General features: G+C 56.4%; 48 protein-coding genes, 1 pseudogene and 1 riboswitch. Of the genes and pseudogenes, 19 read left to right on the forward strand and 30 right to left on the reverse strand.

Features of this window, described 5'->3' with window-relative positions:
- Positions 1–383: homocysteine S-methyltransferase family protein (locus tag BN874_RS14030; RefSeq protein WP_034434591.1), on the forward strand; the 383-nt coding region annotated here is incomplete at its 5' end.
- 19 nt (positions 384–402) lie between these two features.
- Here BN874_RS14030 and BN874_RS14035 read toward each other — a convergent pair.
- Complete coding sequence (locus BN874_RS14035) at positions 403–825, reverse strand: HIT family protein (RefSeq protein WP_034434593.1); 423 nt, start codon at positions 823–825, stop codon at positions 403–405.
- Between the two features lie 284 nt (positions 826–1109).
- On the opposite strand from BN874_RS14035, the gene BN874_RS14040 reads away from it, so the two are divergent.
- The 12 genes and pseudogenes from BN874_RS14040 to BN874_RS14090 all read left to right on the forward strand — a co-directional run.
- Positions 1110–1805 carry a P-loop NTPase family protein gene (locus BN874_RS14040; protein ID WP_034434595.1) on the forward strand — a complete coding sequence of 232 codons (696 nt, stop codon included), beginning with the start codon at positions 1110–1112 and terminating at the stop codon, positions 1803–1805.
- A gap of 635 nt (positions 1806–2440) precedes the next feature.
- Positions 2441–2530 carry a K(+)-transporting ATPase subunit F gene (kdpF, locus tag BN874_RS23765; protein WP_081756410.1) on the forward strand — a complete coding sequence of 30 codons (90 nt, stop codon included), beginning with the start codon at positions 2441–2443 and terminating at the stop codon, positions 2528–2530.
- Positions 2530–4338, forward strand: coding sequence for a potassium-transporting ATPase subunit KdpA (gene kdpA, locus BN874_RS14045; protein ID WP_034434597.1), 1809 nt, complete (start codon positions 2530–2532; stop codon positions 4336–4338). The genes kdpF and kdpA overlap by 1 nt, the downstream gene beginning before the upstream one ends.
- Before the next feature lie 129 nt (positions 4339–4467).
- Positions 4468–5505, forward strand: coding sequence for an STAS-like domain-containing protein (locus BN874_RS14050; protein ID WP_034434599.1), 1038 nt, complete (start codon positions 4468–4470; stop codon positions 5503–5505).
- Positions 5506–5544: 39 nt separating this feature from the next.
- Entirely contained in the window at positions 5545–7611 is a 2067-nt protein-coding gene (kdpB, locus tag BN874_RS14055; RefSeq protein WP_034434670.1) for a potassium-transporting ATPase subunit KdpB, read from the forward strand.
- A gap of 658 nt (positions 7612–8269) precedes the next feature.
- Positions 8270–8851, forward strand: a complete 582-nt coding sequence (gene kdpC, locus BN874_RS14060) for a potassium-transporting ATPase subunit KdpC (RefSeq protein ID WP_034434602.1) — start codon at positions 8270–8272, stop codon at positions 8849–8851.
- A gap of 260 nt (positions 8852–9111) precedes the next feature.
- A complete protein-coding gene (locus BN874_RS14065) occupies positions 9112–12039 on the forward strand; it encodes a bifunctional YncE family protein/alkaline phosphatase family protein (RefSeq protein WP_230314445.1) in 2928 nt (975 codons plus the stop codon).
- 16 nt (positions 12040–12055) lie between these two features.
- Positions 12056–13711 carry a hypothetical protein gene (locus BN874_RS14070; RefSeq protein WP_034434604.1) on the forward strand — a complete coding sequence of 552 codons (1656 nt, stop codon included), beginning with the start codon at positions 12056–12058 and terminating at the stop codon, positions 13709–13711.
- 111 nt (positions 13712–13822) lie between these two features.
- Positions 13823–16531, forward strand: a complete 2709-nt coding sequence (gene kdpD / locus BN874_RS14075; protein WP_034434605.1) for a two-component system sensor histidine kinase KdpD — start codon at positions 13823–13825, stop codon at positions 16529–16531.
- 5 nt (positions 16532–16536) lie between these two features.
- The gene (kdpE, locus tag BN874_RS14080) at positions 16537–17229 is read left to right on the forward strand and encodes a two-component system response regulator KdpE (RefSeq protein WP_034434674.1); all 693 of its coding nucleotides are present in this window, start codon (positions 16537–16539) and stop codon (positions 17227–17229) included.
- Between the two features lie 330 nt (positions 17230–17559).
- Complete coding sequence (locus tag BN874_RS14085) at positions 17560–17964, forward strand: hypothetical protein (protein ID WP_034434607.1); 405 nt, start codon at positions 17560–17562, stop codon at positions 17962–17964.
- 199 nt (positions 17965–18163) lie between these two features.
- Positions 18164–18547 (forward strand): annotated as a pseudogene (locus BN874_RS14090) (sodium ion-translocating decarboxylase subunit beta); the annotation flags it as partial.
- A 298-nt stretch (positions 18548–18845) separates the two neighbouring features.
- Here BN874_RS14090 and BN874_RS24655 read toward each other — a convergent pair.
- Positions 18846–19004: a hypothetical protein gene (locus BN874_RS24655; RefSeq protein ID WP_154724947.1), complete on the reverse strand. Its 159-nt coding sequence runs from the start codon at positions 19002–19004 to the stop codon at positions 18846–18848.
- Positions 19005–19073: 69 nt separating this feature from the next.
- Positions 19074–19156: riboswitch (cyclic di-GMP riboswitch) on the forward strand.
- Between the two features lie 210 nt (positions 19157–19366).
- Between BN874_RS24655 and BN874_RS14095 the strand changes: the two genes are divergently transcribed.
- A complete protein-coding gene (locus BN874_RS14095; RefSeq protein WP_034434609.1) occupies positions 19367–19642 on the forward strand; it encodes a hypothetical protein in 276 nt (91 codons plus the stop codon).
- 33 nt (positions 19643–19675) lie between these two features.
- Here the strand turns inward: BN874_RS14095 and modC are convergent, their stop codons facing one another.
- From modC to nifH, 17 genes are all read right to left on the reverse strand, one after another.
- A complete protein-coding gene (gene modC / locus BN874_RS14100) occupies positions 19676–20767 on the reverse strand; it encodes a molybdenum ABC transporter ATP-binding protein (protein ID WP_230314446.1) in 1092 nt (363 codons plus the stop codon).
- A complete protein-coding gene (locus BN874_RS14105; RefSeq protein ID WP_081756411.1) occupies positions 20764–21309 on the reverse strand; it encodes a Uma2 family endonuclease in 546 nt (181 codons plus the stop codon). Before BN874_RS14105 ends, modC begins: the two co-directional genes overlap by 4 nt.
- 10 nt (positions 21310–21319) lie before the next feature.
- Positions 21320–22021 carry a molybdate ABC transporter permease subunit gene (gene modB, locus BN874_RS14110; protein WP_034434614.1) on the reverse strand — a complete coding sequence of 234 codons (702 nt, stop codon included), beginning with the start codon at positions 22019–22021 and terminating at the stop codon, positions 21320–21322.
- A gap of 6 nt (positions 22022–22027) precedes the next feature.
- Complete coding sequence (gene modA / locus BN874_RS14115; protein ID WP_034434616.1) at positions 22028–22771, reverse strand: molybdate ABC transporter substrate-binding protein; 744 nt, start codon at positions 22769–22771, stop codon at positions 22028–22030.
- Positions 22772–22794: 23 nt separating this feature from the next.
- Entirely contained in the window at positions 22795–23613 is an 819-nt protein-coding gene (locus tag BN874_RS14120; protein ID WP_230314447.1) for a TOBE domain-containing protein, read from the reverse strand.
- A gap of 103 nt (positions 23614–23716) precedes the next feature.
- Positions 23717–24526, reverse strand: a complete 810-nt coding sequence (locus tag BN874_RS14125; protein WP_034434618.1) for a sulfite exporter TauE/SafE family protein — start codon at positions 24524–24526, stop codon at positions 23717–23719.
- A gap of 87 nt (positions 24527–24613) precedes the next feature.
- Positions 24614–24928, reverse strand: a complete 315-nt coding sequence (fdxB, locus tag BN874_RS14130; RefSeq protein ID WP_034434620.1) for a ferredoxin III, nif-specific — start codon at positions 24926–24928, stop codon at positions 24614–24616.
- A gap of 102 nt (positions 24929–25030) precedes the next feature.
- The gene (locus tag BN874_RS14135) at positions 25031–25465 is read right to left on the reverse strand and encodes a NifB/NifX family molybdenum-iron cluster-binding protein (RefSeq protein WP_034434682.1); all 435 of its coding nucleotides are present in this window, start codon (positions 25463–25465) and stop codon (positions 25031–25033) included.
- Between the two features lie 10 nt (positions 25466–25475).
- Positions 25476–26903, reverse strand: coding sequence for a nitrogenase iron-molybdenum cofactor biosynthesis protein NifN (gene nifN / locus BN874_RS14140; RefSeq protein WP_051497863.1), 1428 nt, complete (start codon positions 26901–26903; stop codon positions 25476–25478).
- On the reverse strand, positions 26896–28296 hold the full coding sequence (gene nifE, locus BN874_RS14145; RefSeq protein ID WP_034434622.1) for a nitrogenase iron-molybdenum cofactor biosynthesis protein NifE: 1401 nt from the start codon (positions 28294–28296) through the stop codon (positions 26896–26898). The genes nifN and nifE overlap by 8 nt, the downstream gene beginning before the upstream one ends.
- A 105-nt stretch (positions 28297–28401) precedes the next feature.
- Complete coding sequence (locus BN874_RS14150; protein ID WP_034434624.1) at positions 28402–28926, reverse strand: flavodoxin; 525 nt, start codon at positions 28924–28926, stop codon at positions 28402–28404.
- A gap of 39 nt (positions 28927–28965) precedes the next feature.
- Positions 28966–29232: a DUF6129 family protein gene (locus tag BN874_RS14155; RefSeq protein ID WP_034434626.1), complete on the reverse strand. Its 267-nt coding sequence runs from the start codon at positions 29230–29232 to the stop codon at positions 28966–28968.
- Positions 29229–29942 carry a dinitrogenase iron-molybdenum cofactor biosynthesis protein gene (locus BN874_RS14160; protein WP_034434628.1) on the reverse strand — a complete coding sequence of 238 codons (714 nt, stop codon included), beginning with the start codon at positions 29940–29942 and terminating at the stop codon, positions 29229–29231. The genes BN874_RS14155 and BN874_RS14160 overlap by 4 nt, the downstream gene beginning before the upstream one ends.
- Positions 29939–30151, reverse strand: coding sequence for a putative nitrogen fixation protein NifT (nifT, locus tag BN874_RS14165; protein ID WP_034434630.1), 213 nt, complete (start codon positions 30149–30151; stop codon positions 29939–29941). Before nifT ends, BN874_RS14160 begins: the two co-directional genes overlap by 4 nt.
- Positions 30152–30218: 67 nt before the next feature.
- On the reverse strand, positions 30219–31784 hold the full coding sequence (gene nifK / locus BN874_RS14170; protein ID WP_034434632.1) for a nitrogenase molybdenum-iron protein subunit beta: 1566 nt from the start codon (positions 31782–31784) through the stop codon (positions 30219–30221).
- Positions 31785–31871: 87 nt separating this feature from the next.
- On the reverse strand, positions 31872–33338 hold the full coding sequence (gene nifD, locus BN874_RS14175) for a nitrogenase molybdenum-iron protein alpha chain (RefSeq protein ID WP_081756413.1): 1467 nt from the start codon (positions 33336–33338) through the stop codon (positions 31872–31874).
- 26 nt (positions 33339–33364) lie between these two features.
- The gene (gene nifH / locus BN874_RS14180; RefSeq protein ID WP_034434636.1) at positions 33365–34255 is read right to left on the reverse strand and encodes a nitrogenase iron protein; all 891 of its coding nucleotides are present in this window, start codon (positions 34253–34255) and stop codon (positions 33365–33367) included.
- A 143-nt stretch (positions 34256–34398) separates the two neighbouring features.
- Between nifH and BN874_RS14185 the strand changes: the two genes are divergently transcribed.
- The gene (locus BN874_RS14185) at positions 34399–35268 is read left to right on the forward strand and encodes an NAD(+)--dinitrogen-reductase ADP-D-ribosyltransferase (RefSeq protein WP_051497864.1); all 870 of its coding nucleotides are present in this window, start codon (positions 34399–34401) and stop codon (positions 35266–35268) included.
- A 21-nt stretch (positions 35269–35289) separates the two neighbouring features.
- Positions 35290–37074: a hybrid sensor histidine kinase/response regulator gene (locus BN874_RS14190; protein ID WP_051497865.1), complete on the forward strand. Its 1785-nt coding sequence runs from the start codon at positions 35290–35292 to the stop codon at positions 37072–37074.
- A gap of 33 nt (positions 37075–37107) precedes the next feature.
- On the opposite strand, the gene BN874_RS14195 is transcribed toward BN874_RS14190, so the two are convergent.
- Both BN874_RS14195 and BN874_RS14200 read right to left on the reverse strand, forming a co-directional pair.
- Positions 37108–37479 (reverse strand): response regulator, encoded by a 372-nt coding sequence (locus BN874_RS14195; protein ID WP_034434638.1) that lies wholly within the window; start codon positions 37477–37479, stop codon positions 37108–37110.
- Between the two features lie 21 nt (positions 37480–37500).
- A complete protein-coding gene (locus BN874_RS14200) occupies positions 37501–40155 on the reverse strand; it encodes a bifunctional acetate--CoA ligase family protein/GNAT family N-acetyltransferase (protein ID WP_034434641.1) in 2655 nt (884 codons plus the stop codon).
- 135 nt (positions 40156–40290) lie between these two features.
- On the opposite strand from BN874_RS14200, the gene BN874_RS14205 reads away from it, so the two are divergent.
- The 3 genes from BN874_RS14205 to BN874_RS14215 are packed head-to-tail and all read left to right on the forward strand — an operon-like array spanning position 40291 to position 41282.
- Complete coding sequence (locus BN874_RS14205) at positions 40291–40701, forward strand: hypothetical protein (RefSeq protein ID WP_034434643.1); 411 nt, start codon at positions 40291–40293, stop codon at positions 40699–40701.
- A 14-nt stretch (positions 40702–40715) separates the two neighbouring features.
- Entirely contained in the window at positions 40716–41000 is a 285-nt protein-coding gene (locus tag BN874_RS14210; protein ID WP_154724948.1) for an IS4/Tn5 family transposase DNA-binding protein, read from the forward strand.
- A gap of 33 nt (positions 41001–41033) precedes the next feature.
- The gene (locus BN874_RS14215) at positions 41034–41282 is read left to right on the forward strand and encodes a hypothetical protein (RefSeq protein ID WP_034434647.1); all 249 of its coding nucleotides are present in this window, start codon (positions 41034–41036) and stop codon (positions 41280–41282) included.
- Between the two features lie 381 nt (positions 41283–41663).
- Here the strand turns inward: BN874_RS14215 and BN874_RS14220 are convergent, their stop codons facing one another.
- The 9 genes from BN874_RS14220 to BN874_RS14265 form a co-directional block, all read right to left on the reverse strand.
- Positions 41664–41975, reverse strand: a complete 312-nt coding sequence (locus BN874_RS14220) for a BON domain-containing protein (protein WP_034434649.1) — start codon at positions 41973–41975, stop codon at positions 41664–41666.
- Positions 41976–42291: 316 nt separating this feature from the next.
- Positions 42292–42579, reverse strand: coding sequence for a sll1863 family stress response protein (locus BN874_RS14225; RefSeq protein WP_034434651.1), 288 nt, complete (start codon positions 42577–42579; stop codon positions 42292–42294).
- Positions 42580–42649: 70 nt separating this feature from the next.
- On the reverse strand, positions 42650–42841 hold the full coding sequence (locus tag BN874_RS14230; protein ID WP_034434653.1) for a Thivi_2564 family membrane protein: 192 nt from the start codon (positions 42839–42841) through the stop codon (positions 42650–42652).
- A 261-nt stretch (positions 42842–43102) separates the two neighbouring features.
- Positions 43103–43672, reverse strand: a complete 570-nt coding sequence (locus tag BN874_RS14240) for a carboxypeptidase-like regulatory domain-containing protein (RefSeq protein ID WP_051497866.1) — start codon at positions 43670–43672, stop codon at positions 43103–43105.
- A gap of 134 nt (positions 43673–43806) precedes the next feature.
- The gene (locus BN874_RS14245) at positions 43807–44025 is read right to left on the reverse strand and encodes a hypothetical protein (protein WP_034434659.1); all 219 of its coding nucleotides are present in this window, start codon (positions 44023–44025) and stop codon (positions 43807–43809) included.
- 40 nt (positions 44026–44065) lie between these two features.
- Positions 44066–44254 (reverse strand): Thivi_2564 family membrane protein, encoded by a 189-nt coding sequence (locus BN874_RS14250; RefSeq protein WP_034434661.1) that lies wholly within the window; start codon positions 44252–44254, stop codon positions 44066–44068.
- A 204-nt stretch (positions 44255–44458) separates the two neighbouring features.
- Complete coding sequence (locus BN874_RS14255; protein WP_034434664.1) at positions 44459–44680, reverse strand: hypothetical protein; 222 nt, start codon at positions 44678–44680, stop codon at positions 44459–44461.
- 124 nt (positions 44681–44804) lie between these two features.
- Positions 44805–45107 (reverse strand): hypothetical protein, encoded by a 303-nt coding sequence (locus BN874_RS24660; protein ID WP_154724949.1) that lies wholly within the window; start codon positions 45105–45107, stop codon positions 44805–44807.
- 266 nt (positions 45108–45373) lie between these two features.
- On the reverse strand, positions 45374–46708 hold a 1335-nt coding region (locus tag BN874_RS14265), incomplete at its 5' end, for a putative bifunctional diguanylate cyclase/phosphodiesterase (RefSeq protein WP_034434668.1).

The raw sequence follows: 46708 nt of genomic DNA on the forward strand, positions 1-46708 counted from the left end.
CTACACTCTTTCCCTACACGACGCTCTTCCGATCTCTGGCCGATTGCGCCGCCTGGCTCGACGCCTATCCGCAAGTCGCGGCGGTGGGCGTGAACTGCTCCGCCCCGCGCTACATTCCCGATCTGGTGCGCGCCATTCGCAGCGCCACCCAAAAGCCGATTGTGGTTTACCCGAACTCGGGGGAGGTCTACGACGCCGCTCGCCGCGATTGGCGCGGTTCTGGTTCCGGCGCGACTTTTGCCGAGCAGGCGCGGGAGTGGTACGCCTGCGGCGCTCGCATCATCGGCGGCTGCTGCCGCACCACTCCCGATCACATCCGGGCGCTGGCTGCTTGGGCGCGCGCGCTGCCGCCCTCTTCCAGCTCTGCTAGCGAAGCAAAGTAATCTCGATCAGCAGCATCGCTCAGGACATGGGCATCAGGCCGATCAACCGGCTCAGCCGGTCTACGATTCCGGCTACTTCAGCCATCGAGTAATCCCGCTGCTCGCTCAGGTGGCCCCACACCGGTCGGGGCCAACAGGGGTCCGTTGGGCGCCGGCCAACTACATGCAGGTGCAACTGTGGGACAACATTGCCGATGGCGGCGAAATTGATCTTGGTCGAGGGGGTTTGCTGGCGGATGAATCCGGCGATGCGGCTGCATTCCTGGAGTACCGGAATCTGAAGCGATTCGGGCAGTTCCAGAAACTCCAACGCTTCGGTTTCTGGAACCAGAATGAACCAGCTTACGACCGCATTTTTGTGTAGCAGCACATAACTGTGCCGGAGCCGACCCAGAATCCGACAGTCGGCTGCGAGCTGGGGGTGAATCAGGAACGGAGACATGTGTGTTAAACCTTCATCGCAACAATGAGTCCCATAATAATAACAAAAACAACAATATATTGCGTTCTTATTGAGAGTGTTTATAATTTAACAGCTTTATAAAATCTTCCACTCTTCGGAAGATGAGCGGTAATAGTTTCAGGACTTTCGCTTTCCGTCATTCCCGCGTCAGCGGGAATCCAGTAAATCGCTGAACAGATTGGATACCCGCATTCGCGGGTATGACGAATTTGCGGGTTTGGCGAAAGTCCTGAGTTTTTATCTTGAGACCAATGGAGTTAATGATGGCTAATATTCATCTCGTCGGCGGCGAAAAGGGCGGAGTTGGTAAATCCATGGTAGCGCGAGTTATTGCGCAATACCTGATTGATAAGGAAATTCCATTTCGAGGTTTTGATACGGATCGATCACACCGTTCACTCCTGCGCTTTTACTCGGACTATGCCGCGCCGGTAGCGATTGATCGTTACGAAAGTCTGGATACGATGGTGGAAACCGCTACCGAGAATCCAGAAATACGCATTCTGGTTGATCTCGCCGCCCAAACCCATGATCCATTGGTGAAATGGCTGGATGAATCCGGGGTGATGGAAATAGCAGACGAGTGGGGCATTGCTATCCGCTACTGGCATGTCATGGATTCCGGTAAGGACTCGGTGGACTTGCTTAAAAAGTTGCTGGATCGATTCGGTCCACGCCTTGGCTATATTCTCGTCCTGAACCAAATACACGGTGACCGCTTCGATTTATTTGAACGGTCTGGAGAAAAAGAGCGAGCGCTGGAATTGAACGCCAGGATCATTTCGATCAAGAAACTGCACGAAGCGGTAGTGATGAAGATTGATGCCAGCAATACCAGTTTCTGGGCGGCTAAGCATAAAGCAGAACAGGATGCCACGGGTTTGGGTCTGCTGGAAAGGCAGCGGGTCAAGATGTGGCTTAAGAATGCCTATGAACAGATTGATTCATTAAGCATTTAATCTCGGTTTATTACGCGGCTCATGGTTGAGCGCCTAATCATGAGCCGCTACTTTGATGATGCAGTTAATTTGCCTGGTTTCTGCACACTGTTTTTTTGATCTCAGGACTTTCACTTTTTGTCATTCCCGCGTAAGCGGGAATCCAGTAAGCCACTGAAAATATTAGATACCCGCTTTTGCAGGTATGATGAATTTAAGGGGCTTGGCGAAAGTCCTGGGTCTAATCCCTTGTTAAAGGCGCCATATTCAATAGCTAAACCCGCCTCTCAGCGCCGTAACCTCGACCAGTGGCGTTTACGCCATTTTTACACGATACCCACGTTTTTTTGCACCATTTTTTGATCTGTCTCCCTATGATCCATAGCATCTAAACTGTGTGTGGAGGTGCGCCATGGACGATCTATTTATGCTGGGCGTCATGCTAGGTTTTTTCCTGTTGATGACCTTTTTGATTGAACTCTGCGCCTGGCTAGCCCGGAGGCGCTGACTGCATTAGCCATCCACTCATGCTCCATCGCATCATCACTTAACGTGCGGAGGCGCCCGATGGACCTCGTTTATCTCGCTGGAATATCTCTATTTTTTATACTGATCACCGGCCTCGCGGTCGGCTGTGCAAAACTGGGAGGCGCACAATGACTTGGCTCTACATTCTCAGCGGCATCATCTCGGTCGGGTTGCTGATCTATCTCATTGTGGCCCTGCTCAAAGCAGAGGATTTATGATGACTCCACATGCTTGGTTGCTCCTCGGGATCTATCTGCTGGTTCTCCTGGCGCTGGTCAAACCGCTCGGTATTTATATCGCAGAGGTCATGGCTGGTCGTCCCATTCTGGCGTTGCGTCTCGGTGGTCCCATCGAATCGGCGATTTATCGCCTCTGCGGCGTCCGCAAGGACGAAGAGATGGGCTGGTTGCACTACGCGCTCGCCCTGCTGCTGTTCAATGGGTTGGGGGTGCTGGCGGTTTATGCGCTGCAACGGTTTCAACTCTGGCTGCCGCTGAATCCGCAGCAGTTCGCCAATGTCAGTCCTGATTCCGCGTTTAACACCGCCATCAGTTTTGTCACCAACACCAACTGGCAGGGTTACGCCGGCGAATCAACCATGAGCTATCTCACCCAGATGCTCACGCTGGCCGTACAAAATTTCCTGTCGGGGGCGACCGGCATCGTTGTCGTCATTGCGCTGATTCGTGGCTTTGCCCGCCACACCGTAAAGAGCATCGGCAATGCCTGGGTTGATTTGACGCGGATTACGTTTTATGTGCTGTTGCCGTTGTCGCTGCTATTCGCAGTGTTTCTGGTCAGCCAGGGCGTGATTCAGAATTTTTCCGCCTATCAGAATATGACGACCATAGACATTACCGCCTATGAAACACCGAAATTGGATGCCGCTGGTCAAGCCATCAAAGATGCCGAAGGCAATGCAGTAACCGAGCCTGTCGCTATTCAAACCCAGACTCTGGCGATGGGTCCGGTCGCTTCGCAGGAAGCCATTAAGATGTTCGGCACCAATGGCGGCGGCTTTTTTAACGCCAACTCGGCGCATCCCTTTGAAAATCCGTTGCCGCTCACCAACTTTTTCCAGATGCTGTCGATTTTTATCATTCCGGGGGCGCTGTGCTACACCTTTGGCCGCATGGTGGGCGACACCCGCCAGGGCTGGGCCGTACTCGCCGCCATGACCATCCTGTTTGTAGTCATGGCGGTTGCAACGATCACCTTCGAGCAGCAGGGCAATCCGCTGTTCGCCGCCGCCGGCGTCGATCAAACTGTCAGCGCGACCCAGGCCGGCGGCAATATGGAAGGTAAGGAGGCGCGTTTCGGCATCGCCGACTCTGGGCTATTCGCCACCATTACCACTGCGGCTTCCTGCGGCGCGGTGATTGCCATGCACGATTCGTTTACGCCGCTTGGCGGAATGATTCCGCTGGTGCTGATGCAATTGGGGGAAGTGGTGTTTGGCGGGGTCGGTTCCGGTCTCTATGGGATGCTGGTATTCGCAATCATGGCTGTCTTTATTGCTGGGTTGATGATTGGCCGCACCCCGGAATATCTGGGCAAGAAGATCGAATCCTTTGAAATGAAGATGGTTTCAATAGCGATTCTGGTGACACCGTTATTAGTGTTGGCCGGAACCGCTATTGCGGTGATGAGCGCCGACGGACGGGCTGGCATTCTTAATCCTGGGTCGCATGGTTTCTCGGAAATTCTCTACGCCTTCAGCTCTGCGGGCAACAATAACGGCAGCGCCTTCGCTGGACTCTCGGCGAATACGCCGTTTTATAACGTGATGCTGGCTATTGCGATGTGGTTTGGCCGCTTCGGCGTCATCGTGCCAGTGCTGGCTATCGCCGGTTCGCTGGCAGCGAAAAAGCGCATTGCGGTCACGGTGGGAACCATGCCCACTCACGGGCCGCTGTTCATCAGCTTGCTGATCGGCACGGTGCTGCTGGTGGGTCTGCTCAACTATGTCCCCGCGCTGGCCTTGGGGCCGGTAGTCGAGCATTTCATGCTGTGGACTGGGCACTGAAACCATTAACCCCCTCTCCCATGCGAAGAGGGTTGGGCTGAGGAAACACCTCAAACCAAAGATTGACACCGACAAAGATTAAAGTTGACAATAATCTTTTATAAAGTTGTCAATATGAGGTGTTTTCCGATGACTAGGGTACAGGTGCGCGGCGAAGCTGTAAGGCGATTCATTCTTGAGTGTGTGGAGAAACATCCGGCGGATATCACGAGTATTACGGCTGAAAAATTCAATATCAGCCGCCAGGCTGTGAATAAACATCTTCAAAAACTCATTGGCGAAGGTGTTCTTAATCAGAGCGGCAATACCAGAAGCCGTCGGTACCAATTAACGCCATTGATTGATTGGCGTAAATTATATTCGCTGGCTGAAATTTTGGAAGAGGATCGGATTTGGAGAGAAGATATTGCTATTCTGATCGGCCAAGCGCCTCAGAATATTTTGGATATTTGGCATTATGGATTTACCGAAATGTTTAATAATGTCATTGATCATTCTGAGGGTACCTGGGTTAGTATTAACCTGAATAAAACGGCAGTTGCCACCGAAATCGCAATCTACGATAACGGTGTTGGCATTTTCAAGAAAATACAAATGGCTCTGGATTTAATGGATGAGCGCCATGCAGTGCTGGAACTGGCTAAAGGAAAACTGACGACTGATCCAGCACGTCACACTGGAGAAGGAATTTTCTTTGCTTCCCGGATGTTTGACCATTTTGGAGTCATGTCCGGGGGAGTCTATTTTTCGCACCGATTTGACGATAAAGAGGATTGGATCATGGAAAGAGAGCAATTTTCGTCTGGAACCTCGGTGTGGATGAAGCTTAATAATGACACGACTAGAACCACCAAAAAAGTTTTTGATGAATTCAGTTCAGGGAATGACTATGGATTTACCAAAACCGTGGTTCCGGTAAAGCTGGCGCAATACGGCGATGAGCATCTGGTGTCTCGTTCTCAGGCCAAGCGGCTGTTATCCAGAATTGACCGGTTTGAGACGGTGCTGTTCGATTTTCATGGGGTGGAATCCATAGGCCAGTCTTTTGCAGATGAAATTTTCCGAGTCTTTGCGGAACAACACCCGACCATGAAACTGTTGGGGATCAAGGCAAATTCAGCAGTTAAAAAAATGATCAATCGCGCCCGGAGCAATTTGGATCTCTGAACGACGATCCCTGATTTTTGAGAGAGGATGAAAGAAACCATGTCGCACCCAACGCTTTCCATGTTTGATCCAGCGCTGGCGAAACCCGCCGTCGTTGACGCCTTCAAAAAACTGGACCCGCGTATTCAATGGCGTAACCCGGTGATGTCCGTGGTTTACATCGGCAGCATTCTGACCACGGTGCTGTGGGTGCAAGCCTTGGACGGCCATGGCGAAGCGCCCGCCGGCTTTATCCTCGCCGTCGCGCTGTGGCTGTGGTTTACCGTGCTGTTCGCCAATTTCGCCGAAGCACTAGCCGAAGGCCGCAGCAAGGCTCAGGCGGCATCGCTGCGCGGGGCCAAAAAAATCGTAGTCGCCAAAAAACTGTGGGAACCGCGCTACGGTTCGCCAGTGGATTTAATCGCCGGATCTGAGTTGCGGCGCGGCGATGTGGTGTTGATTGAAGCCGGTGACATGATTCCGGCGGACGGCGAAGTGATTGAGGGCGTGGCTTCGGTCAATGAAAGCGCCATTACCGGCGAATCCGCCCCGGTGATCCGTGAATCCGGCGGCGATTTCAGCGCGGTCACCGGCGGCACCAGCGTGTTGTCCGACTGGATCGTGGTGCGGGTGACGGTGAATCCCGGCGAGGCGTTTCTCGACCGAATGATCGCGATGGTGGAAGGGGCCAAGCGCCAGAAGACGCCTAATGAAATCGCATTGACGATTCTGTTAGTGGCGCTGACCATTATTTTCCTGGTCGTGACGGTGACCCTGCTGCCGTTTTCGCTGTTCAGCGTGGAGGCGGCGAAAGCGGGTTCGCCGGTTTCCATCACCGTGCTGATCGCGCTGCTGGTCTGCCTGATTCCGACCACGATAGCAGGCTTGCTGTCAGCGATTGGCGTGGCGGGGATGAGCCGGATGATGCAGGCCAATGTGATCGCGACTTCCGGTCGTGCGGTCGAGGCGGCAGGCGATGTAGACGTATTGCTGCTCGACAAGACCGGCACCATTACGCTTGGCAATCGCCAAGCCTTTGCGTTTCTACCCGCCCCCGGCATTCTCGAAGTAGAACTGGCCGATGCCGCGCAACTGGCGTCCTTGGCCGATGAAACCCCGGAAGGGCGCAGCGTGGTCATTCTCGCCAAGCAGCGTTTTAATTTGCGGGAACGGGATATTCACGCGCTTGGAGCGACCTTTATCCACTTTTCGGCGCAAACCCGGATGAGCGGCGTCAATCTGGATGGTCGGCAGATTCGCAAAGGTTCAGCGGAAGCAATTCGCCAACTGGTCGAAGCGGCGGGCGGTCATTTCCCGGAGCCGGTGGCGCGGGCGGTGGACGATGTGGCTCGTCGGGGCAGTACGCCCTTGGTGGTAGCCGACAGCGCGAAAGTGTTTGGCGTGATCGAACTCAAGGACATTGTGAAGGGCGGGATCAAGGAGCGTTTCGCCGAACTGCGGCGGATGGGGATCAAGACGGTGATGATCACCGGCGACAACCGGCTGACTGCCGCCGCCATCGCCGCCGAAGCCGGAGTGGACGATTTTCTGGCTGAAGCGACGCCGGAGGCAAAATTGGCGCTGATTCGCCAGCATCAGGCCGAAGGGCGGCTGGTAGCGATGACTGGAGACGGCACCAATGACGCTCCGGCGCTGGCGCAAGCCGACGTGGCGGTGGCGATGAACACCGGCACTCAGGCGGCGAAGGAAGCCGGCAATATGGTGGATTTGGACTCCAATCCTACCAAGCTGATCGAGATCGTCGAGACCGGTAAGCAGATGTTGATGACCCGGGGTGCCCTGACGACGTTCTCGATGGCAAACGACATTGCTAAGTACGCTGCGATTATCCCGGCGGCTTTTGTTACTACCTATCCACAACTCAACGCACTCAACGTGATGAGATTGACTTCGCCGGAGAGCGCGATTATCTCGGCGGTGATCTTTAACGCAATCATCATCGTGTTTCTGATTCCGCTCGCATTAAGGGGCATAAAATATCAACCTCTAGGGGCAGCAGCCTTGCTGCGTAAGAACTTGCTGATTTATGGATTGGGGGGAATTATTACGCCTTTTATTGGCATCAAGGCCATTGACTTGATGTTGTCTACTCTGGGTTTGGTTTAGAGTGAATTTTTTTAGTGGGTGTCTCGAAGAAAAAACTTTCTTTGAGACACATTTTTAATGCAAATATGTGTTTATGTGCCTTTCTGCAATTAAGTCGAATCTTGATCATTAAGTACTAATTTACACCAAAATACGAGTTGCTCAACACTGAGATTTGATTTCATGGTATTCACTTGAAACGCTAAAAGTTGAACATTATCTTTGCTGTACCCTTGTTTTGGATCAATTCGATCAATGCTGGCGTTTGTAGAGATGTGGCCTGATCCTTTAATAAAAGTGAGAGGAATCCTGCTGATTGCGCATAGACCTCTCTGTGATTCCAATAGTAATTGCAAGAAATCCCTATCAATGTCATATACTATCTTGTGCTTTCGTGCTCTTTGTCGCATAGCACGAGCGATATACGCCAAGTGATAATCAATGCCTCCAGCATGATGCCGTTTCTTTTGATTGCGTGAACTTCTTTCACGGAAACATGACCGGCATTCGGAACTTAAATTACCATTTTTCTTTTGGTAAAAGTGTTCAGCGTTTGGTGGCAGCGCGTCACCGCATGTGTTGCAAGGTCGTAGACCCTCGATATTTTTTTTGCGCATTTGAGTTGTCCCACTTGGAACCTGAATTTGGAACTTTCTTTATCTGAAGCTTGGAGATTATAATGAAAACCCTGATTCGCCCCGCGTTAAGCCTGTTCATCCTGCTGACCATCATCACCGGCCTGATTTATCCGCTGGCAGTGACCGGCATCGGCCAAGCCCTGTTTCCGGCGCAAGCGGCGGGCAGCCTGATCCAGCGCGACGGCAAAGTGATCGGTTCGCGGCTGATCGGCCAGAACTTCACCGATCCGAAATACTTCTGGGGCCGACCGTCGGCGACCGGACCCTATCCGTATAATGCGGCGGCTTCCAGCGGTTCCAATCTGGGGCCGCTGAATCCAGCGTTGCATGACGCGGTGGCAGGTCGGGTCAAGGCGTTACGCGAAGCCGATCCGGGCAATAGCGCGCCGGTGCCGGTGGATTTGGTCACCACTTCGGCCAGCGGTCTTGATCCGCAGATCAGCCCGGCGGCTGCCGCGTATCAGGCGGCGCGAGTGGCGCGGGTGCGCGGCTTGAAACTGGACGCGGTGCAAACTTTAGTGGCGCAGCACACCGAAGATCGGCAGTGGGGCGTTTTTGGCGAACCGCGAGTGAAGGTGCTGGAACTCAATCTGGCGCTGGATGGTTTGCAACCCAAGCCATAGAGTTAGGACGACTAATCGTCGCCAGTGGTGTTTGAGGTTGACCCTAGCGACCAGCCCTTTCAAGGTGCTCAGTTGATGGTTGACGTAACCGCCTGATTCTCTGTTACCCGACTCGGCCTAACATCGGGTTTGGCTAAGAAGAGGGTTCGAGGTTAAATTCAACTTATTGATTTTCAATGTTGTATTTTTACACCTTGAAAGGGCTGACCCTAGCGACTTCTCTGTTCTTTCACGGCATCAGACCATGGAGTCTAAAGCTAATGAGTAAGCTTGAAGTTCGCGAGCGGTTCTTGCTTTCAGCGGTCGGCCTGATGTTTGCGCTGATCCTCTCGGGCGGACTGTCCCATGCGCAGTCCGACATCCATATCCTCGGCCAACCGGGATTGCCCAATCTGGGCCAACAGGACCTGCCCAATCTGGGCCAGCAGATTACGCCGCTAGCGCCCCCCGGTTCCCGGTTCGTACCGATGAACCCCGATCTGCCTGACAATCCCGCCTGGCTGGCCGGGCAAGCGGTCACCACCGTGGTGAGTCCGGATCAAAAGACCCTGCTGGTTCTGACCAGCGGCTACAACCGTGTCTTCAATACCGACAGCCAGGCGCCGGAGGCCCAGGACTCGAATGAGTACGTGTTCATCTACGACATTTCGACACCTGCGCCGATCAAGAAGCAAGTCGTGCAGATCCCCAATACCTACAACGGGATTGCCTTCGATCCATCCGGCTGGGCTTTTTACGTGGCCGGCGGCCAGGATGATAAGATCCACATCATTACTCGGAGCGCCACCGGAACTTGGGGGGAACAGCCCGGAAATTTCCTGGCCTTGGGCCACAGCAAGGGCCTTGGCCTCGGCCTTGACGTGCCGCCTGACAGCCCGCTGGTCGAGGTCAACACCCAAGTTGCCGTGAAGCCTTGCGCCGCCGGCGTGGCGATTTCAAAGGATGGCCAGACGCTGGTGGTGGCGAATTACTACAACGACTCGATCACGGTGTTCACCGGAGGCTACGGCAACTGGTCACCGGGAACCGAACTCGACCTGCGCCCCGGCAAAAGCGACGCCGCCCAGGCGGGCACGCCGGGCGGTGAATATCCGTTTTGGGTGGTCGTGAAGGGTAACGGACCGACCGCGACCGCGTATGTGTCCAGCATTCGCGACCGCGAGATCGTGGTGGTGGATCTGAGCGGGGGGGTGCCGACGGTCACGGCCCGGATCCCCGTGAAAGGCCAACCGAACAAGATGACGCTGAACAAGGCCCAGTCGCTCCTGTACGTCGTCGAAGACCAGTCGGATACGGTTGATGTGATCGACACTGCAACCCACGCGATCCTCGAAACCATCCCGGTCATGCCCGCGTCGGTGTTGCCTCCCGCGCTGGCGCGCTACACCGGCGCAAACCCCAATAGCGCGACGCTCTCGCCGGACGAAAAGCAACTCTATGTGACGAATGGCAATCTGAATTTCATCGCGGTGGTGGAACTCGGCGGAACCGGTGGCGGCGGCCAGGTCGTGGGTCTCATTCCGACCGGCTGGTACCCAAACTCGGTGAGCTTCAGCGCCAATGGCAAGTCGTCGATGGTTTACGTGGTCAACGGCAAGTCGCCGACGGGTTCAAATCCCGGCTGGTGCTATGGCTCCGGCCCGCCGACGCACGAAAATTGCTGGGCGGCGAACCAGTACAATCCCCAGTTGATTAAAGCCGGCCTCCAGAGCTTCCCGCTCCCCGACATGGGGCAGCTCACGACGCTGACGGCGCAGGTCGCCACCAACAACCGGTTCTCCAGCACCGTGAGCGTCGACGACGCTGCGGTCATGGCGGCGGTGCGTCAGGGCGTCAAACACGTGATCTACATTATCAAGGAAAACCGGACTTACGACCAGATTCTGGGTGATCTGGAAATCGGCAACGGCGATCCCGATTTGGCCGAGTTTGGCGAGGCGCTCACGCCGAACCAGCATAACCTGGCGCGAACCTTCGTCACGCTCGACAACTTCTACGCCACCGCCGAAACCAGCAATGACGGCTGGCCGTGGAGTACTTCGGCTCGCGCCCCCGACGTGATCGAACGCCAATTCCCGGTGGCCTACGCGGGACGCGGCCTCAGCTTGGATTCGGAGGGCACGAATCGTAGTGTGAATGTGGCCCTTCCGACGGTCAAAGCGCGTCAGGCCGCCAATCCTCTGACGCCGGACGATCCGGATCTGTTGCCGGGCCAAACCGATGTGGCTGCGCCGGATGGGCCGGACAACGAAGTGAATACCGGCTATTTGTGGGACGCTGCGCTGCGGGCGAAGCTCACGGTTCGCAACTACGGTTTTTTTGTGGATTTGACCCGCTATGCCTTCCCCCAAGACTCCGCCTACAGCATTCCGCTGCTGAAAAATCCGGCCGCAACCCGCACCACTGTGGCTTACCCATCGAGCGCGTCCCTCGCCCCGCACACCGATCCGTACTTTCGCGGTTTCGACAATACGTTTCCAGATTATTACCGTTACAAGGAGTGGGAACGAGAGTTCGATACCCAATACGCCAGTGGCGGTCTGCCTTCGTTGAGCCTGGTTCGCCTCATGCACGATCACACCGGAAACTTCGATACCGCGATTGACGGCGTGAATACCCCGGAGCTACAGCAAGCCGATAACGATTACGCGGTTGGCTTGCTGATTGAGAAAATTGCAAACAGCAGGTACGCGAACGACACGCTGATCTTTGTCATTGAAGACGACGCGCAGGATGGCGGCGACCATGTCGATTCGCACCGCACGATAGCGTTCGTAGCGGGCGCCTACGTGAAGCGAGGCGCGGTAGTCTCCTCGCAGTACAACACCATCAACTTCTTGCGCACGATTGAAGAGGTTCTGGGCCTTCCGCCGATGAACCTGAACGACGCGCTCGCCACGCCCATGGCCGACCTTTTCCAGACAACGCCGAGTCCGTGGAGCTTTAGCGCCGTTCCCTCGGCGTTTCTCTACAATACGCAACTGCCCCTGCCGCCCAAGGAGGACAATCTGGCTGTGCCAAAGCCCACGCACGATGCGGAGTACTGGGCGCAAGTCACCAAGGGAATGGATTTTTCGGTGGAAGATCGCTTCGATTTCGCGACTTACAACCGCATTCTCTGGAAAGGGCTGATGGGCGACAAGCCTTATCCCGCTGCGCCGACCCGGATGAACCTGCGCCGGAAATGAATCAGAGAGCGACCCAGTGAGCGAACCGACCTCATCTGCTGCTCCCGTAGTCCGCCATTTCCGCCAGATTCTGCTCTGGCCGTTGCGGGTGATCCCCGGCCAGGCGGAAGGAACCCATATCTCCAGATACTGGGAACTGCTGGAAGCGTTAGGCGAACAATGTCCGTGGCGGGAGGTCGCGGATGAATTCGGCGATCCCGCCGATTTCAAAGAGCGGCACTACAAGGAGTTCATCACTTTTCTGCCTTATGTCCAACGCTTCCTGTATGGCGAGGGCATGGGCCGTGAAGGCTTGACCGGCTACGGCAACTCACCGATTCGGGTTTTCCGCCGCCAAGGCATTGAGCGAATGCGAGTCGTTTTTGACGATCAACTGCCGCCGGTGGTGTTTGAGGTCGCCCATATTGACCTCTATTTCTTCTACGACATTGACATCATCATCCTGGCGGTGGAGTTCTTCGCCAACGACCTGTCATTGCCGCTGGCCCAGGAGGCGCTGTTCAAGCTGGGACGCGCTTATCCAGGATTTTGGGAGGCCAACGGGCAGGGCGGGCAGTGTCCGAGCCGGGTGGAGTGGTTGTCGGCGACCGGCGATACGCTGGCGGTTTCCGACTATGAGGATCGGCAGCAATACCTTCCGTTCGTCTGTCGGCATCGCTCCCCCAACGTCGCTGCCCACTGGGAATATCTGCTGCGGCCACTGGCTCTGTACCATTCCGATAATGAAGGCGTGATGCAGTATCGGCAGGTTGAATATCACCGGATGCCGCTGCTGGCCTACCTCAGCTTCGACGATCCACACGCTCTGACCCGTGGCGATTTCGCCCGCTTGGCGCTCATTACCAAGGCAGGACCTTCTGACACTCTGCCTTACTCCGAGCGGGAACTGACTCATTTCGAGCATCAGTATTGCTACGACAAATTCTGGGACCCCGCCAATCCGGCGTTCAGCAGCCGCTATCTATGCTGCGGCCATGCTTTCGTGATGGTGGGCAAGGCCAGCGAGCGCTTCTTCACCGATCCGGAAGCCGGTCTGCTGGGCCAGTTTCGCCACCAGTATTTTCTGGTCAATCTGATCGCTCACTTCCACAAAGCGACCTTGATGCTGTTTTCAGAATGGCTGGCGGCGGCGATCAGCCAGCTCGATATTCGCGACGTGGATTCGGTCAAATTTTTCAAGCGGGAAATTCGCCGGGTCATGGAAACCTTCCTGCGATTCACTCATCGCTACTGGTTTCATGAGGTGTCGAATCAGGCCCAAGTCAAGGATTTGTTTCGGATGTTGACCGGCCATCTCGACACCGACCGGATTTACCAGGATGTCAGCGTGGCGGTGAAGGACATGAATCAATATCTGGACAGCGACAGCTTGCGGCGGCAGGCCAATACGGTGGTGCGGCTGACCGTGGTGACCACGCTGGGATTGATCGCCACCGTCTCGACTGGCTTTCTGGGCATGAACATCTTCGACGAAACCAGCAATCCGGTTTGGGTCAAGCTGTTGATTTTTGTAGCGGTACTCATTCCCAGTATTCTGCTGGTCAACTATGCAGTCGCCAAAGCCAAATTCCTTTCCGACTTTCTGGAAGCTCTGGCCGACGAGCGGCTGGCCTGGTGGGACCGCACCAAGGTATTGCTCAGGATTTGGTGGAAGCCCCGCCGCAAAACCTGAGACTGCTTAAGGCATCCTGCCCCGGTTTCCAACCGGCGCTTTGCAAATCGGCAGGAAGCCCATTCCACGTCAACTGACGATGACCGGCCCCTTTATGAAAGGAAAAATTTAATGGCCGATAGCCTCCGTCCCGATCCCGATCAGTTGCTCAACCGGATCAAGGAGGACGAGGCGCGTTCCCGGCGCGGCAAGCTGAAAATCTTTTTCGGCGCGTCAGCGGGCGTCGGTAAAACCTACGCGATGTTGCAGGCTGCCCGCCAGTTGCGCGAGCAAGGTTTGGATGTCGTCGTTGGACTGGCGGAGACGCATGGCCGCAAGGAAACCGCCGCATTGCTTGAGGGCATCGAACTCCTGCCCCGCAAGGAAATTCCGCATCGGGATCGAGTCCTGTGGGAGTTCGATCTCGACGGAGCCTTGACGCGGCGACCGGCGTTAGTCTTGGTGGATGAACTGGCGCACAGCAACGCGCCCGGTTGCCGTCACCCCAAACGCTGGCAGGATGTTGAGGAGCTGCTCGACGCTGGTATTGACGTTTTCACCACGATCAACGTCCAGCATTTGGAGAGCCTCAACGACATTGTTGGTGGTCTCACCGGTATCCGGGTGTGGGAAACGGTGCCGGATCGGGTATTCGATGTCGCTGACGAAGTGGTGCTGGTGGATTTGCCGCCGGATGATTTGTTGCAGCGGCTCAAGGAAGGCAAGGTCTATCTGCCGGATCAGGCCGAACGCGCCATTGAGAATTTCTTCCGCAAAGGCAATCTGATTGCCCTGCGGGAACTGGCGCTGCGGCGCACCGCCGATCAGGTGGACGACGAGATGCAGAGCTACCGGCAGCAGGCCGGCGGCTCGGCGCGGTCTACCCGTGAGGCGCTGCTGGTATGCGTTGGCCCAGAACCCGGCGCGGATACGCTGGTGCGCGCCGCCAGTCGGCTGGCGGGCAAGCTGGATTGCGAATGGCACGCCCTGTATGTTGAAACCCCCGCTTTGCAACGCTTGGCAGAAACTCGTCGCCAAGCCATTCTGAATATCCTCAAACTCGCCCAGGATCTCGGCGCACACACCGCCACCTTGGCGGCTACCGATGCGCCACTGGCGGTGGTGGAATACGCCCGTCAACACCGACTGGCGCAACTGGTAGTGGGGCGGAGCCGATCCGGCTGCTGGTGGCAATGGCAACAACCGTTCGCTGCACAGCTTGCCCGGCTGGCTCCCGATCTCGATTTATTGGTGACGGCCCAGAATGACGCCCCGCGTCGCGCTGTTCGTCAGGAGAGCGCAACCCGTGACGCCGATCAAAATCATTCGGCGTTTGTGCTGCATGGCTACCTCGCGGCGTTGGTGTTCTGTCTGGGTACCGCGCTGCTGGCTACACCGCTGTTGCCCTACTTTGATCGGGCCAACATTGTCATGCTGTTTTTATTGGCCGTAGTGGGCACCGCCGTGCGCTACGGTCGTGGCCCAGCGGTGCTGGCCGCAATCGCCAATGTCGCCGCCTTCGATGTGTTTTTCGTCGAGCCGCGTTTTTCTTTTGCGATTCACGACTGGCAATATCTGCTGACCTTCCTGGTGATGCTGATCGTCGGTCTGATCGTCGGCCAGCTCACCGCCCGCTTCCGCTATCAGGCTTACGTCGCCAGCGCCCGCGAACAACGCACCCGCCATCTCTATGAAATGGCCCGCGAATTGTCCGGGGCGCTAGTGGTGGATCAAGTGGTGGAAATTGGCGAGCGCTGCGTTGAAGCCAGTTTCCGGATCAAGGCGCGGCTGCTGCTGCCCGATGAGCATGACCGCCTGCCGCCGCCGCCGGTGCGCCCCGGTCGGCCTAAAGCGGATATGTCTATCGCCCAATGGTGTTTCGACCGCAATGCTCCGGCGGGCATCGGCACTGACACGTTGCCCGCCGCTTCCCGCCTGTATTTGCCACTCAAAGCGCCGATGCGCACCCGTGGGGTGCTGATGATTGCGCCGGAACAGCCGCGCTGGTTGCTGATCCCGGAACAGCGCCGCCTGCTGGACACCTTCGCCGCCCTGATCGCGATTGCGCTGGAGCGGGTGCATTTCGTCACGGTTGCCCGCGATACGCTGGTAAAAATGGAAGCGGAGCGGCAGCGTAATTCGCTGCTGGCGGCGCTGTCGCACGATTTGCGCACCCCGTTGACTGCGCTGATCGGGCTGGCGGAAACGCTGGCGCTGGAACTGACCGCCGAGCAATCGCCGCATTCGGAACCGCTGACCGCGATCCATCAGCAGGCGGTGCGGATGTCGCTGCTGGTCAACAATCTGCTGGATATGGCGAAGCTGCAAGCAGGCGGGGTGCGATTGCGCAAGGACTGGCAGTCATTGGAAGAATTGGTCGGCGCGGCGGTGCGCACTCTGGAACAGGCGTTGCGGTCTCACCCGCTGCGGCTGGAACTCGATCCGATGCTGCCGCTGGTCAACTGCGATGCGGTGCTGATCGAGCGGGTGCTGGCGAATCTGTTGGAGAACGCCACCAAATACACGCCGCCCGGAACCGTGATCGGCGTGACCGCATCCACCGAAGCCGACCGGCTGATCGTCGAAGTTTGGGACGAAGGGCCGGGTCTGCCCACCGGGCGGGAACAGGTTTTATTCGAGAAATTTACCCGTGGTCATCCTGAATCGGCGGCGCCGGGGGTCGGCTTGGGTTTGGCAATCTGCCGGTTGATTGTCGAGGCGCACGGCGGGGAAATTCGCGCCGAGAACCGGGCCAGCGGCGGCGCTAGTTTTGTCTTTACCCTGCCGCTGGAAACGCCGCCACCGGTTGAAGAAACCGAGGATGCCCCGGAGTCCCCATGAATGCCATGCTCGAAACGCAGCTAACCATTTTGATCGTCGAGGACGAACAAGCGATCCGCCGTTTTGTGCGCGCCGCGCTGGAGTCCGAAGGTCATCGAGTGCATGAAGCCGATACTTTGCAACGTGGTCTGCTCGAAGCGGGCACTCGCAAGCCGGATGTGGTCATTCTCGATCTTGGCTTGCCCGACGGCGACGGCGTGGTTTTTATCCGTGATCTGCGAGCCTGGAGCGTCATCCCGATTCTGGTGCTGTCGGCGCGATCTGAAGAATACGACAAGGTGGCCGCGCTGGATGCGGGCGCTGATGATTACCTGAGCAAACCGTTTGGGGTGGCGGAATTGCTGGCGCGAATGCGGGCGGTGTGTCGGCGGCATTCCCGCGATGCGGTGGGTGCTACCGTCGTCACGTTCGGCGAAGTCAGCGTGGATTTGGAGCGTCGGCAGGTGTTGCGCAATGACCAACCCATCCATCTCACCCTGATTGAGTTCCGCTTGCTGGCGGCATTGATCAGCAAACCCGGCAAGGTGCTGACTCATCGGCAATTACTGCGGGAAGTCTGGGGGCCGGCCTATGTGGAACGCGGCCACTATCTGCGCATTTACATGGGCCATCTGCGCCAGAAGCTGGAAGCCAATCCGGCGCGGCCCCGCTACTTTCTCACCGAGACGGGTATTGGTTACCGCTTTTGCCTGAGCTGATGCCTCAACCTGAGGTAGCACGGACCTCCTGTCTGTAGTGTGCAGGACTTTCGCTAGCCCCATAAATTCGTCATACCCGCGAAAGCGGGTATCCAATCTTTTCAGCGAGTTACTGGATTCCCGCCTACGCGGGAATGACGGAAAGCGAAAGTCCTGGTGTGGATAAACGCCGACACCGGCAGGATAGCCTGCGCAAGTTGCAGTCCATCTCCCGCAATTTTTACACGATTTTTACACGGCGCTCCGCCATTTTTACGGCTTCTTTACGGCTCTTCGGGTAGAAACTCAAGGTTTCACAAATCTACCGCGAGCATCGTGAGGAACCCGGCCATGCCCCGCCAACTGCAAGACCAATCCACTGAGAATCTGATTCGCCGTACTGAGGCCGCCCAGGATGAGGCGGCGCTCAAGGATGTGCTGGTCGAAACCCTGACCCTGCTGGCGATTGTTCGGGAGGATATTCGGACGCTTGCTCATCGCATCAGGGCATTGGAGGAATCCGCGCCCGATCAAGCGGCACTGGAAGAGACGCGAGCCGATATTGACCAGTTATTGAATCTCGCCGCAGGAACCACATACGAGCGGTTCGCTCTGGCCGCACGGCGCTATGTCTACGATGAAAACTGGCAAGAAGCAGATACCACTCTGGCCGCATTTCGCGAGCCAGGTGAATTGCGCGACTTGGCACTGCGGATCGGGGTGGAACGAGCTGTCGTGTTATCTGCCGCCATTTGAGATAAGTCACTATTTTAATTGGGTATCGGAAAACAAGTGTTTGGCGACAGGGATAGCCATCAGGCATTCGTGCAGTTTTGAAGCCCTGAAAAACTTGTGCGGAAAACCCTGTCGGAAAGGCAAATAGTCGGAAACTGTGCGGGTACAGGTTTTCCGGTTGCTCAGTGGCGGCTGATGACACGACTGCTTGTTCTATCCCAAAACGGCGGGCGGCGCACTGATGAACATCATCATCATCATCCTGACCGTGGCTATCGGCTCCACCATGGCCGCCGACAAGTTCCTGAACTGGGATACAATTCTGATCGTCGTGCTTGGGTTGCTGGCGTTCCTGTTTGGCACCGCTTCTGGCGTGGTCACCGCCAAGATCATGAACTTGTTCCTGAAGGTCAAGATCAATCCGTTGATTGGATCCGCCGGGATCGCGTCGGTTCCCATTGCTGCCCGGGTTTCCCACATCGTCGCCAATCAGGAAAATCCGCACAACCATCTAATCTTCCACGCCATGGGTCCCAATCTGGCTGGCGTGTTTGGAACCGCTATTTCGGGGGGAATCATGCTGGCGCTGCTGGGCGTCAACTGAAGTCTCCATAAGCCGCTGCAAAAAAGCACGGCCCCGGTAGATTATCGCTACCGGGGCCGTGTTCATTCCTGTTTACCTTACCGCAACCGGTATTGGCTATCAATTCTGTCCGATCTGACCTCAAGCGCCTTGCCGTAATGTTGCCACGCCGCCATGCCGCCCCCGACCCAAACGCCTCATCCGCCCCAAAATCCGTCATCACCCGTTGCATGGGCAGTGAACTCTCTCGGCACTTCAAGCCCGGCCACCGCGCTAAACGGCCGCTCCATCCCGCTGCCGTTGCGCCAGAGCGGTTCCCTCACTTCGATCCGACCCAAGGGGCCGTACCAATACCGTTTTTTTTACCGCCCGCTGGCCACTCCGACTCCGCCGGTGCGAACACCGCCGGCTTTTGCGCGCCGCGTTCGGCCCACACCGTCAGCGCTTCGTTACCCATCTGACGCCACTCTTCAATCATCCGCTGCTTTTCAAGCCTAAGCGAAATTTATCATTAGTAATTTTATGGTTTTTGTGATATAGTTCGCCTGAAGATAAAAGCCGAACCTGCTGTAAGGCAGAGACGGAAAGTCGCGGATCCTGGAACGATTTCAGGAAAGCCGGACTGCCGGAAGTGATCCACGTCAGGGTCACAAGGGTAGTCTGGCTTTTTTATTGGCGCTAGCGCGCTCTACCATCGCTGGGGGTTTGTGCCTGCCAGCGACCCAAGAGGAGATCGCTTTGGGCCGGCAGGAAAGCCGCCTGTTTGAAAATACCGGATTCAGACCCACCCGAATCCAACCAGATCGGAGTCGGTCAGGATCAAATGTGTCGAGGTGTGCCATGTTGACTTATGAAGATTGCGTAGGATTAACGGGTTTGGAAGAAGAGGAAATCGAAGCCATTGCTCAGCACGAGCATCTCCCGGAAATTGTTGCCGCCGAAATGGGCTGCTGTCTGGTGGGAAAACTTGGCGGCGAATTACAAATAATGCAGATCATCCGCGACGATATCGAAGCAGCCAATGATCATCACCACCCGGAGGAGGCGTTGCACTGGAAGCAGGTGCTGACGCACTTTAGCCAAATCCATCACTTGCCGGAATGCGAAGCGGCTTAGAGTCTGGGGTATCCGCTGCCGGCGATCTATCTCTCAGGCCGCGCCCAGATAGTGCCAGGCGCGGGCCTTGAACAGGCAATAGACTGTGTCGCCTTCCGCCAGGCGCAAGTCGTGAACCGCTTTGACGGTGATTTCTGCCAGGATCGGCACGCCAATATCCACTTCTGCCACGATGCGGTCCGCAACGCGCCGTAGATCAAGAATGCGGCCCGGCACCTGATTTTGAATGGTAATTTCAGTCACAGGCTGACGCGCCAAAGCAACATCGGTGGCGCGCAGCGCGATCCAGGTCGGCGTACCCAGCGGCAGGGCGGACAGTGGCAGATGCAATTCATGATAATCGTAATGCACCGTGGTGCAGCCGATGTCCGGTTCGTGCCGACTGACCGTCACCTGCAACACATTTTCCAGCCCCAGCGAGCGCGCCAGTCCAAGAATATGGTCTTGGCGGATCACCTCCAAGAACGGTCCCTGACCCAGAATGCGGCCCTGTTCCATCACCGCCAGATGCGGAGTCAGATACAGGATTTCATTAATCGCGTGGCTGACATAAAGCATCGGCAGGCGCAATTCATCGCGCACCCGGCGCAGGAACGGCAGAATCTGTTGCTTGCGGCCCTCGTCCAGCGCGGCCAGCGGTTCATCCAGCAACAGCAGGCGAGGTGATGCGAGCAGAGTACGACCCAGCGCTACACGCTGCCGTTCGCCGCCGGACAGGTGGCGCGGGCGGCGCTGCAACAGGTGGCTGATGTCCAGCAGGTCGAGAATTTGCGCCAAGGTGAAACGCCGTTGCTTCGGCGACAGCCGCTTGAAACCGTAGAGCAGGTTGTGTTCGACCGACAGATGCGGGAACAACTGGCTGTCCTGAAACACCAGCCCGACTCGGCGGTGATGGGGCGGCAGATGGATGCCACGTTGAGCATCGAACAGGACTTCCCCGTTGAGGGTGATGTGCCCGGTTTGTGGGCGCGCTAAACCGGCGATGGCTCGAAGCAGAGTGCTTTTACCGCAACCGGAGGGACCAAACAGCCCAGTGACCGGTTGATCGAGTGTCAGCGGGCCTTGCAGGGTGAACGGGCCTTGTCGTAATTCGAGATTCAGATCGAGCATGGCACTGAGGGTCAATCAATATCCGCGTACAACTCATCCATCGGCAATAGAAATTTTACCGAACGCAACTCTACGGTGCCGTGGGTGTAAATAGAAATCTGCCAGTCATCCATACGCCGATAAATCTCGATATGTTTCGCTTCCTGAGAGACCAGCACGTATTCTTCGAGGCTTTCAATTTGCTGATAGGCTAAGCGCTTTTTATGCCGATCCTTGTACGACGTGGAGTTGGACAGGACTTCGATAATCAGCTTGGGTTCTTTGCAAAGCAAATCCTGATTTTCCTGCTGGGCGCAGGTGACGACGACATCAGGATAAAAGATGTCTTCAGCGGCTTGTACCTTCAGATCGGAAGTGAAGGCGCGGCAAGGCGTACCTTGAAGATGATTAAACAATCGCGCCCCGATAGCCATAATGAGACTGGCATGGGCGACAGTTCCGCCGGTCATCGCAATCATCTCACCGTCGATCAATTCATGTTTGGTTCCCTGCTCATTTTCCCAATCGAGAAAATCAGAGACGGTTAAATAGCTTGGCTTCAGCACCGCGTTCATCATTTCGTTTCTCCTATTTCCCTAATAGTCGCTCCACTCGCCGCGATCCCAACTCGCTCAGCCATAATGCCGCCAGCGCCAGCAGAATGGAAATGATTACCAGCCGTAATGCCGGTCCATCTGCGCCGGGGATTTGGGTGTAGGTGTAGATGGCCAGTGGCAGAGTTCGGGTTTCTCCGGCCACGTTACCGACAAAGGTTACGGTCGCGCCGAACTCGCCCAGGCTGCGGGCGAAGGCCAGCACCAGCCCGGTCAGAATGCCGGGCGCGGCCAGCGGCAGGGTGATGGTCAGCCAAACCCGCAGCGGCCCCGCACCCAAAGTGCGCGCCGCATCTTCCAGCCGGGGTTCCACCAGACTGACCGCCAAGCGCACCGCCCGCACCATCAATGGCAACGCCATTACCGCCGAAGCAACGACTGCGCCCTGCCAAGTGAACACCAGCGTGATCCCCCACATGTCGTACAGCCAGTGTCCGAGCGGCCCCTGTTTGCCCAGCAGCAGCAGCAGCAAATAGCCCGGCACCACCGGCGGCAATACCAGCGGTAAATGGATCAGGCCGTCCACGATGGCTTTACCGGTGAACTGCACCCGCGCCAGCAGCCAGCCGAGCAGGATGCCCGGCCCGGCCACCAGCGCGGTACACCACAACCCCACCTTGAGCGATAGCCCCAGCGCCGACAGTTCTTCCGGGGTCAATTGCAGCGACGACCACATGGCAACTTATTTAATCACGGTAAAGCCGTAGCGGCTAAAAATTGCGGCGGCTTGTGAAGAGGCCAGAAACTCCAGAAATCCTTTTGCCGCTGGCTTTGCACCCTGCACCAGCGCCGCCGGATACAACACCGGCGAATGGCTATCCGATGGGAATGTAGCCAGCACTTCCACTTTATCCGATACCTTGGCGTCGGTGGCATAGACGATACCGACCGCGCACTCGCCCCGCTCCACAAAAGCCAGCGCCGAACGTACATCCGGCGCTGCCGCCAATCGAGGTTCCAATGCCGCCCACCAGCCCAAAGCGGTCAGTGCTTGTTGGCTGTACTGGCCAATGGGCACCGATTGGACACAGGAACACCAGCGACCCTCAAACGCGCCAGGCAGATCGAAGCTCTTTTCCAGCTTGACCGGAAACGCTTTGCCTTTGGGCGCGATTAATACCAATTGATTACCCATCAGATTGCGGCGGCTGGTTTTGACAATCTTGTCCTTGCCATCGAGATAGTCCATCCATTTCAAATCGGCGGAAATAAATACATCCGCTGGCGCACCCTGTTCGATTTGTTTCGCCAGCGCCGACGCAGCAGCAAAGGACGTTTTGACCTCAACGCCTTTTTCCTTTTGGTACAACGCAGCGATGTCCTGAATTGCATTGGTCGTGCTGGCAGCGGCGAATACGGTAATTTGATCTGCCGCCCAAACCGGCACAACAAGAAGCAGGCCAATCAGAGTGAAAATGCGGCGCATAGCGATGATTCTTCCGTTAAAAATTACAGTCCTACGCCCAAAATGACGCTGGACGATTTGATTACGGCGACCGCCTGATTGCCTTCCTTGAGCGCTAACCCGTCAATGCTGTCATTGGTGATAATGGCGGTCACCGTTTTGCCGCCCGCCAATTGAATAGATACTTCACCATTGACCGCTCCTTTCTTGCAACTTGACACCGTGCCGCGCAGTTGATTGCGGGCACTGAGTTTCATTTTCTCGACACTCGCCATAATGATCACTGACGAGGCTTTCACCAGTGCATAAACCTCGCTACCTTCCTTAATTGCCAGATTTTCAACGCTGTTGTTGGTAATCAACGCCGTAATCTGGTCGCCGCCACCAATATCCACACTCACTTCAACATTGATCGGGCCGCTTTTCAGCGCAGTGACCCGCCCCAGAAATTGATTTCTTGCACTGGTCTGCATCATTAATCTCCGCATGAAGTTAATTAACTCGTCCACATCGTGGACCTTTTCGCCCAACCGGGCCAGGAACCGCCGATATTCACTCTCGACGGTATCAAACAACTCAATTTGCCGCAGTCCATAGTCAGTGATGCGGCTGCCGCCGCCGTATTTGCCGCCGGTGGCACTCATCACCAGCGGTTGATCGGCCATGTTGTTCATCGCGCTCACTGCATCCCAAGCCGCTTTGTAACTCAAATTAACCGCTTTTGCGGCATGAGTGATGGAACCGGTTGCGGCAATTTGGCGTAATAACTCCACCCGCTTTTGGCCTAAAAACCGCTGTTCGGACTTATCCAGCCAAATCGATCCAGTGAGCTTGGTTTGCTGTTGTTGACCCGCCAGCATCATCGTATAAACCCTCAACCTGAAATCGTTATAAAATAAGATATATAACGAAATGTGCAATCCTATGATGATCGCTGCTCAACAGCAAGCGATGGAGTAATCCAGCTTAATTCAGCAGAGCCTTGGGCAAGGTGGGCCGGTGATGTCCTAACAGCTTGATCGCCGACGCCAGCAGGATAATACCGAGCAGAACATGAAGCATCGAACTGGGTGCGAAGCCCAACAACAGGCTTCCAATCCATGCGCCGACAATTGAACCCAACGCCATAGCAATAACAAACGTGCTTTGCGCCGCTATGATGCGAGCGCGTCCTTTCAGAATATATCGGGTCAAACCAATAATAATGGTGGGAATACTGATCGCCAAACTTAGGCTGCCGGCCAGTTTAATATCCAGTGCGAATAATAAAATCAGGGTGGGAATAATCAATTCACCACCGGCTACACCCAGCATTCCGCTAAACACACCAATGACCACACCTGCCGCCACACCGAGCGGGATTTGCAACCACGCTGGAATAACCAGGCTGAACTGCTGAGAAACAATTTCGTGCCCTATCAATACTCCACTTAGGCCGATCAATAAGATCGCGACTGCACGGGTGAGTGTCCATTCATCAATCCGAGTAGCGAAATGGACTCCTATCCAGGAGCCTGCCAGAGATCCCGCTAAGATGTTAAGCACGATGTGCATTTGGGCCGCGATAGGTTCCAGTCCAGCTAGTCCAACCCGGAAAGCCAATGCGAAGATCACCGTCACCAAACTCATCATCAAATTAAGAATAATCGCATCTAGGGTTGGAAACTTAAATACGCTTACCAGCACCGGCAAACGAAATTCTGCACCGCCCAAGCCGATCAGTCCGCCCAACACACCAATGACGCCGCCCCAGATAAAAGCTACGAATTTTTGCAAAAAACCTCCGATAAGACTCCGGCGCTGGATTTCCCATCTCTGAAAATCAGGGAAATTGATGAGAAATAGCGCCGGATTCTGAACAACTCAAGCCGCTAAAGCCATAGGCGAGTGAGTGAAACACGCCTTGGGACAGACCCGAGAACACGCTTCACAGCCGATGCAATCCATGGCATTCGAGAGCGTCATAAAAGAATTGTCACTATCGTCATCATCATCATCGTCATCATCAAAATCCACATCGTCCACCGCCCGCTGCACGATAGTCAGCACATCACGCGGACACACCTTAAAACAGCGTCCACAACCGATGCACTTTCCTTCATCCAGTGCGGTCACGAACTGGGCCACCCACGGTGTACCGCCACGGGTCAGGCCAGTGATGACTTGTTCTGCGCCCATAATACTTTCTACCTCTCGCTAGACGCGCCATGCATGGCGCCTATCACACCCCGGTGCGGACACATGCCTCAACCGGGAACCATAAAGAACCGTTGTCTGTGCCTATTCCTGCCAGCCTTCCGCTGCCATCACATCAAAGCGGCTGGAATCCGCCGACTGCCGGCGGCGCAGCGCCTGATTCAACCACGGCTTCGATCCAGCGTTGAGCGCGGCTTGCAATTCATGCAGCAGCGGCTCAATCAGCGTGCCTTCCGCTACCTTGAACGGTTGCACATCCGCCGTCAGCAATTGCCGAATGGCGGATCCACCGACCGCTTGGCAGTACACCGCGACGCAACCGTGTAGCAGCGCCATCTTGGCTTGCAGCTTGTCCTCGTGTCCGTCAGCTTCCAGTTCGCCGAACTGAGCAAATTCCACCAGCGTCGCCTGTTGTGGCGTAATTGAGTAGATCGCCAAGGCGCTGGCCGTACCGAAGTGCTGATCCACCCGCTTGCGGTCGCTGGTGGCGAACGCCACCCGGATGTTTGCTGTCGTCATGGCCTGCACCTCAGTGCCGCCGTTCACAATCCACCAATGCCTGTTCAGAGCCATATGCCATCGTCTCCCAGCGGTGGTCGTCTTTGCGGGAATAGAAGGAATGATAGGGCGCAACTCCGCCGTGGCCGTGGCCGAGCAGCAGGTTGGCAATGTCAAACAAGGCTTGCCGCGCCCCGCGATAGCCGATCCAGGTGCGCTGGTAGCCGCCCAGTTGATCGTAAAGCGGGAAACCAGCCCGCAATAACGGAATGCCTAGCCGTTGTGCGGTGTCCACCGCGTGGGAATTCCCGATCAGCAATTCCGCATCGCCCTGGCGCGCCCAGGTTTCCAGGTCTTCCAGATCGCCGATTTGCACCTGAGCCAGCGGGGTTCGTTCCAACACCGCAGCACGATCCGATGCCACCGCCGCCACCACTTCCGCGCCCATTTCCGCCAGCCATTGGCTGAAGGCATGCAGCAGATCGGGGTCGGCGGCGAGGGCGATGCGGGCCTGGCCGAGCATGAAATGGGTGTCGAGCATGGCGTCCAGCAACTGCGCCCGCTGCCGCGCCAGTCGCGCCGGCACCGCGTGCCCGGCGATGCCGGCTAAAGTCATTACCAACTGATCGTTGGCGGCCAGTCCCAGCAGGTGATCGAAACGATGCAGCGGGACGCCAGTGCGCTCATACAGCAGATCGGCGACGGGATACAGCGAGGCACCGATAACCAAGGTAGCGACGGCATTGCCTAAGGTGGTGAAGGCGTTGACCGACAGGCCACCCACCGTAACCGGCTTGAAATCCTCCGGGTCGAGATGGCCGTCCAGTGAATCGGCGAGGTCCGGAATCATGACCGGATGCAGGCCGAAACTCTCGATCAGTTCGCGCAAGGCTTCCACATCGCCCGGAGTCAGCAGCGAACCGCACAGCACGTTGACCTGTCGCGTCCGGCAGCCAAGACGGGTTTCTTTCACCGTCGCGGCGGGCACCCATTCGCTGATCATTGCCCGCAGCGCAGCCGCGTAACCGCTCTCCAGGCAACCGCTGAAATCCGGGGTATTGACTGGAATGATCCGCACCGCCTGAAATTCGGGATGCAGCTCACGGAAGGTCTTGAGTACCCGAACAATGTCGGTGCCCTGGGCTTCGGACAGGCCAGTGGTCAGCAAGCCAATTGCGGCGGGCCGGTTTTTTTCGCAAACGGTTTTCAGCGCCTCGATCACATTATCGTCCGCGCCCATCACACTGCTGATCGGGTCCATCGCGGTGGTCTGCAACGGAATCGGTTCGCGGAAATGGCGAACGAAGAAGACCTTGGCGAAAGCGGTGCAGCCTTGCGCGCCGTGCAGCAGTGGCATGGCCCGCTCCAATCCCAGCACCGCCAGACTGGCGCCCATCGCCTGACTGGTTTTCAGCGGACTGACCGACAGCGCTTTACTGCGGCGGATGATTTCAGCCATGACGGGCCTCCAGCGCGATCAGGTCCCACGGCGCGGGACGGCGTACCGCATCCCAGACCGGATTTTCCACCGTCCGCGCAATCTGCCGCGCCAGTTCCACCATGCCGCGATAACCGGCATAGGCAAATTCGCGCTCCTGATTGATGTCGAGAAACGGCAGGCGGGCCTTGAGCGCGGTGTACATGTTGCGCCCGCCCGCAATGAGCAAATCGGCCTGATATTCCTTGGACAGCGCCAGCAATTCACGCGGATTGCCGTCCTCAATCATCCGGGCGTCCTCGCCCATCAATTCGCGGATGCGGGCCTTATCTTCTTCAGTGGATTTCTTGGTGCCGGTAGCGACCACGGTAATCCCCAAATCCTGTAGCGCCGACACGATGGACCAGGATTTGACCCCGCCGGTGTAGAGCAGCGCCCGCTTACCGTGCAGCCGTTGCCGCCACGGCTCCAGCGCACTATCGGCGCTGGCTTCTTCACGGGCGATCACCGCTTCGGTGCGTTGACTTAAATTGGGATCGCCGATCAGGCGGGCGATGTCGCGCAGGGCTTGCGACACATCGCGCACCCCGTAAAAACTGCCCTCGAACCAGGGGGTGCCAAAGCGTTCCTTGAGTTTGCGGGCGACGTTAAGCATGGCCCGCGAGCAGACGATCATGTTGACTTCGGCGCGATGCATGGTTTGCACCTCACGAAAGCGGGTATCGCCGGACAGCGTACACAGCACCCGCAAACCCAGTTCATCGAACAGCGGCAGCACCCGCCACAGTTCGCCGGCGATGTTGTATTCGCCGATTAAATTAATGTCATGCACCTTCAAATCAGGCCGCGCCGGATCGACCGGCGGCGGCGATGGTTCGCAGGTGCCGACCACGTACTGCACCATCACTTCACCGGCAATGCGGTTGCCCAGATTCTTGCTGCCGTAGAAACCAGCGGAATCCACCGGTACTACCGGCACCCCCCAGCGCTGTTCCGCCGCTTTGCAGATAGCGGGCAGATCATCACCGATCAAGGCGGTTACGCAGGTGCTGTAAACGAACACCGCCGCAGGCTGGTAGCGATCAATCGCCTGCTTGACGGCATGAAACAGCCGCTTCTCGCCACGCCCCATGATTACGTCCTGCTCGCTGAGGTCAGTGGTCATCCCCAGCCGGTACAAAGCCGGGCCGGTGGAACGAGCGCCCCGGTTATCCCAGGAACTGCCAGCGCAGGCGATAGGGCCGTGAACGATATGCGCGACATCGGCAATCGGTAACAAGGCGATCTGAGCGCCGTCAAAGGCGCAACCGCCCGCCGAGGCACCCGGTTTGGGACGGGCGCAGCCGGATTTGGCCTTGAGGTTGTGATCGCAGGCCGGTTCATCGCGCAGAGCGGCCAGATCGCTGGGTTTCATCGAGGCGTCCTCGCGGTGGTTGGCGTGGAACGGGCATCCTGCCCGTTATTGGGTTAGCTAAACGCGGATACGAGCAGACCATACAAGCGATATGCCCGCACAACTTCAACCCGCGACTGCCAAGCTCAGTAATTCTGGCTTGACCTGTTCCAGCCATTCTTCCAGCCGTTCCTCAGTTAGATCGGCTTGGTTATCCTGATCCAGCACCAAGCCGACAAACTCGCCGTTGACGACCGCCTTGGATTTGTTGAATTCATAACCATCCACCGCCCACGAGCCGATCAAGGTTGCGCCCTTCTTCTTCAGTTTCTTGTAGAAAATCCCCAGCGCATCCACAAATTCATCGGGATAGCCTTGCTGATCGCCCAAGCCGAACAGGGCGACGGTCTTACTCGCCCAGTCCACACCGTCCAGCGCCGGTAAAAACTCGGTCAAGGTCTCCGGCAGTTCGCCATCGCCCAAGGTTGGCGTACCGAAAATCAGCGCGCTGTATTGGGCCATATCTTCGGCGCTGGCGTCCTTGACGTTATGCAGCGCGACCTCACCTTCGTCGAACTGCTTCTTGATTATTTTGGCGACCTTGCGGGTATTGCCGGTGTCGGTCGCATAGAACAAACCAATTTTTGCCATGAGGATTTCCTCCATTTCACCAGATTTTCTGTTTAAGGATCAGGAATTCAGCACCGTCGCCAGCACCACACCGGTGGCTTTCTGGGTATCGGCGGTGAGATGTAGGCAGGTCTGCCGGCCATCCACCAGGTAGACGTTGAAATCGGCACCGCTGACGACCGGTTCAACCGTGGTGATGTCGTCATCCAGGCAACTGGCGAAATAGACGCTGGGATAGATCCGCCGCAAGTGGGTCAGCGTGTTTGGATTGATCCCCTCGGCGGTGGCGAGTCGGGCAATATCAGTCAGTTGGCGCGGGGTAATCATGATGCGGCCTCCGCGATGGACGGTTTCGATTCTTCAGCAGCGTGGGCGCGGCGTTTAGCCAGCCAGGGTGGCGGGTCGCCGGCCAACACCTGTTGCAATTCATGCAGCAGCGCCGAGATCTCCTCGGCCTGTGGGCGCTTGAAGGGATGAACGCCGCTGTTCACGACGCGAGCGGCGGCGGGACCGCCAATGGACAGCACACACAGCAGATCACAATCGCTGATCAGCGCCACCCGTTCCGCGCTATGGTCCACGCTGAGGCGGGCTATAGACGGTGCGGGTCGCACCGCGACCAGCCGTGCTGCGGTCGCCGATACCTGATAAATCAGGAAACGGGCGCAGGAACCAAAATGACCGTCCAGCCGCTCGCTATTGTTAGAGGCGCAAGCGATCTGAATCGAATCCGGCAATGGGCCATCCTCATAAACTTGAGGAGCCGGGATGGCGGTTTTCGCCGCCGCTTCCTCTTCGCCATGTAAACGGTCCAGCGCCTGCCGCAGCACGGCGCCATCCATTTCTTCCAGCGCACCATCCGCGCCGGTTTTGAGATCCTTGACCTTCAGGCTGTTGAGTTTGGCTTCGGTCAGCGGTTCACCCACTATCGCGACCAGCACTCGTAACAGTTGGCCCGGAGTGGTATCCGGCAGTTGCCGTGCCGCCAGGCCGATGCGCAGCGCGAGACAATCGGGCAGTGGGCTAGTGTCGTTCATAGCCGCTTCACTCGCACCGTCAGGGGCAGCTTGGGCTTTTGCTCCAAGGGTTCGAGATAGAACCGCGACCCATCAGATAACTGCATTTCACCACCCCAAGTACCGGGTCCCGCATGTTCCAGCGCGACGACGATTTCTTCGTGATCCTTTTTGGTGATGTAAAACACCAGTTCACCGGCTGCGTTGTTCCGTAACATGACGTTTGGCATGGCTGCATTCTCCTGAAACCCTCGACGCCCCCTTTATCCAAAGGGGGGGGATTTTCATGATCCGTCGTTAGCGCACCAAATCGAAGGCGTAGTCGGTTTCGCCTAGCGTCATGGTGTCCTGGTCCAGCTTTTCCATCACTGCATTCACCAGCAGCTTGAGCATGTGCATCGCGCCCTCGTAACCGAGCGTGGTATCACGGTGCAGGTGGTGACGGTCGAACAGCGGGAAGCCCATCCGAATCAGCGGCACTTCATGCTCTTTGCCCTTGTGCAGGGTGTCGCGCTGAATGAACTTGCCGTAGGAGTTGCCGATCAGAAAATCGGGTTTGTTGCTGAACACCAGCGAACGCAGATGCCAGAGATCCTTGCCCACATAGACTTCGGCATCCTGACCGTAGGGCGAGTCCTTGAGCAGCTTGGTGATGTCCTTGGCCCAGCGCTTGTTCGCGTTGTGACACAACACATGCAGCGGTTCAGCGCCCAGCTCCAGCAGGAATTGGCACATGCCGGTCACAAAGTCGGGATCGCCGAACACTGAGAACCGCTTGCCGTGCAACCAGGTATGGGAGTCGGTCATCATGTCCAGCAACCGACCCCGCTCCTGAGTTAGTGATTCCGGGATCGGCTTGCCGGTGAGTTCCGAGACCTTCATCAGGAAATCGTCGGTCCAGCTTAGTCCCATCGGGATGTTGATGGCACTGGCGGGTTGATGCCAGGTGTCTTGCACATACTTCTTGGTCTTGGGCAACTGGTACGGTTGCAGCAGCAGGGTGTCAATGGCGTTGGGGGCGTCCTTGATCTGGTCCTGAGTGGTGCCACCCGCGTACATGCGGAATTCGCCGTCGGCGGGGGTATCGAGTACTTCTTCCGGATCAGACAGGAAGCTGTAAGCCACGCCCATCTCGTTCAGCATCCGCTTGATCACCCGCAGATTGCCCAGATAGCCCTCAAAGCCGGTCACGATGTTGAGCTTGCCGTTGCTGCCAACGACCTTGTCCTCCATCGTCTTGAGGGTGAAGTAGCTTAAAATTCCTTCCAGCATATTGTCCCAGCCGGTGGTATGGCTGCCGACGAAGCTGGGGGTATGGGCAAACGGGGTGGGAAAATCCATCGGCACCCGCCCGTCATGCTTGGCATTGGTGATAAAGGCATTCAAATCATCGCCAATCACTTCAGCCATGCAGGTGGTGGATACGGCGATCATTTCCGGCTGATACATGGCCTTGGAGTTTTCCAACCCCTCGAACATATTCTTTTGCCCGCCGAATACCGCCGCGTCTTCGGTCATCGAGTCGGAAACAGCAGCCACTGGTTCACGGAAATGGCGGTTGAAGTAGGTGCGGAAATAAGCGACGCAGCCCTGCGAGCCGTGAACATAAGGCAGGGTCTTGTAAAAGCCCAGCGCGCACAACACCGCGCCCAACGGTTGACAGGCTTTAGCCGGGTTGATGGTCAGCGCCTGGCGCTGAAAATTGAGTTCCTTGTACGCCTCGGTGGTGGTCCACTGGAACACTTCTTCCAGTTTTTCGGTCGCCGGCGCTTCCTCGAACACCCGCTTGCGGGCAAAAGCCTCCTGGTATTCGTCGGTATTGAACAGCGGATAGCCCGGTTTAATCGTTTCGACGTCTTGCATGACCAAATCCTCGTTAGCGCGGAGCGCATAACCCAACAGGATGAAAATGTTGGGTTATGGCCGATGGCCTCACCCAACCGACAGGTTTCAGGCAGCCGACTTTAATGCTTCGGCGCCGGCGCGCTTCCAGGGAGCCTGCAATTTCTTCCAGCAGGGGTTGTTAATCGTCATGTCCATATCACGGGCAAAAATGGCGAAGCCGTCGTAGCCGTGATAGGGGCCGGAGTAATCCCACGAATGCATCTGCCGGAACGGAATGCCCATCTTGTGGAACACGTATTTCTCCTTGATGCCAGACCCGATCAGATCGGGTTTCAGCCGCTCCACGAAGGATTCCAGCTCGAAACTGGTGGCGTCGTCATAAATCAGCGCACCATCCTGCAACTCCTTGAAGGTACGGTCGTAATCATCGTTGTGAGCAAACTCGTAGCCCGCGCCGATGATTTCCATCCCCAAATCTTCATAGGCGCCAATGACGTGACGGGGCCGCAGGCCGCCGACGAACAGCATCACCCGCTTGCCTTCCAGCCGGGGACGGTATTTGGCGATAATCGCATCCTGCATCGGCTGATGCCGGGCGATCACCCGCTCGGCGTTCTCCTGGATCGTGCTATCGAAGAACGCAGCAATCTTGCGCAGGCTGGCGGCGATTTGGGTCGGCCCGAAGAAGTTGTATTCCAGATAGGGAATGCCGTACTTCTCTTCCAGATGGCGGCTGATGTAATTCATCGAGCGATAGCAATGCAGCAGATTCAGCTTGGCGTGGCGAGTCGTTTGCATTTCCGGGATGGAGCCATCGCCCGACCACTGCGCAATCACCCGCAGCCCCATTTCTTCCAGCAACACCCGCGACGACCAGGCGTCGCCGCCGATGTTGTAATCGCCGGTGATCGCCACGTCGTAAGGGGTGGACTCGAAACTGTTGTCGTCATCGCGATTGTGCAGCACCCAGTCACGCAACGAGTCATTAGCGACATGGTGACCCAGCGACTGCGACACGCCACGGAAACCTTCACAGCGCACCGGCACCACCGGCTTGCCAATGTCCTTGGCCGACTTCTTGGCGACCGCTTCAATATCGTCGCCGATCAGGCCGATGGGGCATTCCGACTGCACGGTAACGCCCTTGGCCAAGGGAAACAGGGTGTCGATCTCGGCAATCATCTTGGCCAATTTCTTGTCACCGCCGAACACCACATCCTTTTCCTGAAAGTCGGAGGTGAAGTTCATATCGGCGAACACGTTGACACCGCTGTGGCCGGTGACGTAATTGCGGCGACCGGCGCGGGAGAACTGACCACAGCCGACCGGGCCATGCGAGATGTTAACCACATCCTTAATCGGTCCCCACACCACGCCCTTAGCCCCGGCATAGGCGCAACCGCGAGCGGTCATCACGCCGGGCAGTGCTTTCTTGTTGGCGACGATGCACTTGTTGGACTTTTCCAGGGTGGGGTCGTTGGCCATCAGATGCTTGGCGCGCTGCTTGCCAGTCGCTTCTGGATAGACCTGCAATACTTCCTGGATCAGTTGTTCGGTTTCTTGGCGGTTCATGCTCATGAGGCGATCTCCGGTGAGGTTCAGGCAGCGGCCAAAGCGGCTTCGGCTTCGGCGGTCTTGCCGACGATGGACTCGTCTTCCTCATCGAGGATGCCGAATTCCATCAACAGGTCTTCGAGTTCATCCATGGTCAGCGGCTTGGGAATTACGAACTTCTTGTTTTCGACGATCTTGCGGGCCAGGGTGCGGTATTCATCGGCCTGCTTGGCCTTCGGGTCGTACTCGATCACGGTCATCCGGCGAATCTCAGCCCGCTGCACCACGTTGTCACGCGGCACGAAATGGATCATTTGGGTGCCCATCCGATCCGCCAGCGCTTCGATCAATTCGGCTTCTTTGTCAGTCTTGCGCGAATTGCAGATCAACCCGGCCAAGCGCACCTTGCCGGATGTGGCGTATTTGCAGATGCCCTTGGCGATGTTGTTGGCGGCGTACATCGCCATCATCTCGCCGGAAACGACGATGTAGATTTCCTGGGCCTTGTTTTCGCGGATCGGCATGGCAAAACCGCCGCATACCACATCGCCCAATACGTCGTAAAATACAAAGTCGAGGTCTTCCTCGTAGGCACCTTCTTCTTCCAGAAAATTGATGGCGGTAATCACTCCGCGACCGGCGCAGCCGACCCCTGGTTCGGGGCCGCCGGATTCGACGCAACGGATGCCGCCATAGCCGACTTTGAGTACTTCATCCAGTTCCAGATCTTCGACGGTGCCCGCTGCCGCCGCCATTTCCATAATGGTGTTCTGGGCCTTGGCATGCAGGATCAAGCGGGTGGAATCAGCCTTGGGATCACAGCCGATAATCATGATCTTCTTGCCTTCAGCCGCGAGGCCGGCGACCAGATTCTGGGTGGTGGTGGATTTACCGATGCCGCCCTTGCCATAAATCGCGCATTGCCGTATTGCCATTGCAGTACACTCCTATCGCTGAATACGAAGTTTTTACTTTCACTACTCACTCTTCAACACTCATGCCAAACCCAAAAAAGAAATCAACATGATGATTTTTTGATATTTTTTTTTCAGGTTCCCATCAGAATACAGTGGCATAGATGACAAACGTGGCGTCTTGTGCGGTTAGTGACAATCTCGACATTCCCTGCGATCCCCGGTTACCCAGGGAAGCGTACCTGTCGATTAATCATTGCAATCTGCCGGCGGCGATCCTCGGTGGATTGACGTTCCAGCGCCATCCCGCGCCGTTACTGCTGGATGGGGTCGCGGAGCTGCATGTCCGCCTGTTCCGGCGGTTGGCGGTTCTGGCGGAACCCGAAGCGCGGGCGCAACAATTCATGGACTATGTGACGGTGTATTTCCGGCTGGAGGCGCTGGAAGAAGTAGGACTGACGCCGGGACGGCCTAAGTCCAAATTACGCGGGCGGGCGGATTATTTACGCATGGTGCGCGGCTGGGCCTTCGACACCGACAGCCGGGAAGGGGCGGTACTCAAGGGGTGGGTGGAATCGCGCTTCGGTCTGCTGACCCGTTACCACGGCGGCCTGCTCAATGACCGCGCTAACGATACCTATCTGCATTTTATGGAGGCGCGCAGTCATGGCCTCTACAACACCAATGCCCTGGAAGCGCAACTGGACCTGCTCTATACCTACTGCCAGTATGAGTTGTATCGGCAGCAGCTACCGGAACAGACGCATCTCACCCTGTATCGCGGCTTCAACCGGTTCAGCGATGATCAGGTGTTGCATCAGGCCGACCGGCGCCGTTGGGTCGTGCTGCTCAACAACCTCAGCTCCTTCAGCACCCAGCGTGAGCGTGCCGAAGAATTTGGCGATCATCTGCTGCGGGCGCAGGTGCCGATCAGCAAGGTGTTTTTTTACAACCGGGTATTGCCAGGAATGCTCAAGGGTGAAGATGAGTACGTGGTGATCGGCGGGATTTACGACGTAGAGCGGTTAGCGTAGCCATAGCAGAAAAGGTGCGATATGACGCAGGATGATCAAGGTGGAGCAAAAAATCTCAGGGAAAAAGCAGAAACCAGCGCTTCGGGGCGCTACCTGGAGATGCCGGAGCTTTCGAGCGATCAGGCCCGCAAGCTGTTTCATAAACTTCAGGTTCACCAGATTGAACTGGAGATTCAGAACGAAGAGTTGCGCCGCATCATGGGGGAGCTGGAACAGTCGCGTAATCAGTTTTCCCTGCTGTTTCACCAGGCGCCGATTGGCTATCTGGTTCTCAATGAGGTAGGACTGATTTATGAGGCTAATGAAACCTTTTGCCGCATGATCAGCTACACCCGGGATCAGTTAATGGGTAGCCCATTTGCCGAGTGCATGGAAGGCGATGATCGTGGCGTGTTTCTGGCGCGTTATCGGGCGCTCTTCAAGAATCCAGCAGAGAAGAGTCTTGAAGCGCTGATCCGGCGTAATCAGGGTCCGGCGTTTTATGCGCATATGGAAGGCGCGATCATCCATACGATTTTGGGGCGTAATCAGAATAACAATACGCCCCTGTTGCTGCTGGCGGTCACGGATATCACCGAGCGCAAGTGGGCTGAGGAAAAGCGGTTGCAGTTGGAGCGCCAGTTGCAGCAGACCCAGAAACTGGAAAGCCTGGGCGTACTGGCGGGTGGCATCGCCCATGATTTCAATAACCTGCTGGCGATTATCCTGGGTAATGCCAGTTTGGCGCTGGATGATTTGCCCCACCTGTCTCCCGCCCGCGAGAACCTGAGCGCGATTGAAGCGACCTCATTGCGCGCCGCTGAACTGTGCCGTCAGATGCTGGCGTATTCGGGCAAGGGCCGGTTCGCTATTGAAAACATCCGGCTTGGGGCGCTGATCGGAGAAATGGTGTCCCTGCTCAAATCTTCACTGTCGAAGAAGGCGGTGCTGAACCTGAATCTGAAGGAGCCGCTGCCTCCGCTGCGTGGCGACCCCAGCCAGATCCGCCAGGTGGTGATGAATCTGGTCATCAACGCTTCCGAGGCGATTGGTGAACGCAGTGGCGTGGTTACCATTTCAACCGGGGTCATGGAATGCTCGCACGAATACCTGGGCGATGTTTATCTGGACGAGCGGTTGACGGAAGGTTCTTATGTGTGGCTGCAAATCGCCGATACCGGGTGCGGCATGGACCCGGAAACGCAGCGGCGGATCTTCGAGCCGTTTTTTACTACCAAATTCACCGGTCGGGGTCTGGGTCTGTCGGCAGTGATCGGCATTGTGCGGGGTCATCGCGGCACCCTGAAGGTATACAGTAAGCCGAACAAGGGTACGACGATCAAGCTGTTGTTCCCAATCACAACTGAGGAAGCGATGCCGGTCGATACTTATGATGGGGTGGTGCCGAGCGACTGGAAAGGGACGGGCATCATCCTGCTGGTGGATGATGAGGAGTCGATCCGGGCCATGGGCAACCGGATGCTGGAACGGCTGGGATTCCAGGTTCTGGCAGCGGCGGACGGGCGGGCAGCGCTGGAAATTTACCGCACCCGGCGCGAGGAAATTGCCCTGGTGTTGCTCGACCTGACCATGCCCCACATGGATGGCGCGGAAACCTTCCGCGAACTGCGCCGGATCGATCCGGCGGTGCGGGTGGTGATGTCGAGCGGCTACACCGAAAGCGAGATTGCCCCGCGGTTCGCCGGTGATCGGCTGTCCGGCTTTCTGCAAAAACCCTACGCACTGTATGCGCTGGCTCAGTGCTTGCGCGGCGCACTCAGCGGCAGCGATCTGGTGAGGGGCAAAGATGCAAGTTCGCCGGCATAACCGGGCGGGGCGACTGCGGGGCGGCCAGGCCATTTAGCTGCTGCTTAATACTTCGCGGAGTCGAGCCAGCCCGATAGGTTTGGTCAGGGTGATCACCGAACGCAAGCCATTGAATTCGGCTAACACGCTGGCATCCTTGGCGTAGTCGGGACTATAGCCGGTGATAATGATCAGGTTGGCGGCGTAGCGTTGTTCCATCAACCATAAGACCAGTTCGTTGCCGTCCATTTCGGGCATCACCATATCCATGACGATATGGGTGGGATGCAATTCATGGTAGGCGATTTGGAATGCATGACCGGTTGTGGTCGCCCGCGCCTCGTAACCCAGGCCGGTCGCGACCTTGCGCACCAGCTCGCCAAATTCAGGTTCGTCGTCGACTACCAGAAGACGTTTATCGCTCATTCAATGTGCCCTGCGGAAAATTTACCCGGCGGATGATGCAACGCAATGAAGCTTCAAAATAACATGCTTCAGGCCGGGATCGTTAAGATCAGCATGAATGGAAAAGCCCAGCGACCGATCCAGTTGCAACATGGATTTGTTTTCTCGCAAGACTTCGCCGTGAATTTCGCTGATGCCCCGCGCCCGGGCGTAAGCAATGATCCGTTGCATCAGCAGATTGCCGAGACTCAGACGCATCATGGCCCGATCTACCAGAATGGAATACTCGGCCCGGTCGTTGTTCGGATCGGCGCTGAGGTTGACGATGCCATAAATCTCGGCCTTGCCTGGCAGACCCGGCCCCACCGCTACCAGCGCCATTTCCCGATGGTAGTCAATCTGGGTCAGCGTCGCTGCCAGGTCGTGCGAGAGTTCGCGGATCGGCTGGAAGAATCGCAGACGTAAATCTTCGGGCGAGGCCCGTAGCGCCAAGGCTTGTAGCGCCGGCTCATCTTCGGGTAACACCGGGCGTAGCAGTAACTCCTGCTGGTTGGGCAAGCGGATGGTTTCTTCCAGGTTCTTGGGATAGGGACGAATCGCCAACCGCTGGGCCGGGATGGGGGAAGTCGGAGTCAGTTGCACTTGGGCATCCAGCGCGACCACGCCCCGCGCATTGACCCGTAACGGGTTGATCGCCAGTTCCGCCAATTCCGCCAGGTCAATCACCATCTGCGAGACTTTGACCAGGGTTAGCGCCAGGGCATTGAGGTTGGCGCGGCGCAGCAGGCTGTAACGCAGCCGTTGATAAATCCGGGTTTGCGCCATGATTTCGCGGGCCAGGTGCAGATTACAGGGCGGCAGGCCATAGGCGATATCGTTGATGACTTCGGCTTCGGTGCCTCCCTGCCCAAAGTAAAGCACCGGCCCGAAGCGCTCGCCGGAGCGTGCCCCCACGGTCATTTCATAAGCACCATCGCGGGCCACCATCGGTTGCAACGCAAAACCCTTGAACGGGATCGACGGCACTACGCAGCGCAACCGCATCATCATCAGGGTCGCCGTTTCCCGCACCGCCTCCGGGGTATGCAGATAACGGGCGATGCCGCCCACTTTCGATTGGGTCATGGCATCCAGGGAGATGATCTTCAAGGCGACGGGCTGCTTGAGGCGAGCGGCAATGTCAGCGGCTTCAGCGGGGGAATGCGCCAGCAGGGTTTCCACCACCGGGATGCGGTAGGCGATCAGCAACCGCATGGCTTCGCACTCATTGAGACTGCGGCGACCATCGGCCAGCGCCTCGGCGATCACCGCTTGGGCAGCAGCGACGTCCGGGCTAAATGCCTCCGGCAGCGACGGTGGAGTTTCCATTAACAGCGCCTGATTGCGCTTGTACTGGACGATCCGCATGAATGCCTGTACCGCGCCATTTGCGGTTTCATAGGTTGGTACTAGCTGCACCAGCAACCGCCGTCGTGCTTCCGCGCCGGTTCGTGAGCCTGGAAAACTGGCGATGATACAGCGGCGACTTTGGGCGAGACGCTGGATCAGGCTTTCGGCGACCGCCACCGTTTCGCTAAGGTCACTTGGCGTTTTAATCACCAGCACCCCATCCACCCCCGGATCGGTGAGTAGTAAATCCAGCGCTTGGCCGTAGGCGTTGGGGCTGGCCTGATCGCCGAGATCCACCGGATTGGGCTGGGCGCTGGGTTCAATCAGTTTTTCCAGTCCCTGCTGGGTGGCCTCGGAAAATTGCGCCAGCCGTCCGCCGAAGCGATACAAGGTGTCGGTGGCCAACAGGCTCATGCTGGAGCTATTGCTGAGGATTGCCAGCCGGTCATTATTGACGCGCTTGGCCGCTTTTAGCACCTCCACCATTTGCATCAGTTCATGGCTGTCTTCGACCCGCAGTAAACCGGCGCGGCGAAAAGCAGCGGCATAGACCGCATCACCGGGTTCTTCTTCCGGGTAACGACGCGGTTTCAACACGATCACCGGTTTCATTCGCGCCACCCGCCGCGCGGCTGACATGAATTTGCGGGCATCGTTGATATGCTCCAAGTACAAAAGAATGGCACGAGTTTGGTAGTCACCGGCCAGATAATCGAGGACATCAGCTAAATCCACATCCAGGCTATCGCCCAAATGGATCATGTGGCTGAAACCAAAACCGGAATGCTGCTCAATGTCCAGCGCAGTTTGTCCAATGGTGCCGGATTCAGTAATGAAAGCGATCTGGCCGGGGATCAGCGGCTGGAGGTTCTGGCTGATGTTGAGTTGGGACAAGGGGATGCTGATTCCTTGGGAACTAGGGCCTAGCACTCGCAATAAATAGGGTTGAGCGGCGTCCAGAATGGCTTGAAAGAGGGCTTTCCGTTCGCCGGGCGGGATAGCGCGTGCTTCGCTAATTAGCACCACAGCGCGAGTGCCGCGCTCACCCAGTTGTTGAATCAGGGTCGGCGCTTCTCGCAGCGGTCGGGTGATGATGGCTAATGTCGGCGGGAGAGGCAGACTGGCGATATCGCGATAGGCGAGCGCACCTTCCAAAGCCCATCGTTCCGAGTCTACGGGCAGGATAGGGCCTTTGAAACCGCTGCTCATCAGATTACGAGCGACATTGATTTCGGTAGCGCCGCCGCCACCGCAAATGAGAGCAATAGTATCTGGCTTGAAAAGGGCATCGAGATTGCGAGTCGTCATGGGAAGAGTTAAACATTCCAATAAACAAATAGTTCGGACAGTTTTCGGGAAGGCATGAGCGGGAGGTAGCCGCATCGGGTCGGCTTCGGAGAGGGTGGAGTTGCGAAACAACCCTCTATCCGTGCGAAGGAACCGATGCGACTGTGCGACAGTGTAGTGGCGACGCCGGGGTTAAGCCAACCGTTGCAGCGGTTTGTGCGCGAGGTGCTGATGCTCCTGTGGATCATTCCGGGGCGGGCGACGTCTCTGAATTTGAGTCGCTATAGCCACTACGATGAGAAGACCTTCCGGCGGTGGTTCCAACAGGAGGTCAACTGGGCCGGATTGAATGTGGTGGTGATCCGGGCCGTAGTGCCGGCGCATCACCACCAAGTTCTGGCCTTCGACCCGAGTTTCGTGCCGAAAAGCGGGAAACCCGCCCCCGGTTTGGGGCGCTTTGGGAACGGCAGTGCCGGGCGGGCGGAACAAGGCTTGGAAGTAACCATCTCCCGGCAGAGTCCTGTCGATTCCACACATCTTGATCCCAAGAGTTGCGGCCCTATTTGAAGGGGTAGGTCAAGGTGAGTGAGGCAGACGGAATGACGGAAACGGCGGCGGAGTTGGGCGGGGCGAACTTGGGGGATGCCCGGCTGAACCGACGGTTGGTGCGGGTGGCGGAACGCCTGGGGGCACAGCCCGGTGCCAGTATTCCGGCGGCCTGCGGGGGCTGGGCGGAGACGCAGGCAACGTATCGGTTGCTGGCCCATGAGGCGGTGACGTGGGAGCAAGTGCTCACGCTGCACTGGGACTGTAGAAGTAAATTCTCTGTACATGACAAAAAATTTAACTTATTGAAATTGTGGTAAAATATTGCCTTTCTCACGAAGGAGATGAATATCATGAATCAAATCCACGAGCTATCGACACTGATCAATCAAACATTTCAGGACTTTCGCTTTCCGTCATTCCCGCGTCAGCGGGAATCCAGTAAGCCACTGAAAAAATTGGATACCCGCTTTCGCGGGTATGACGAATTTAAGGGGCTTGGCGAAAGTCCTGCATTTAACTGGAATAAAGCGAGAATAGATTGTTTAGTTGGAATGCTCATTGCTTTACTGAGTACACGCAGTATGAATTTAACCGAATGAGCCATCGCTTTTCCAAACGAGGCTAAACCCGATTCACGGTATCGGCGTATTCAACGTTTTATCCGTGATTATTTGCCCGATTTTGATAAATTTTCGCTATTTATCATGAAATTATTTGGTTTTTTAACTCAAGATTATTATTTAATTCTCGACCGAACAAATTGGAAATGGGGTAAAAAAATATTAAAAGACTTTTAATCGTTCCGGTAATTGCTTTTTGTTGGTCGTATCGTACTGGCGAATGGCAACCCGATTTAGTTAAACCGATTACAGTAAAAAAACATCTCCGTTCCCGATTTGCGGTTGCCGACTGCGGAGCGAACCGCTCCCCGGACTTGATGCCCGGAGATCAGTTCACGGTTGGTAATGCGCGGTCTCCCGTTACTTGAGCCGCATGTCATTCTTAACCGATGTCACGCCAGGAACGCCGCGCGCAACCTGCACCGCCTTGTTAATGTCTCCCTTGGAATTGACGAAGCCGCTCAATTGCACCACGCCTTTGAAGGTTTCAACGTTGATCTCCGCCGAACTCAGCGCCGGATCGTTGAAAATGGCCGCCTTCACTTTGCCAGTCAGGACGGTGTCGTCTACATATTCCCCGGTTCCTTCCTGCTTTGTGGTCGAGGCGCATCCCAACAGAGAGGCGAGAAAAACGACGATGAAAAAGGTAGCGAATCGATTGAATAATTTCATGCTGATACTCCTGGTGAATGATGAATCTTAGAATCTTGGAATCTTGGAATCTTGCGTAGGGTGGAAAAGGGTTCAGAACTTTTGCTTCCAGTTCAAGAACCGTTCGGGATGAGCCGGTCGAACCCTGTTCTTTATTGATCAGGACTTTCGCTAATAAACCTTGCGTCGTCATACTCGTGAAAACGGGTATCCAGTCTTTTCAGCAGCTTACTGGATTCCTGCTGACGCGGGAATGACGAAAAGCGAAAGTCCTGTTGATCAATGACCCTTCGATAGGCTCAAGGCGAACGGAAGGAGTGAAAGTTCTGAGGTTAGCTCATTTGAAATGTGCTTTGAACGCATGCACGGAGTCCTTAAAAGCATCCCAGACATTTTCGGTTTCTGCTTTGAGTTGCTCCCAAGAGTCTTCAGTAGCAGCCTTGAGAGTCTCCAGCCTCTTCTCACCGTCCTGACGCATGGCATGCAGTGTGCTGAGCTGTTCCTGATATTTCACCTTAGCCTCCTTCTGGCTCTTGTGCGCTTTCGCCTCCAAGACATCCATTTCCGCGCTCCATTTATCGAGCCGTTGCTTCATTTTTTCCACATATTCGTCTTTTGTTGACATTGGGACTTGCTCCTGTTCTGAATCGGGAATGAGTATCTGCTCGACGCATCACTCACGGTCTCATATTAAATCACCTTCCCACATGCATTCCTGAGAAGGAACCCAAAACTCCGAAGGCGCTTAATACAAAAAGAATCACCACAATGATGACGACCACATTCAAGATTTTCTTGATGGTCGCATCCATCGGTATGTAATTGTTAATCGCCCACAGGACTACCCCGAAGACGACTAAGACAATGATTAATTGAATCAACGGCATGGCGCTTCTCCTTTCCTACTGCGTTAGAGACACTCTACAACACATCGCAGCCCGTCTCTGTGCGCTAGCGAACAGAAGCGGTAAGGCATTGAAGCAGGATTTTCGCCAAACTTCTAAATCTGTCATACCCGCGAAAGCGGGTATCCACGGGTTATCCGTCGCTTACTGGATTCCCGCGGGTGCGGGAATGACGGAAAGCGAAAGTCCTGTGAAGTAAAGTGCATCCTGAACGGTTGAATTTCGGATGCACGGTGACCGCTCTCAACGCCAGTAGAAATCCAGCCGGGATTGGCCCGAACCCTCGATATGCGCTGTTTTTCGCTGGGGCTGCTGCGAGGCTTGATCGGTGGCACTGGCTTCCACGACGTAGTCACCCGGCGGCAGTTGGGCGAGAAACCAGGGGCCTTTTGATTCGACGCTCAGGACCGATCCACCGTGCGAATCCAGAATATTGACCCGGACCGCTGATAGATACTCGCCGCTGCCCTGCATCGCGAACATCAAGCGCAGGTTGAACTGATTGGACAGGGCATTGAGTTCGGCGCGTTCGCCTTCGCCCACGCCGCCCGTTATGTAACGAATGCCTTGATCGATGCGGACCTGCATTAACCGGCTCGCCGGCGACCCGGGGGTAGCGTCCGATGATCGCGAAGGGGGCGCCGATTCCGAACCGGCATAGAAATTCGAGCGCGGCAATGGCGCAGGCATGACCGGCGCCGGTTCCTGATAGCGTGGCGATGCGTCCAAGTCGTAGGCCGGGGGAGCGTTATCCGCCTGCTGCGCGCTGGCCGACTGCAACATGCCGCCGCCCAGGATCAGCGCGGTTGCCATCAAACTTATCTTGTGCATCTTTACCATTTTGAGAGTCTCTTTAGTCTGCTTGAAGGGCGCCGAAAATAGCGTTTCCGACGATGGATTTTCCCTCCGGGAGGAGGACATTTTTAGCGTCTCCAGCAATACGGGTGCTAGCTGTTTTTGGGTACAAACAGCAGAAGCGTGCCCGCCAGTATCGCCGCCACGCCCGCCCAGACCGGGATATTGACCGTCTGTTGCTCCTTCACCGTCAGTTCAATTGGACCGATCCTGGCTTCCTGTGTCTCCTTGGTGTAGCTGAAACTGCCATACGCCAAGCCCAGGACGCCCACCATGATCAGCGCGATGGCTGCAATCTTAATTGCGTTCATGTTGTCTCCTTCCACCGATAAAGCCTTACGGATTGATCCGCTATCCAACCCGTATCCCTTGCATGGAACCCAAGAGTCCAAAGGCGCTTAATACGAAGAGAATCACGACCAGGATGACGACCACATTCAAGATTTTCTTGATCGTGCCATCCATTGGTATGTAGGTATTGATCGCCCACAGGATCACTCCGAAGACGACTAAGACGATAACTAATTGAATCAAGGGCATGGCGCTTCTCCTTTCATGCTGTATTAGCACTGAACGCACCCTACAATGTTTCCTGGCAGGCGGTCTGTGCGCTAGCGAACAGACCAAAAAAAATCACTAAAAATTTTGTATAAAAATTTTTGCCGCAATATCAGCAATTCCATACTATGTTCAGGCTACGGCATTAAGAGGAGTCTATAGATCAGTGGCATAGAAGCAGGTTGCCTACTTCCAACTTGATCGAGATTTCAACGAACTTCCATCATCACCGCCTTTGCTCGCCCAGTAGTCGGCGATTACTGCAAGGGCGCGGGCTTCAGCCGGTGAATTGGGCGCAGCGGTCAGCGCCCGGATCATTTTCAAGGCATTGATGGCGCGGTCGCGGTCGGTCATAGTCAGATTCGCCAGATCAGCGCGGCGAATCGCTTTCAAAGTCATTATGGTCATTAGGTTTTCTCTTGTAGCCAAGTCGTTAAAATTTTCTCGCGTCGAAGTACGGTGAAAGGATCGGAACATTCATAAGCGCCGGCTAAAGTTTCAGCCAGTGGGCTTTAATCGGGGATCACTGCTGCTATTTATTTTGATATCCTTTGTGGTGATGATGGTTATATTGATAATTATGTTCAGAATAATGACGACGGTAGTAATGATGGCCGCCTCTGTGGTACTGCCTCTGGTAATACCGATGGTTGTAAGAACGAGAACCGTTGTTGTAGTGATTTCTCTGGTATTGATGGCGGTTGTCGTCAACACGGATCGTGCTGCGATCCTCGGTTCGATGATGATTGTAGGCTTGCGCGACAGCCAGCATCGGGGTTACTCCTAGCAGGACAGCGAGAATCCCGCCGAGTCTCATCCACTTGTTCAAGTTCATCGAATGGCCTTCCAGAGAGTGGGTTAAGCGCAGGCCCAAGGTTATTAGCATCCTGAGCCGATGTTGTTTGTAGTACGGAGCTGGAAATTACCATTACCCTATAGAGAAATCTGTTCGATAGCGCACATAAAATCGCGTTCTTGAGATTTAGAGACAGGACTTTCGCTTGCAGTGATGAACGGGCATCTTGCCCGTTTCACTAAAGGCGTCATGGCAGGCGGGGGCTTTCTTGGCGCAAAACTCTCATCACCGGCTGGAAACCGGTTCTACTGAAGGGTCCACGCCTCAGGCGCGGTCCAGCCGGCGATCCAGGCGGGGATTTGTTCCGGCGGCATGGGGTGGGCGATGCCATAACCCTGAGCGAGGTCGCAGCCCAGCCGGATCAGCAGGCTGCCTTGGGCGTCAGTTTCCACTCCTTCGGCAATCACCTGGCGGCGGAAGGCCACCGACAACCCGATCACGCCTTCGACAATCGACCGCGCATCGGTATCCACCAGCAGGTCACGCACGAACGATTGATCAATCTTCAGTAGATGCACGGGCAGATTCCTGAGGTAGGTCAGCGAGGAATAGCCGGTGCCGAAATCGTCCAGGGCGAAGCGAACGCCCAGTTGCCGGCAATCTTCGATCAACTCGGAGATGGCGGCGATATCCTCCAAGGCAACCGTTTCCAGGATTTCGAGTTCGAGTCCGTCCGAGGACACCGTTGGATAAGCCGCCAGCGCCGCCCGCAACTTGGCGACGAAATCCAGTTGTTGCAAATGGCGGCTGGAGATATTGATGCTCACCGGTAGACACAGACCCTGCGTCGTCCAGACCGACATCTGCCGCAGCGTTTCCTTCATCACCCATTGCCCAAAGACGATGGACAGTTCACTGGTGTCGACGGCAGGCATGAACCGCTCCGGCAAGAGCAGGCCCTCCTCCGGGTGCTGCCAGCGAATCAGGGCTTCGACGCCAATGACTCTGCTGTAGCGCATATCCACTTTGGGCTGGTAATAAAGACGCAGTTCATTCGCGGCCAGCGCTTCCTTAACCCGTTGCAGGCGGTCGCGGGCACAGCGGGCGCGGCGGTCGCAGTCGGCGTCAAACCAGTAATAGCGGTTGCCGCCGGCCTCCTTGGCGGCATACATGGCCTGGTCAGTATGGCGCAGCAGGGTATCGGGATTGGACATGTCATCGGGATACAGGGTCACGCCAAGGCTGGTGCTCAGCGGAATCGGCTGGTCCAAGACCACAAAAGGAACGTGCAGCGCCGCCACCACCCGATTCAGGGTCTGTTCGCATTCTTCCATGTCCGTTAAATTCCCCAGCAGCAGGATAAATTCATCGCCCCCCAGCCGGGCCACCGTGTCATTGGCGCGCACACAGCTTTTCAAGCGGCGGGCCACCTCGATCAGCACTCGATCACCGTGCGCATGGCCCCAGGTGTCGTTGATGGCTTTGAACCCGTCCAGGTCCAGGTAACACACCGCCAGCCGCTTCTGATCACGCAGGGTTTGGGCCATGGCCTGTTGCAAGCGGTCGGTCAACAGCACCCGGTTAGGCAACTGGGTCAGCGCATCGTGGTAGGCCAGATGGTCGAGCTGCTCTTCGACCTG

Origin of the sequence: Candidatus Contendobacter odensis Run_B_J11 (genome assembly GCF_000531125.1) — a bacterium.
GTDB lineage: Bacteria > Pseudomonadota > Gammaproteobacteria > Competibacterales > Competibacteraceae > Contendibacter > Contendibacter odensensis.

Bases quoted from the DNA above. Each gene is read 5' to 3' on its own strand.
- kdpD (WP_034434605.1), top strand. From the start codon at position 13,823: ATGGCCGATAGCCTCCGTCCCGATCCCGATCAGTTGCTCAACCGGATC.
- BN874_RS14220 (WP_034434649.1), bottom strand. From the start codon at position 41,975: ATGAAATTATTCAATCGATTCGCTACCTTTTTCATCGTCGTTTTTCTC.
- BN874_RS24660 (WP_154724949.1), bottom strand. From the start codon at position 45,107: ATGAACTTGAACAAGTGGATGAGACTCGGCGGGATTCTCGCTGTCCTG.
- BN874_RS14160 (WP_034434628.1), bottom strand. From the start codon at position 29,942: ATGAACGACACTAGCCCACTGCCCGATTGTCTCGCGCTGCGCATCGGC.
- BN874_RS14035 (WP_034434593.1), bottom strand. From the start codon at position 825: ATGTCTCCGTTCCTGATTCACCCCCAGCTCGCAGCCGACTGTCGGATT.
- BN874_RS14255 (WP_034434664.1), bottom strand. From the start codon at position 44,680: ATGACCATAATGACTTTGAAAGCGATTCGCCGCGCTGATCTGGCGAAT.
- BN874_RS14250 (WP_034434661.1), bottom strand. From the start codon at position 44,254: ATGCCCTTGATTCAATTAGTTATCGTCTTAGTCGTCTTCGGAGTGATC.
- kdpC (WP_034434602.1), top strand. From the start codon at position 8,270: ATGAAAACCCTGATTCGCCCCGCGTTAAGCCTGTTCATCCTGCTGACC.
- BN874_RS14085 (WP_034434607.1), top strand. From the start codon at position 17,560: ATGCCCCGCCAACTGCAAGACCAATCCACTGAGAATCTGATTCGCCGT.
- BN874_RS14095 (WP_034434609.1), top strand. From the start codon at position 19,367: ATGTTGACTTATGAAGATTGCGTAGGATTAACGGGTTTGGAAGAAGAG.
- nifE (WP_034434622.1), bottom strand. From the start codon at position 28,296: ATGAAACCCAGCGATCTGGCCGCTCTGCGCGATGAACCGGCCTGCGAT.
- fdxB (WP_034434620.1), bottom strand. From the start codon at position 24,928: ATGGGCGCAGAACAAGTCATCACTGGCCTGACCCGTGGCGGTACACCG.
- BN874_RS24655 (WP_154724947.1), bottom strand. From the start codon at position 19,004: ATGATTGAAGAGTGGCGTCAGATGGGTAACGAAGCGCTGACGGTGTGG.
- BN874_RS14155 (WP_034434626.1), bottom strand. From the start codon at position 29,232: ATGATTACCCCGCGCCAACTGACTGATATTGCCCGACTCGCCACCGCC.
- BN874_RS14105 (WP_081756411.1), bottom strand. From the start codon at position 21,309: ATGATGAACGCGGTGCTGAAGCCAAGCTATTTAACCGTCTCTGATTTT.
- kdpA (WP_034434597.1), top strand. From the start codon at position 2,530: ATGACTCCACATGCTTGGTTGCTCCTCGGGATCTATCTGCTGGTTCTC.
- nifT (WP_034434630.1), bottom strand. From the start codon at position 30,151: ATGCCAAACGTCATGTTACGGAACAACGCAGCCGGTGAACTGGTGTTT.
- BN874_RS14240 (WP_051497866.1), bottom strand. From the start codon at position 43,672: ATGGCAACCGCGCTGATCCTGGGCGGCGGCATGTTGCAGTCGGCCAGC.
- kdpF (WP_081756410.1), top strand. From the start codon at position 2,441: ATGACTTGGCTCTACATTCTCAGCGGCATCATCTCGGTCGGGTTGCTG.
- modB (WP_034434614.1), bottom strand. From the start codon at position 22,021: ATGTGGTCGTCGCTGCAATTGACCCCGGAAGAACTGTCGGCGCTGGGG.
- BN874_RS14050 (WP_034434599.1), top strand. From the start codon at position 4,468: ATGACTAGGGTACAGGTGCGCGGCGAAGCTGTAAGGCGATTCATTCTT.
- nifH (WP_034434636.1), bottom strand. From the start codon at position 34,255: ATGGCAATACGGCAATGCGCGATTTATGGCAAGGGCGGCATCGGTAAA.
- modA (WP_034434616.1), bottom strand. From the start codon at position 22,771: ATGCGCCGCATTTTCACTCTGATTGGCCTGCTTCTTGTTGTGCCGGTT.
- nifN (WP_051497863.1), bottom strand. From the start codon at position 26,903: ATGGCTGAAATCATCCGCCGCAGTAAAGCGCTGTCGGTCAGTCCGCTG.
- kdpB (WP_034434670.1), top strand. From the start codon at position 5,545: ATGTCGCACCCAACGCTTTCCATGTTTGATCCAGCGCTGGCGAAACCC.
- BN874_RS14150 (WP_034434624.1), bottom strand. From the start codon at position 28,926: ATGGCAAAAATTGGTTTGTTCTATGCGACCGACACCGGCAATACCCGC.
- BN874_RS14200 (WP_034434641.1), bottom strand. From the start codon at position 40,155: ATGACGACTCGCAATCTCGATGCCCTTTTCAAGCCAGATACTATTGCT.
- BN874_RS14225 (WP_034434651.1), bottom strand. From the start codon at position 42,579: ATGTCAACAAAAGACGAATATGTGGAAAAAATGAAGCAACGGCTCGAT.
- kdpE (WP_034434674.1), top strand. From the start codon at position 16,537: ATGCTCGAAACGCAGCTAACCATTTTGATCGTCGAGGACGAACAAGCG.
- BN874_RS14230 (WP_034434653.1), bottom strand. From the start codon at position 42,841: ATGCCGTTGATTCAATTAATCATTGTCTTAGTCGTCTTCGGGGTAGTC.
- BN874_RS14135 (WP_034434682.1), bottom strand. From the start codon at position 25,465: ATGACGACAGCAAACATCCGGGTGGCGTTCGCCACCAGCGACCGCAAG.
- BN874_RS14185 (WP_051497864.1), top strand. From the start codon at position 34,399: ATGACAAACGTGGCGTCTTGTGCGGTTAGTGACAATCTCGACATTCCC.
- BN874_RS14120 (WP_230314447.1), bottom strand. From the start codon at position 23,613: ATGATGCTGGCGGGTCAACAACAGCAAACCAAGCTCACTGGATCGATT.
- BN874_RS14190 (WP_051497865.1), top strand. From the start codon at position 35,290: ATGACGCAGGATGATCAAGGTGGAGCAAAAAATCTCAGGGAAAAAGCA.
- BN874_RS14195 (WP_034434638.1), bottom strand. From the start codon at position 37,479: ATGAGCGATAAACGTCTTCTGGTAGTCGACGACGAACCTGAATTTGGC.
- nifD (WP_081756413.1), bottom strand. From the start codon at position 33,338: ATGAACCGCCAAGAAACCGAACAACTGATCCAGGAAGTATTGCAGGTC.
- BN874_RS14205 (WP_034434643.1), top strand. From the start codon at position 40,291: ATGCGACTGTGCGACAGTGTAGTGGCGACGCCGGGGTTAAGCCAACCG.
- BN874_RS14065 (WP_230314445.1), top strand. From the start codon at position 9,112: ATGAGTAAGCTTGAAGTTCGCGAGCGGTTCTTGCTTTCAGCGGTCGGC.
- BN874_RS14040 (WP_034434595.1), top strand. From the start codon at position 1,110: ATGGCTAATATTCATCTCGTCGGCGGCGAAAAGGGCGGAGTTGGTAAA.
- BN874_RS14245 (WP_034434659.1), bottom strand. From the start codon at position 44,025: ATGAACGCAATTAAGATTGCAGCCATCGCGCTGATCATGGTGGGCGTC.
- nifK (WP_034434632.1), bottom strand. From the start codon at position 31,784: ATGCAAGACGTCGAAACGATTAAACCGGGCTATCCGCTGTTCAATACC.
- BN874_RS14215 (WP_034434647.1), top strand. From the start codon at position 41,034: ATGAATCAAATCCACGAGCTATCGACACTGATCAATCAAACATTTCAG.